Origin of the sequence: Microvirga sp. 2MCAF38, from assembly GCF_052115485.1 — a bacterium.
Lineage (GTDB): Bacteria > Pseudomonadota > Alphaproteobacteria > Rhizobiales > Beijerinckiaceae > Microvirga.
This window is the reverse complement of record NZ_JBFRGU010000004.1, coordinates 113,890-168,383: the sequence shown is the minus strand read 5'-3', so window position 1 is coordinate 168,383 and position 54,494 is coordinate 113,890. Positions and strand designations below refer to the sequence as shown.

Annotated in this window: 58 protein-coding genes, 1 tRNA gene and 1 pseudogene (2 of these 60 only partly in view); 30 read left to right on the top strand and 30 right to left on the bottom strand. The window is 61.1% G+C overall.

The features are described 5' to 3' along the window. On the bottom strand, positions 1–616 hold the 5' portion of the coding sequence (nth, locus tag AB4072_RS09800; protein ID WP_441967561.1) for an endonuclease III. The gene continues 104 nt to the left of window position 1, outside the view; 616 of the gene's 720 nt are visible here — the first part of the coding sequence; it begins with the start codon at positions 614–616; the stop codon falls past the left edge of the window. 20 nt (positions 617–636) lie between these two features. On the opposite strand from nth, the gene AB4072_RS09795 reads away from it, so the two are divergent. The 16 genes from AB4072_RS09795 (at position 637) to AB4072_RS09720 (ending at position 14,594) form a co-directional block, all read left to right on the top strand. Then, positions 637–1,146 carry a DUF2244 domain-containing protein gene (locus AB4072_RS09795; RefSeq protein ID WP_441967560.1) on the top strand — a complete coding sequence of 170 codons (510 nt, stop codon included), beginning with the start codon at positions 637–639 and terminating at the stop codon, positions 1,144–1,146. A 77-nt stretch (positions 1,147–1,223) separates the two neighbouring features. Beyond that, positions 1,224–2,126: a methylated-DNA--[protein]-cysteine S-methyltransferase gene (locus AB4072_RS09790; protein ID WP_441967558.1), complete on the top strand. Its 903-nt coding sequence runs from the start codon at positions 1,224–1,226 to the stop codon at positions 2,124–2,126. 333 nt (positions 2,127–2,459) lie between these two features. Beyond that, positions 2,460–4,376: a molecular chaperone DnaK gene (gene dnaK, locus AB4072_RS09785; RefSeq protein ID WP_441967557.1), complete on the top strand. Its 1,917-nt coding sequence runs from the start codon at positions 2,460–2,462 to the stop codon at positions 4,374–4,376. Positions 4,377–4,379: 3 nt separating this feature from the next. Beyond that, positions 4,380–4,916 (top strand): hypothetical protein, encoded by a 537-nt coding sequence (locus tag AB4072_RS09780; protein ID WP_441967555.1) that lies wholly within the window; start codon positions 4,380–4,382, stop codon positions 4,914–4,916. Between the two features lie 12 nt (positions 4,917–4,928). Then, positions 4,929–6,077 (top strand): molecular chaperone DnaJ, encoded by a 1,149-nt coding sequence (gene dnaJ / locus AB4072_RS09775; RefSeq protein WP_441967553.1) that lies wholly within the window; start codon positions 4,929–4,931, stop codon positions 6,075–6,077. 162 nt (positions 6,078–6,239) lie between these two features. After that, positions 6,240–6,860, top strand: coding sequence for a class I SAM-dependent methyltransferase (locus AB4072_RS09770; protein WP_441967552.1), 621 nt, complete (start codon positions 6,240–6,242; stop codon positions 6,858–6,860). Between the two features lie 20 nt (positions 6,861–6,880). Beyond that, positions 6,881–7,600 carry an orotidine-5'-phosphate decarboxylase gene (pyrF, locus tag AB4072_RS09765; RefSeq protein ID WP_441968084.1) on the top strand — a complete coding sequence of 240 codons (720 nt, stop codon included), beginning with the start codon at positions 6,881–6,883 and terminating at the stop codon, positions 7,598–7,600. Between the two features lie 97 nt (positions 7,601–7,697). After that, positions 7,698–7,988 carry a DUF1330 domain-containing protein gene (locus AB4072_RS09760; protein ID WP_441967550.1) on the top strand — a complete coding sequence of 97 codons (291 nt, stop codon included), beginning with the start codon at positions 7,698–7,700 and terminating at the stop codon, positions 7,986–7,988. Then, the gene (locus AB4072_RS09755; RefSeq protein ID WP_441967548.1) at positions 7,988–8,293 is read left to right on the top strand and encodes a DUF1330 domain-containing protein; all 306 of its coding nucleotides are present in this window, start codon (positions 7,988–7,990) and stop codon (positions 8,291–8,293) included. Before AB4072_RS09760 ends, AB4072_RS09755 begins: the two co-directional genes overlap by 1 nt. Before the next feature lie 72 nt (positions 8,294–8,365). Next, positions 8,366–9,172, top strand: a complete 807-nt coding sequence (gene dapB / locus AB4072_RS09750) for a 4-hydroxy-tetrahydrodipicolinate reductase (RefSeq protein ID WP_441968083.1) — start codon at positions 8,366–8,368, stop codon at positions 9,170–9,172. Positions 9,173–9,260: 88 nt separating this feature from the next. Next, positions 9,261–9,881 (top strand): 2,3-bisphosphoglycerate-dependent phosphoglycerate mutase, encoded by a 621-nt coding sequence (locus tag AB4072_RS09745; protein ID WP_441967547.1) that lies wholly within the window; start codon positions 9,261–9,263, stop codon positions 9,879–9,881. Next, positions 9,878–10,399: a GNAT family N-acetyltransferase gene (locus tag AB4072_RS09740; RefSeq protein WP_441967545.1), complete on the top strand. Its 522-nt coding sequence runs from the start codon at positions 9,878–9,880 to the stop codon at positions 10,397–10,399. Before AB4072_RS09745 ends, AB4072_RS09740 begins: the two co-directional genes overlap by 4 nt. A gap of 367 nt (positions 10,400–10,766) precedes the next feature. After that, positions 10,767–11,591, top strand: coding sequence for a chromate resistance protein ChrB domain-containing protein (locus tag AB4072_RS09735; protein ID WP_441967543.1), 825 nt, complete (start codon positions 10,767–10,769; stop codon positions 11,589–11,591). A gap of 10 nt (positions 11,592–11,601) precedes the next feature. After that, positions 11,602–12,999, top strand: a complete 1,398-nt coding sequence (gene chrA, locus AB4072_RS09730; RefSeq protein WP_441968082.1) for a chromate efflux transporter — start codon at positions 11,602–11,604, stop codon at positions 12,997–12,999. Then, complete coding sequence (locus tag AB4072_RS09725; protein WP_441967541.1) at positions 12,996–13,616, top strand: alpha-ketoglutarate-dependent dioxygenase AlkB family protein; 621 nt, start codon at positions 12,996–12,998, stop codon at positions 13,614–13,616. Before chrA ends, AB4072_RS09725 begins: the two co-directional genes overlap by 4 nt. A 39-nt stretch (positions 13,617–13,655) precedes the next feature. Continuing rightward, positions 13,656–14,594 carry a hypothetical protein gene (locus tag AB4072_RS09720; protein WP_441967539.1) on the top strand — a complete coding sequence of 313 codons (939 nt, stop codon included), beginning with the start codon at positions 13,656–13,658 and terminating at the stop codon, positions 14,592–14,594. 45 nt (positions 14,595–14,639) lie between these two features. Here the strand turns inward: AB4072_RS09720 and AB4072_RS09715 are convergent, their stop codons facing one another. The 4 genes from AB4072_RS09715 to AB4072_RS09700 all read right to left on the bottom strand — a co-directional run bounded on the left by AB4072_RS09715 (position 14,640) and on the right by AB4072_RS09700 (position 20,061). Then, on the bottom strand, positions 14,640–15,275 hold the full coding sequence (locus AB4072_RS09715) for a trimeric intracellular cation channel family protein (protein ID WP_441967537.1): 636 nt from the start codon (positions 15,273–15,275) through the stop codon (positions 14,640–14,642). Continuing rightward, positions 15,276–15,896, bottom strand: a complete 621-nt coding sequence (grpE, locus tag AB4072_RS09710; RefSeq protein WP_441968081.1) for a nucleotide exchange factor GrpE — start codon at positions 15,894–15,896, stop codon at positions 15,276–15,278. Positions 15,897–15,958: 62 nt separating this feature from the next. Continuing rightward, positions 15,959–18,748: a [protein-PII] uridylyltransferase gene (locus AB4072_RS09705; protein ID WP_441968080.1), complete on the bottom strand. Its 2,790-nt coding sequence runs from the start codon at positions 18,746–18,748 to the stop codon at positions 15,959–15,961. Positions 18,749–18,810: 62 nt separating this feature from the next. Continuing rightward, a complete protein-coding gene (locus AB4072_RS09700) occupies positions 18,811–20,061 on the bottom strand; it encodes a penicillin-binding protein activator (protein WP_441967535.1) in 1,251 nt (416 codons plus the stop codon). A gap of 187 nt (positions 20,062–20,248) precedes the next feature. Here AB4072_RS09700 and rsmI point away from each other — a divergent pair, with 187 nt between their 5' ends. After that, complete coding sequence (gene rsmI, locus AB4072_RS09695) at positions 20,249–21,190, top strand: 16S rRNA (cytidine(1402)-2'-O)-methyltransferase (protein ID WP_441967533.1); 942 nt, start codon at positions 20,249–20,251, stop codon at positions 21,188–21,190. Further along, positions 21,187–21,564: a YraN family protein gene (locus AB4072_RS09690; RefSeq protein WP_441967531.1), complete on the top strand. Its 378-nt coding sequence runs from the start codon at positions 21,187–21,189 to the stop codon at positions 21,562–21,564. Before rsmI ends, AB4072_RS09690 begins: the two co-directional genes overlap by 4 nt. Before the next feature lie 123 nt (positions 21,565–21,687). Here the strand turns inward: AB4072_RS09690 and AB4072_RS09685 are convergent, their stop codons facing one another. Next, entirely contained in the window at positions 21,688–22,560 is an 873-nt protein-coding gene (locus AB4072_RS09685) for a LysR substrate-binding domain-containing protein (RefSeq protein ID WP_441967529.1), read from the bottom strand. Between the two features lie 232 nt (positions 22,561–22,792). On the opposite strand from AB4072_RS09685, the gene AB4072_RS09680 reads away from it, so the two are divergent. Then, positions 22,793–23,098, top strand: coding sequence for a DUF1127 domain-containing protein (locus AB4072_RS09680; RefSeq protein WP_441967527.1), 306 nt, complete (start codon positions 22,793–22,795; stop codon positions 23,096–23,098). Positions 23,099–23,111: 13 nt separating this feature from the next. On the opposite strand, the gene AB4072_RS09675 is transcribed toward AB4072_RS09680, so the two are convergent. Then, on the bottom strand, positions 23,112–23,987 hold the full coding sequence (locus tag AB4072_RS09675; protein ID WP_441967525.1) for a lipid kinase: 876 nt from the start codon (positions 23,985–23,987) through the stop codon (positions 23,112–23,114). Between the two features lie 118 nt (positions 23,988–24,105). Between AB4072_RS09675 and gshB the strand changes: the two genes are divergently transcribed. Then, the gene (gshB, locus tag AB4072_RS09670; RefSeq protein ID WP_441967523.1) at positions 24,106–25,053 is read left to right on the top strand and encodes a glutathione synthase; all 948 of its coding nucleotides are present in this window, start codon (positions 24,106–24,108) and stop codon (positions 25,051–25,053) included. Between the two features lie 221 nt (positions 25,054–25,274). Here gshB and hemW read toward each other — a convergent pair whose 3' ends face one another. Then, the gene (gene hemW, locus AB4072_RS09665) at positions 25,275–26,438 is read right to left on the bottom strand and encodes a radical SAM family heme chaperone HemW (protein WP_441967521.1); all 1,164 of its coding nucleotides are present in this window, start codon (positions 26,436–26,438) and stop codon (positions 25,275–25,277) included. A gap of 198 nt (positions 26,439–26,636) precedes the next feature. Between hemW and AB4072_RS09660 the strand changes: the two genes are divergently transcribed. Then, the gene (locus tag AB4072_RS09660; protein WP_441967519.1) at positions 26,637–27,287 is read left to right on the top strand and encodes a TetR/AcrR family transcriptional regulator; all 651 of its coding nucleotides are present in this window, start codon (positions 26,637–26,639) and stop codon (positions 27,285–27,287) included. 352 nt (positions 27,288–27,639) lie between these two features. Then, a complete protein-coding gene (locus tag AB4072_RS09655) occupies positions 27,640–28,137 on the top strand; it encodes a DUF2852 domain-containing protein (RefSeq protein WP_441967518.1) in 498 nt (165 codons plus the stop codon). Positions 28,138–28,254: 117 nt separating this feature from the next. On the opposite strand, the gene AB4072_RS09650 is transcribed toward AB4072_RS09655, so the two are convergent. From AB4072_RS09650 to AB4072_RS09635, 4 genes are all read right to left on the bottom strand, one after another. After that, positions 28,255–29,352: a hypothetical protein gene (locus AB4072_RS09650; protein ID WP_441967516.1), complete on the bottom strand. Its 1,098-nt coding sequence runs from the start codon at positions 29,350–29,352 to the stop codon at positions 28,255–28,257. A gap of 338 nt (positions 29,353–29,690) precedes the next feature. Beyond that, positions 29,691–30,341 carry a non-canonical purine NTP pyrophosphatase gene (locus tag AB4072_RS09645; protein WP_441968079.1) on the bottom strand — a complete coding sequence of 217 codons (651 nt, stop codon included), beginning with the start codon at positions 30,339–30,341 and terminating at the stop codon, positions 29,691–29,693. A gap of 109 nt (positions 30,342–30,450) precedes the next feature. Continuing rightward, entirely contained in the window at positions 30,451–31,167 is a 717-nt protein-coding gene (gene rph / locus AB4072_RS09640; protein WP_441967514.1) for a ribonuclease PH, read from the bottom strand. 71 nt (positions 31,168–31,238) lie between these two features. Continuing rightward, positions 31,239–31,538: a hypothetical protein gene (locus tag AB4072_RS09635; RefSeq protein ID WP_441967512.1), complete on the bottom strand. Its 300-nt coding sequence runs from the start codon at positions 31,536–31,538 to the stop codon at positions 31,239–31,241. 107 nt (positions 31,539–31,645) lie between these two features. Between AB4072_RS09635 and hrcA the strand changes: the two genes are divergently transcribed. Both hrcA and AB4072_RS09625 read left to right on the top strand, forming a co-directional pair. Then, positions 31,646–32,737 carry a heat-inducible transcriptional repressor HrcA gene (gene hrcA, locus AB4072_RS09630; protein ID WP_441967511.1) on the top strand — a complete coding sequence of 364 codons (1,092 nt, stop codon included), beginning with the start codon at positions 31,646–31,648 and terminating at the stop codon, positions 32,735–32,737. Positions 32,738–32,869: 132 nt separating this feature from the next. After that, positions 32,870–33,274 (top strand): hypothetical protein, encoded by a 405-nt coding sequence (locus tag AB4072_RS09625; protein ID WP_441967510.1) that lies wholly within the window; start codon positions 32,870–32,872, stop codon positions 33,272–33,274. A gap of 107 nt (positions 33,275–33,381) precedes the next feature. Here AB4072_RS09625 and AB4072_RS09620 read toward each other — a convergent pair whose 3' ends face one another. After that, positions 33,382–33,918, bottom strand: coding sequence for a Dps family protein (locus AB4072_RS09620; protein WP_441967508.1), 537 nt, complete (start codon positions 33,916–33,918; stop codon positions 33,382–33,384). 206 nt (positions 33,919–34,124) lie between these two features. On the opposite strand from AB4072_RS09620, the gene lepA reads away from it, so the two are divergent. After that, positions 34,125–35,930, top strand: coding sequence for a translation elongation factor 4 (lepA, locus tag AB4072_RS09615; protein WP_441967506.1), 1,806 nt, complete (start codon positions 34,125–34,127; stop codon positions 35,928–35,930). Positions 35,931–35,965: 35 nt separating this feature from the next. Here lepA and arsC read toward each other — a convergent pair whose 3' ends face one another. The 4 genes from arsC to AB4072_RS09595 form a co-directional block, all read right to left on the bottom strand. Then, positions 35,966–36,394: an arsenate reductase (glutaredoxin) gene (gene arsC / locus AB4072_RS09610; RefSeq protein WP_441967504.1), complete on the bottom strand. Its 429-nt coding sequence runs from the start codon at positions 36,392–36,394 to the stop codon at positions 35,966–35,968. Positions 36,395–36,424: 30 nt separating this feature from the next. Further along, entirely contained in the window at positions 36,425–37,474 is a 1,050-nt protein-coding gene (arsB, locus tag AB4072_RS09605; protein WP_441967503.1) for an ACR3 family arsenite efflux transporter, read from the bottom strand. Continuing rightward, a complete protein-coding gene (locus tag AB4072_RS09600; protein ID WP_441967501.1) occupies positions 37,474–37,833 on the bottom strand; it encodes an ArsR/SmtB family transcription factor in 360 nt (119 codons plus the stop codon). Before AB4072_RS09600 ends, arsB begins: the two co-directional genes overlap by 1 nt. A 151-nt stretch (positions 37,834–37,984) precedes the next feature. Further along, positions 37,985–38,455, bottom strand: coding sequence for a hypothetical protein (locus AB4072_RS09595; protein ID WP_441967499.1), 471 nt, complete (start codon positions 38,453–38,455; stop codon positions 37,985–37,987). Between the two features lie 293 nt (positions 38,456–38,748). Here AB4072_RS09595 and AB4072_RS09590 point away from each other — a divergent pair, with 293 nt between their 5' ends. After that, on the top strand, positions 38,749–39,579 hold the full coding sequence (locus AB4072_RS09590; RefSeq protein WP_441967497.1) for a lytic murein transglycosylase: 831 nt from the start codon (positions 38,749–38,751) through the stop codon (positions 39,577–39,579). A 301-nt stretch (positions 39,580–39,880) separates the two neighbouring features. Here AB4072_RS09590 and AB4072_RS09585 read toward each other — a convergent pair whose 3' ends face one another. Next, a complete protein-coding gene (locus AB4072_RS09585; RefSeq protein WP_441967495.1) occupies positions 39,881–40,969 on the bottom strand; it encodes an ATP-dependent DNA helicase in 1,089 nt (362 codons plus the stop codon). After that, entirely contained in the window at positions 40,966–41,832 is an 867-nt protein-coding gene (locus tag AB4072_RS09580; RefSeq protein ID WP_441967493.1) for a DMT family transporter, read from the bottom strand. The genes AB4072_RS09585 and AB4072_RS09580 overlap by 4 nt, the downstream gene beginning before the upstream one ends. Positions 41,833–42,435: 603 nt before the next feature. On the opposite strand from AB4072_RS09580, the gene AB4072_RS09575 reads away from it, so the two are divergent. Beyond that, positions 42,436–43,233 carry a histone H1-like repetitive region-containing protein gene (locus AB4072_RS09575; RefSeq protein ID WP_441967491.1) on the top strand — a complete coding sequence of 266 codons (798 nt, stop codon included), beginning with the start codon at positions 42,436–42,438 and terminating at the stop codon, positions 43,231–43,233. 176 nt (positions 43,234–43,409) lie between these two features. Here AB4072_RS09575 and AB4072_RS09570 read toward each other — a convergent pair whose 3' ends face one another. Then, on the bottom strand, positions 43,410–43,820 hold the full coding sequence (locus AB4072_RS09570) for a PRC-barrel domain-containing protein (protein WP_441967489.1): 411 nt from the start codon (positions 43,818–43,820) through the stop codon (positions 43,410–43,412). 174 nt (positions 43,821–43,994) lie between these two features. Between AB4072_RS09570 and mepA the strand changes: the two genes are divergently transcribed. Beyond that, a complete protein-coding gene (mepA, locus tag AB4072_RS09565) occupies positions 43,995–44,906 on the top strand; it encodes a penicillin-insensitive murein endopeptidase (RefSeq protein ID WP_441967487.1) in 912 nt (303 codons plus the stop codon). 105 nt (positions 44,907–45,011) lie between these two features. Here mepA and AB4072_RS09560 read toward each other — a convergent pair whose 3' ends face one another. The 3 genes from AB4072_RS09560 to AB4072_RS09550 all read right to left on the bottom strand — a co-directional run bounded on the left by AB4072_RS09560 (position 45,012) and on the right by AB4072_RS09550 (position 46,899). Further along, complete coding sequence (locus tag AB4072_RS09560; RefSeq protein WP_441967485.1) at positions 45,012–45,434, bottom strand: VOC family protein; 423 nt, start codon at positions 45,432–45,434, stop codon at positions 45,012–45,014. 403 nt (positions 45,435–45,837) lie between these two features. Further along, entirely contained in the window at positions 45,838–46,497 is a 660-nt protein-coding gene (gene msrA / locus AB4072_RS09555; RefSeq protein WP_441967483.1) for a peptide-methionine (S)-S-oxide reductase MsrA, read from the bottom strand. Between the two features lie 78 nt (positions 46,498–46,575). Beyond that, entirely contained in the window at positions 46,576–46,899 is a 324-nt protein-coding gene (locus AB4072_RS09550; RefSeq protein ID WP_441967481.1) for a PetM family of cytochrome b6f complex subunit 7, read from the bottom strand. A 439-nt stretch (positions 46,900–47,338) separates the two neighbouring features. Here AB4072_RS09550 and AB4072_RS09545 point away from each other — a divergent pair. Beyond that, positions 47,339–47,428: transfer RNA gene (locus tag AB4072_RS09545), tRNA-Ser, on the top strand. 555 nt (positions 47,429–47,983) lie between these two features. Here AB4072_RS09545 and AB4072_RS09540 read toward each other — a convergent pair. The 6 genes from AB4072_RS09540 to AB4072_RS09515 form a co-directional block, all read right to left on the bottom strand. Then, entirely contained in the window at positions 47,984–48,649 is a 666-nt protein-coding gene (locus AB4072_RS09540; protein WP_441967479.1) for a DsbA family oxidoreductase, read from the bottom strand. 29 nt (positions 48,650–48,678) lie between these two features. Next, positions 48,679–49,593, bottom strand: a complete 915-nt coding sequence (locus AB4072_RS09535) for a DMT family transporter (protein WP_441967477.1) — start codon at positions 49,591–49,593, stop codon at positions 48,679–48,681. A gap of 9 nt (positions 49,594–49,602) precedes the next feature. Then, positions 49,603–50,307 carry an amidohydrolase family protein gene (locus AB4072_RS09530; RefSeq protein ID WP_441967475.1) on the bottom strand — a complete coding sequence of 235 codons (705 nt, stop codon included), beginning with the start codon at positions 50,305–50,307 and terminating at the stop codon, positions 49,603–49,605. Positions 50,308–50,334: 27 nt separating this feature from the next. Further along, positions 50,335–51,273, bottom strand: a complete 939-nt coding sequence (locus AB4072_RS09525) for an amidohydrolase family protein (RefSeq protein ID WP_441967473.1) — start codon at positions 51,271–51,273, stop codon at positions 50,335–50,337. A gap of 2 nt (positions 51,274–51,275) precedes the next feature. Next, positions 51,276–51,881 carry an NAD(P)H:quinone oxidoreductase gene (gene wrbA / locus AB4072_RS09520; protein ID WP_441967472.1) on the bottom strand — a complete coding sequence of 202 codons (606 nt, stop codon included), beginning with the start codon at positions 51,879–51,881 and terminating at the stop codon, positions 51,276–51,278. A gap of 103 nt (positions 51,882–51,984) precedes the next feature. Then, positions 51,985–52,878, bottom strand: coding sequence for a LysR family transcriptional regulator (locus AB4072_RS09515; protein ID WP_441967470.1), 894 nt, complete (start codon positions 52,876–52,878; stop codon positions 51,985–51,987). 225 nt (positions 52,879–53,103) lie between these two features. On the opposite strand from AB4072_RS09515, the pseudogene AB4072_RS09510 reads away from it, so the two are divergent. Beyond that, positions 53,104–53,367 (top strand): annotated as a pseudogene (locus AB4072_RS09510) (ribonucleotide-diphosphate reductase subunit beta); the annotation flags it as partial. A 183-nt stretch (positions 53,368–53,550) separates the two neighbouring features. Here the strand turns inward: AB4072_RS09510 and AB4072_RS09505 are convergent. Further along, on the bottom strand, positions 53,551–54,494 hold the final stretch of the coding sequence (locus AB4072_RS09505) for a cadherin domain-containing protein (RefSeq protein ID WP_441967468.1). It continues 3,298 nt past the right edge of the window; only the last 944 of its 4,242 coding nucleotides appear in the window; its start codon lies beyond the right edge, outside the window; its stop codon occupies positions 53,551–53,553.

Sequence of the window (54,494 nt, the reverse complement as noted above, 5' to 3'; positions counted from 1 at the left end):
GGTGGGCGTGAAGCTTGAACTCACCTGGCACGAGCTTTTCCAATGGCTCCTGCGTCTCCAACGGCGTCTTCGTGTTGACGAAGGGAATGCGGTTGGCGACGCGAAAAATATGCGTGTCGACGGCGATATGCGGAATGCGAAATGCGATGTTCATCACCACGCTCGCGGTCTTCTGTCCGACGCCCGGCAGAGACGTGAGTTCTTCCATCGTGCGCGGTACCGCGCCGCCGAAATCGTCCACGAGACGCTTCGACATGCTGATGACGTTCTTCGCCTTGGTGTTGAAATAATTGAGCGTCTTGATGCGCTCGCGCACGCCTTCCTCGCCGATTGCCAGCATCTTTTGCGGCGTGTCGGCGATGGGAAAGAGAAGCCGCGTCGCCTTGTTCACGCCCACATCGGTCGCTTGCGCGGAAAGCAGAACCGCCACCAGCAGCGTATATGGATTGACGTATTCGAGCTCGCCCTCCGGGTGTGGATTGGCGGCTTCGAACCGGCGGAAGATCTCGACGACCGTCGCCTTGTCGACCGGCTTCGGTTGACGAACAGGTTTCGCGGACAGGATGGGCGCTTTGGGCGTCGGCTTGCGGCGGGATGACGACTTCAGATCGGACATGGTTGCGTTATAATCCGCGCATGGACAGCGGCAAAGCCACATTGGATGAGATCGGGCAGTTTGAACGGCCCGTTTTCGCGGCTGTGATCCGCCCGCACCGGTCCCTCACTCCCAAAGGTTTCCGGGTTGTGATGACACTTGTGTGCCTCACCTCCCTCATTGCGAGCCTTCCCTTTGTGATCCTGGGTTTCTGGCCCGTCGTCGGCTTCTTCGGTCTCGATTTTCTGGGTCTCTACATAGCCCTTCGCGTCAACGACCGGCACGGACGAGCCTTCGAGGAAGTGATTCTGACCCCGGTGCGCCTGTTGCTTCGAAAGGTCTCCTATCGCGGCGAGTCGCGGGAATGGTCCTTCAACCCGCTCTGGACGCGCCTGAACCGTCAGGAAGACGACGAATTCGGCCTTCAGCAACTCGCCCTCACCTCCCGCGGGCAGAGCGTGGTGGTCGCCCACGATCTCTCGCCCCCGGAACGGGAGACTTTCGCCGAGGCCTTCGGACAGGCGCTGGCAAATGTGAAGCGGGGCATCTGAAGGCAATTTCCGGCGCAGGAATCGGGTGTCGTTATTCTCACCGAGAACTAATATGACGCTCAAAGAGGATTAGTCCCATGTTGAGCACCCTGCGTGACATCGCCATCGAACCCGCCGCCATCGAAGTTCCGCAAGGACCGATGGTGGATTACGAGCGCGTCCGGGAGATCATCGCTTTCATCTCGGAGCGCTGGCGCGAACAACCCTCTCTGGAGGCCATCGCAGAGCATGTGGGGCTCTCCACGACCCATGTGCATCACCTGTTCCGCCGCTGGTCGGGCCTTTCGCCCAAGGCTTTTCTCCAGGCGATCACCCTAGACAACGCCAAGGCGCTGTTGGCTTCCTCAGCGAGCGTTCTGGATGCGACCTACGAAGTCGGACTGTCCGGCCCCGCACGCCTGCACGATCTCTTTGTGACCCATGAGGCCATGACCCCGGGCGACTACAAGGTGGGCGGAGCGGGCCTGACCATGCGGTTCGGATTCCACTCCTCTCCCTTCGGCGAGGCTGTTCTGGTGGCGACCGACCGGGGTCTCGCGGGCCTCGGGTTCGTGGACAACGGAGACCGGCAGGCTGCTCTGGAGGATCTGAAACGACGCTGGCCCAAGGCGGAATACATCGAGGATACCGCCGCGACCGCGCCCCTCGCCCGGCGAATTTTCGATCCACATCGCTGGCAGGACGAGCAGCCCCTGAAGGTCGTTCTGATCGGTACCGATTTCGAGGTCCGCGTCTGGCAGACCCTTTTGCGGATCCCCCGTGACCGTGCCACCTCCTACTCCGACATCGCCCGCCATATCGGCAAACCGGCGGCCGCCCGCGCAGTCGGGGCAGCTGTCGGCCGGAACCCGATCTCCTTCGTCGTCCCCTGCCACAGGGTGCTCGGACGCTCAGGCGCGCTCACCGGCTACCATTGGGGCCTGACGCGCAAGCAGGCGATTCTGGGCTGGGAAACGGGCCTCGCGCGCAATAGAGCATGATCAGAACAAGTGGAAACCGGTTGTTCGCCCGGATCATGCGGAAATAAGGAATCGTGAGTTTGATCGTGTTTCAAGGAGACACGATCAAACTCTCGTGCGAAGCCCGACAAACGGCATTTCGGCTCCTCGACTAAAAAAGCCTCTTCACCGCCCCGCTTCATTTGCGGTAAACAACGCTCCACCTTCGACTTGCGGCCCCCGCGGCGCCTTCTTATATCAGCGCCAGGGCAGGGTTCGGCCGTTTTCGGAGGGATTCTGCTGTTTGTTCAACCACAGCCATGGGCCGTGCCGCTTCGGGGCGCGGCGGTCTGCTTGAAAGTGAGGGATCCCGCCATGGGAAAGGTCATTGGTATCGACCTCGGAACCACCAATTCCTGCGTCGCCGTTATGGAAGGCTCGCAGCCTAAAGTTATTGAGAATGCGGAAGGCGCTCGGACGACTCCGTCCATCGTCGCCTTTACGGACGACGGGGAACGCCTTGTCGGCCAGCCGGCCAAACGCCAGGCGGTCACGAACCCGTCGCGCACCTTCTTTGCCATCAAGCGCCTGATCGGGCGCACATTCGAAGACCCCATGACCAAGAAGGACATGGGTCTTGTTCCCTATGACATCGTCAAGGGCCAGAACGGCGACGCCTGGGTCAAGGCTGACGACAAGCAATTTTCGCCGTCCCAGATCTCCGCCTTCACCCTGCAGAAGATGAAGGAAACGGCGGAGGCCTATCTCGGGCAGACGGTCACGCAGGCCGTCATCACCGTTCCCGCCTACTTCAACGACGCTCAGCGTCAGGCCACCAAGGACGCCGGCAAGATCGCCGGTCTTGAAGTGCTGCGCATCATCAACGAGCCGACGGCGGCAGCGCTCGCCTATGGCCTCGAGAAGAAGCAGCACGGCACGATCGCGGTCTACGACCTTGGCGGCGGCACCTTCGACGTGTCGATCCTCGAGATCGGCGACGGCGTGTTCGAGGTAAAGTCCACCAACGGCGACACCTTCCTCGGCGGTGAAGACTTCGACATGCGTCTCGTCGAATACCTCGCGGCCGAGTTCAAGAAGGAACAGGGCATCGACCTGACCAAGGACAAGCTCGCCCTCCAGCGCCTGAAAGAGGCGGCGGAGAAGGCAAAGATCGAGCTGTCCTCGGCGCAGCAGACCGAAATCAACCTGCCCTACATCACGGCGGACGCCTCCGGGCCGAAGCACCTCGCTCTCAAGCTCTCGCGCGCCAAGTTCGAGCAGCTTGTGGACGATCTGGTGCAGAAGACTATCGAGCCCTGCCGCAAGGCCCTCAAGGATGCCGGTATCTCGGCCGGCGAGATCGACGAAGTGGTTCTGGTCGGCGGCATGACCCGCATGCCCAAGATCCAGGAAGTCGTGAAGGCGTTCTTCGGCAAGGAGCCCCACAAGGGCGTCAACCCGGACGAAGTGGTCGCCATCGGCGCTGCGGTCCAGGCGGGCGTGCTTCAGGGTGATGTGAAGGACGTGCTGCTCCTCGACGTGACCCCGCTCTCGCTCGGCATCGAGACGCTCGGCGGTGTGTTCACGCGCCTGATCGACCGCAACACGACGATCCCGACCAAGAAGAGCCAGGTGTTCTCGACCGCGGAAGACAATCAGAACGCGGTCACCATCCGCGTCTTCCAGGGCGAGCGCGAAATGGCGGCGGACAACAAGCTGCTCGGCCAGTTCGACCTCGTCGGCATCCCGCCGGCCCCGCGCGGCGTGCCGCAGGTGGAAGTGACCTTCGACATCGACGCGAACGGTATTGTGAATGTCACGGCGAAGGACAAGGCCACCGGCAAGGAACACCAGATCCGCATCCAGGCCTCGGGCGGGCTCTCGGAAGCCGACATCGACAAGATGGTGAAGGACGCCGAAGCCCACGCGACCGAGGACAAGCAGCGCCGCGAACTCGTCGAGGCCAAGAACCAGGGCGAGAGCCTGATCCACGCGACCGAGAAGTCGCTGACGGAATACGGCGACAAGGTCACGGACGCCGACAAGCAAGGCATCTCGACCGCCATCGACGCGCTCAAGCAGGCCCTGGCCGGTGAGGACGCGGAGACCATCAAGGCTCGCACGACGGACCTGATGCAGGCTTCCATGAAGCTCGGCGAAGCCATGTATCAGGCGACGCAAGCGGCTGGAGAAGGTGGCGAGGAAGCCGCCGCCGGTGCCGAAAAGAAGGACGATGTCATCGACGCCGACTTCCAGGAAGTCAGCGAAGACGACAAAAAGAAGCGGGCGTAGTTCATGGCTTTGGCCGTGGCAAAGAATTATCGAATGGCCGGGTTCCACCCGGCCACTCGTATTCGAAGCTTCGCAACGATTTGTGCTCTTGGTCTTTTTTCGTGCTCATCTATTCTGACGCCCGTCCAGGCCCAGGTCGACGTAAGGGCCGAAAGTCGGATGCACGATTTGCGGAAGGCGCTTTTTCTTGCTGAGAGAAACCTGAAGCTTTCTATTGAACAAAGGGATTTTTCTCGAGCCGAGCTCGTCAATTCATTACTTTTTTTGGTCCAAAGCCAAGAGCCTCCGGATCGAAGCGGTGCTTGTTCTGAAGCTCTCGATGGCTTGAGCTTGGCTGCAGGGGCAGCGGCTTTTGCATTACACCCTGTTACAGATGAAATATCAGATCGATTCTCGAAGACAATGAGGCCCTCCGACGAGGCCCTGAAACAGTGGTTCGCCGATGGCTCATCAAAATACCGAGCCTCGATGATCTCTTGTGAAGAGCTCATCGGTACTTCAATAACCTCGCGCGCCTTACCAGACCGCATATTGCCTTAAAAGAGATACCGAATGTCCAAGCGCGATTATTACGAAGTCCTTGGGGTTACGAAGACCGCGACCGAAGTTGAGATGAAGGTCGCCTTCCGCAAGCTGGCGATGCAGCATCACCCGGATCGCAATCCCGGCAATCACGAGGCCGAGGTCAAGTTCAAGGAAATCAACGAGGCGTATCAGACGCTCTCGGACGGCCAGAAGCGTGCAGCCTACGATCGCTTCGGCCACGCAGCCTTCGCCAATGGTGGCAACGGTGCGGGCGGTCCGGGCTTCGGCAATGATTTCTCCGACTTCATGTCGGACATTTTCGAGAATTTCTTCGGCGACGGGCGCGGTCAACGCGGCGGCGGACGCGGCGCGGGCGGACGCGAGCGCGGTGCGGACATGCGCTACAACCTGGAAATCTCCCTCGAGGAGGCTTTCCAGGGCAAGAACGCCGAGATCAGGATCCCGACCTCGGTCACTTGCGAAGTGTGCTCCGGCTCGGGCGCGAAGGCGGGCTCGAAGCCCAAGACCTGCCCCACCTGCGGCGGAGCGGGCCGGGTTCGTGCCCAACAGGGCTTCTTCTCCATCGAGCGCACCTGCCCGAACTGCCATGGACGCGGGGAGGTCATCGACGATCCTTGCGGCAATTGCCACGGCGCCGGCCGGGTGACCCGCGAGCGCACGCTCTCGGTGAATATTCCCGCGGGCGTCGAGGAAGGCACGCGCATTCGTCTTTCAAGCGAGGGCGAGGCGGGCGTTCGCGGTGGACCTTCGGGCGATCTCTACATCTTCCTGTCCATCAAGCCGCACGAGTTCTTTCAGCGCGACGGGGCGGATCTCTTCTGCCGGGTGCCGATCTCGATGGTGACGGCATCGCTCGGGGGCGAGTTCTCCGTTCCCACTATCGATGGCACGGATGCGAAGGTGAAGGTTCCGGAGGGCACACAATCAGGCAAGCAGTTCCGCCTGAGGGCCAAGGGAATGCCCGTGCTGCGCTCCCGCGATGTGGGCGATCTCTATATCCAGGTGGTGGTCGAAACCCCGCAGAAGCTTACCAAGCGCCAGCGCGAGCTTCTGATGGAGTTCGAACAGGAGTGCTCGAAAGACACACACCCGGAAAGTTCGGGATTTTTCACCCGTGTCCGTGAGTTTATCGACGGGCTGGGTGGATCCAGTTAACTTGGCAGTCGTTTTTATTGACTACTGAAACGATGAGATTCGGCGAAAACCCGGCATCGTTCCAGGACTTCTCAGATCGCATTTTCTGGTGGTGGGCCGGTTTTCACACCACATGAAAATGTTCTAAAGAGTGACTGCGATCCGTCTTAAAGAGGTTCCCAAGTGCTTCAGTCGTCTCAAAGACCGACGCCGCGAAAGTTTCCTCTCAATAAGGACCGTTTCCAAGACGAAGCCCGTTTTCTCCGCTCCTGGCTCGAACGGCCGCTGGTGATCGGGGCGGTGACGCCATCGGGCAAGGTTCTGGCCCGTACCATGGCCTCGTTCGTCGATACGCGTGTGCCCGGCCCCATCATCGAACTCGGCCCCGGCACCGGCCCGGTCACTGACGCCCTGATTCGGCGAGGGGTCGAGCAGGAGCGGTTGATTCTGATCGAATTCAACCCGGAATTTTGCCATTTGCTGAAACGGCGCTTCCCAAGAGCGACGATCATCCAGGGCGATGCCTACGATCTCGGAGAAACCCTCTCTGGCCTCCTGAAAGAGCCCGCCGCCGCTACCGTGTCGAGCCTGCCGCTCTTCACCAAGCCCATGGAGCAGCGCACGTCCCTTATGGAAACGGCGCAATCCCTGATGCATCCGGAAGCGCCGTTCATCCAGTTCACCTACGCGGTCGTGCCGCCGATCCCGGCGCGCTCCCCCGCGTATAAGGCCCGCGCGTCGAACCGCATTTGGCGCAACCTCCCTCCGGCCCGCGTCTGGGTCTACAATCGAGTAACCGCATGAGCGCTGCGATGCCCCTTGGTATGGATTCATCATCGATACAAAGGGATATCCGGGATCGCCTCATCATCGGCCTCGATGTGCCTTCCGTCGATGAGGCACGCGCCCTCGTGGCGAGCATCGGCGATGCGGGAACCTTCTACAAGATCGGCTACCAGCTTGGTTATGCGGGCGGCCTCGAATTCGCGAAAGAGATCATCGGTCAGGGCAAGAAGGTCTTTCTCGACCTGAAGCTCCACGATATCGGCAATACCGTCGAAGAGGGTGTCCGCTCGGTGGCCCGGCTCGGCGCTACATTCCTGACCGTCCACGCCTACCCGCAGACCATGCGCGCCGCGGTTACTGGAAAGGCAGGGTCGGACCTGAAGATCCTCGCCGTGACGGTTCTCACCTCCTACAGCGATCAGGATCTGGTGGAGGCGGGCTATGCGCCGGTCCCGACGGAAGAACTCGTCGCCCGCCGTGCAGGGCAAGCCCGCGATCTCGGCGTCGACGGCATCGTTTGCGCCGCGCCGGAAGCGGCGCGCGTCCGCAGCATCGTCGGGCCCGATCTTGCCATCGTCACGCCGGGCATCCGCCCCACCGGCTCCTCCGCCGACGATCAGAAGCGCATCGTCACGCCGGGGGAAGGCATCCGCCTGGGCGCAAACCACCTCGTCGTCGGCCGCCCCATCGTGAAAGCCGCCGATCCGCGTGCTGTCACCGAGCGCATCGTGCAGGAAATCGCAGCGGCTGTTTCCTGAGTCGTTGACGCTGTCTTAACACGCGCCTCGCAATTCCCGTCTTGACGGGTTCCCCCGCTTGGCGTTCCGTGCTGCACACCTGTTGTTGGAGTGTTTCATGCCCAAGGCCTACGTCATCGCCCGCGTCACCGTCACGAATCCCGAGGCCTATGCGGAATACGCAAAAGGCGCGACGGCGGCGATCCGCCAATACAACGGCAAGCCGCTCGTCCGCGGCGGCGCCTACGAGGCGCTCGAGGGCGAAGCGCGCCCCCGTAACGTGGTGATCGAGTTCGAATCCATGGAAGCGGCCCGCCGCTACTACAATTCTCCGGAATATCAGGCCGCCAAGGCCAAACGCGACGGCGCCTGCATCGCCGAGTTCGTGCTGGTGGAAGGCGCAGAATAATGGCCAAGGGCTATTGGATCGGCCGCGTCGACGTGACCAATCCTGAAGCCTACAAGAACTACGTCGCGGCCAACGCCGTCGCTTTCTCGAAATTCGGTGCGCGCTTTCTGGTGCGCGGCGGGACTTTCGAGCCGGTCGAAGGCGTAAGCCGTGCGCGCAACGTGGTGATCGAGTTCCCCTCCTACGAGGCGGCTCTGGCCTGCTGGCATTCCCCCGAATACATGGCGGCGAAGGCCGAGCGCGACGGTCACGCCATCGCCGACATCATCGTCATCGAGGGATATGACGGACCGCAGCCGGGGTAAGGGAAGCGCTTTCCAGGGTGCAGTCGGACCGCTATATCGACCGCGACGAAGAGGAGATCGGGCATGGGTGAGATGCGACTGGCAGTCGTCGGCGCAGGCGGGCGCATGGGGCGCATGCTCATCAAAGCCATCGCCGAGACGGAAGGGTGTCGCCTCGTCGGCGCTATCGCCCGTGAGGGCTCGGAACTCCTTGGTCACGATGCCGGGCTCATGGCCGGCATCGGCCTTCTCGAAGTCGATGTCACCGACGACCCTCTTCCCATCTTCGCACAAGCTGATGGCGTGCTCGATTTCACGACACCATCGGCGACAGTGGCCTTCGCGGCACTCGCCGCGCAGGCGCGTATCGTCCATGTGATCGGCACGACAGGCCTTCAGGACGACGACTTCACCAAGCTCGAAGCCGCCGCGCGCCATGCGCGGGTTGTCCAGTCGGGCAACATGTCGCTCGGCGTGAACCTGCTCGCGGGTCTCGTACGCAAGGTCGCGGCGACGCTCGGCGACGATTACGACATCGAGATTCTTGAAATGCACCACCGTATGAAGGTGGACGCACCATCCGGCACTGCGCTTCTCCTGGGTGAAGCGGCAGCACAAGGACGCAAGGTTTCGCTCAAAGACCACTCGGTCCGCGTCCGCGATGGCCACACAGGTGCGCGGCGGCCCGGCGATATCGGCTTTGCGGCCCTTCGCGGCGGCACTGTCGTCGGCGATCATACGGTCATGTTCGCAGGCCCCGGTGAGTGCATCGAGATTTCCCATCGCGCGGAGGATCGCAGCATCTTCGCCCGCGGCGCCGTGCGCGCCGCGCTCTGGGCCTTCGACAAGAAGCCCGGTTACTACACCATGGCTGATGTCCTTGGCCTCAATGGACTTTGATTTTGCAAAATCTTTCCGGATACCCCTTTTCCGAATCATGCCTTAAGACACGCCTCATCCCGAGGCACCAAGCTGGAGACTTTCGCCGATGAATCGCCTTCTCGTCCTTGCCCGCCATGGTCAGAGCGACTGGAACCTCAAGAACCTGTTCACCGGCTGGAAGGACCCTGGCCTCACCGATCTCGGCGTGGAAGAGGCGCGCGCTGCAGGGCGGCGTTTGAAGGCGCTCGGCATCCAATTCGACGTGGCCTACACCTCCGATCTCTCCCGCGCGCAACGCACCTGTGAACTGATCCTGGAAGAGATCGGCCAGCCCAATCTCACCACCATCAGGGATCAGGCCCTGAACGAGCGCGACTACGGCGATCTCTCGGGCCTCAACAAGGACGATGCCCGCGCCAAGTGGGGCGAGGATCAGGTTCATGTGTGGCGCCGCTCCTATGACGTGCCCCCTCCCGGCGGCGAGAGCCTGAAGGATACGGTCGCCCGCGTGCTGCCCTACTACGTGAGCGAAATCCTGCCGCGCGTCATGCGGGGTGAGCGCGTTCTCGTCGCGGCCCACGGCAATTCCTTGCGCGCGCTGGTGATGGTGCTCGATCGCCTGAGCGCGGACTCGATCCCCTCGATGGAACTCGCGACCGGCATTCCGCTCGTCTATCGCCTCAAGGCCGACACGACTGTCGAAGACAAGCAGGTTCTCGCGGCATGATCGAAATATGCCTCCTCGACGCGAAGGCCGCTGAAGCCGACCGAGCCCAACTTGCCGAGACGCTCGCCGATTGCGTCGCCGGCGGGGCGTCCGTCAGCTTCATGTGGCCTTTCACCGTCGAGGACGCGCACCGATGGTGGGGGAATGTCATCGACAAAGTAGGCGCCGGAGACACGGTGTTGTTCGGCGCTTACGTGGATGGCGTTCTCTCCGGTACGGTACAGCTCGGTCTCGACTGCCCGCCCAACCAGCGCCACCGTGGCGACGTGAAGAAGCTTCTCGTCCATCGCCGTGCGCGTGGAAGAGGCGTCGCAGGGCAATTGATGCTGACTCTGGAACAGGAAGCGAAGAACCGCAATCTTTCGCTCATCACTCTCGACACCGTGACGGGCTCGTATGCCGAACGGCTCTACGGCGAACTCGGCTGGACAAAAGCCGGAATCATTCCGAATTTCGCCATGTGGCCGGACGGGCGGCTTTGCGATGCAACGGTTTTCTGGAAGGCCCTGCCAACCTGACAGGTATCGCAATCGGGTGGCAGCAAACCGCGTCTAGGCGCGTGCTGTCCGACAGCTCACGCAGACGTCGAAGATGCTTCTTGACAATTTTCAGGGCGCTGGCTTCGCCGCGATAGCCATGCGGGTCAGGAGCTTTGGCGGATTCTTCAGGCTAACTGAGACCTTGCCCTCGGGCAGCACAACAGCGAGGTGCGGCCGCCCACAGGGCTGGCCCTCATCGAAGGCTCCATTTGCATCAGGCCACGCACATCAATCCGTTGACAGGATGATAATTGTGTCCTCTAATCGAGCTATGGGGATTGCGATCTCCCCACGAGGCGACATGCCCAAGTATCGCATCCGATCTCAATTTATTTACGGATGCATCATGTCGTCACCTAACACGATTTCTATCGACAAGCTCGCTCGCCTTATCGGCACTCCCAAGTGCCCGGCACTCATCGATGTCTGTACCGATGATGATTTTGCCTGTGACCCGCGCCTGGTCCCGGGCGCCGTTCGCCGCCCCTTTGCCTCGGTCTCGGATTGGGCGCATGAATTCAAATGCCGTTCCGTTGTCGTCATTTGCAAGAAGGGTCTCAAACTGGGTCAGGGCGTAGCGGCTTGGCTCAGGCATGAAGGCATACCCGCGGATTCCCTCGAAGGCGGTGTCGTGGCCTGGGCGGAGGCGGGTCTGCCGATGGTGCCGGAGGCCAAGATCCCCAACCGCGATACGCAAGGCCGGACCGTGTGGATCACTCGTTCCCGGCCCAAGATCGATCGCATTGCCTGCCCTTGGCTTATCCGGCGTTTTGTCGATCCGAGGGCAGTCTTCTTGTTCGTTCACCCGTCTCAGGTTCTTGCAGCCGCGGAACGCTTTAATGCAACCGCCTTCGACATGGAAGGCGAGGGTGTTTTCTGGAGCCATCGGGGAGACCTTTGCACTTTCGATGTGATGGTTGAGGAGTTCGGCCTCACGACAGAGCCACTTCTGCGGTTGGCCACCATTGTGCGCGGTGCCGATACGGCGCGCCTTGATCTTGCTCCGGAGGCGGCGGGCCTGCTTGCAACCTCTCTCGGACTCTCGCGAATGTATACCGACGACCTCGAACAGCTCGAAGCGGGGATGATCCTCTACGACGCCCTCTATCGTTGGTGTCGCGATGCGACTGACGAGACCCACACGTGGCCCGTTAAGAAGCAGGGGGCCTGAGATGGACAGCATGACTCTCCCCGATGCGACGGCGCGTCCGGATGTTCCGGCCCACGGCGTGAGCTTGAGCGAAGCCATCCGGGTCTGGGCGCGGGTCGCCCTGCTGAGTTTCGGCGGCCCTGCCGGCCAGATCGCGGTCATGCACCGCATCATCGTCGAGGAAAAGCGCTGGGTTTCCGAGAACCGTTTTCTTCACGCGCTGAACTACTGCATGCTCCTGCCGGGTCCAGAGGCCCAACAGCTGGCAACCTATATCGGTTGGCTCATGCATCGCACTCGCGGCGGCCTTATCGCGGGTGGATTGTTCATCCTGCCGGGCATCGTGGCGATTATGGGCTTAAGCTGGATCTATGCCCTGTTTGGCAAAGTCGGATTGGTCTCGGCTCTGTTCTTCGGGCTGAAAGCGGCTGTCGTCGCCATCGTCCTCGAGGCAGTGATGCGGATCGGCAAGCGCGCGCTCAAGAACCGTATCATGCTCGGGCTCGCGGCGGCGGCGTTCATGGCGATCTTCTTCTTGGGGATTCCATTCCCGCTCATCATCCTGATGGCGGGCCTGATCGGCTACGTCGGCGGACGGGCCGGCATGGCCCAGTTCCAGGTCGGCGGCGGGCACGGGGCCGCGAAAGCAGGACTGACCGATGCCGAGAGCCTGCTCGGCGAGGAGGTGCCGGCGCATGTCCGCCCAACCGTGAAGAAAACTTTGCGCAACGCCGCGATCTGGCTGACGCTGTGGCTCGTCCCGGTCATCGCCGTGCTCGCCGCGTTCGGCCCCGGCAACGTGTTCAGTCAGATCGGTGTGTTTTTCTCGAAGATGGCGATGGTCACCTTCGGCGGTGCCTATGCGGTGCTCGCCTATGTCGCGCAGCAGGCCGTGGAGAACTATGGCTGGCTGAAGCCCGGGGAGATGCTGGACGGTCTCGGCATGGCCGAGACGACGCCTGGCCCTCTCATCATGGTTCTGCAATTCGTAGGCTTCATGGCCGCGTTCCGGGGTCCGGGCTCGCTGCCGCCTTTGATGGCCGGTACTCTCGGCGGTCTTCTCGCCACCTGGGTGACCTTCACGCCATGCTTCCTTTGGATCTTCCTGGGAGCGCCCTTCATCGAGGTCATGCGGGACAACAAGGCGCTGAACGGCGCACTATCGGCGATCACTGCGGCCGTTGTCGGAGTGATCCTCAACCTCGCGATCTGGTTTGCGATCCATACAATCTTTGCACAGGTGCACCCGGTTGCTTGGGGGCCAGTACACTTCGACGCTCCCGTTCCCTCGAGCACCAATGTCTGGGCACTCCTGCTATCGGTTGCTGCGGTCATCGCGATGTTCCGCTTCAAGGTCGGGATGGTGACGACCCTCACCGCAACCTCCACCGCGGGAATCCTGCTCTATCTCGCGGGATGGATCTCATGAGTGCGATTGCCCTTGCCCCGGGCCTCACCTATCACCCCGATTATCTCGACCGCGCCGCGCAGGAGCGCCTGCTCGAAGCCGTTCGGGAAGTCACGCGGGCCGCGCCACTTTTCTCTCCACGCATGCCGCGTACGGGCAAAGCCTTTTCCGTCCGCATGACCAATTGCGGGCCGCTCGGCTGGGTCTCCGACGTAAACGGCTATCGGTATCAGCCGACGCATCCTGAAACCGGGAAGCCATGGCCTACCATGCCGGATCAAGTGCTCAAGGCTTGGAAGGATCTCAGCGATTATCCCCAGCCACCCGATGCCTGCCTGATCAACTTCTACGAGCCTTCCGCCCGTATGGGCCTGCACCAGGACAAGGATGAGGAGGAATTCGGAGCGCCTGTCGTCTCCCTTTCCCTTGGCGATACCGGCCTGTTTCGCTATGGCGGCCTCGACCGGAAGGATCCGACACGCTCGATCAAACTAAAATCCGGAGACGCCGTCGTCTTCGGCGGCCCGTCGCGGTTGATCTTTCATGGCGTCGATCGGATCACGCCAGGCACATCCGATTTGTTGCAACAAGGAGGTCGTCTCAATCTCACCTTGCGCAAAGTACGATCCGGGCTCTAACAAGAAGGGGTGATTTCGAAGAATTCGGAGTTCCCGGCAATGAAGCCTCTTGTGTTCGCAGCCCTCGGTCTCATTGCTTCTGCTCAGGTCGCCTTTGCCGCCGAGACGGTTTTTCCTCCTGCCTCCCGCATCGGTATCGTTCCGCCCCAAGACATGCGGGCATCCAAGCGTTTCAGCGGGTTCGAAAATCCCGACCGCGCCGCCGGCATCAGTTTCGTCGAAATGCCTCCGGAAGCTTACCCGCAACTGCTTTCGGGCCTCTCCAACGATGCGCTCAAGCGGCAAGGCATGAGCGTGACGGGACGCGAGACCGTGAAGCTCGACGGACGGCCAGGTGTTCTCATCACGGGCAGCCTCCTCGGGAGTAACGGTGGGCGCAAATGGGTTCTCGCCCTGAAGGACCAGGGTCTGACGGCGCTTCTCATCGCGCAGATCCAGGGCGACGGGGATGGTTACAGCGACACGCAGATGTTGCAGGCGTTGAAGAGCGTGGCCCTGCGCGGACCTGTTTCCTTGGACGAGCAGATCTCAGCCCTGCCCTTCCGTGTCGGAGATCGCGGCGGGTTCAGGCCGGTGCGGGTGCTCTCAGGAAATTCCGCGCTTTTTACGGAAGGTCCGAAGGACAATATCGAGGCCATCGAGCAGCCGATTGTCATTCTGGCCGCCTCGCTCGGCGCTCTGCCGCCGGCCGGCGAAAGACGCGAGCAATTCGCCCATGCCGCGCTCAATTCCAATCAGATCTTCAACAATGTCGCCATCGAGCGCTCGGACACCTTTCGCCTGAACGGCCAGGAATGGCACGAGATCGTCGCTAAGGCGAAGGAGGCCGTCTCGGGCCACCCGGTAATCGTGATGCAGACGATCCGCTTCGATACCGATCGTTATGTTCGCATGGTCGCCATGACGCGGGCGGAAAACCGCGAAAGGGACTTGCCGCGCTTCCGGCACATGATCGACGGCGTCGAAATGGCTCGGTAGAGCACGATCAGAACAAGTGGAAACCGCCCGGATCAAACTCTAGCGTCAGCCCCGGCTCGGGAAGGATGGCAGAGACCAGCCCTTGAGCAGGGCTAGCGCACGCAGCCCGAAAGCGGCACAGGCGCCCAAAGCGGATGCGAGGAATGGATCGAGCCCGAGCGCCCGCAATCCGACCATGACGCCGGCGCCGAGTGCGGCCGCCGTGACGTAGATGTCCTGCCTCAACACCAAAGGTGTCGTCGCTGCCAGAATATCCCGGATGATACCGCCGAACGTCGCCGTGATGGTGCCGAGCACGACGGCCGACATGAGGGGCACACCTTCACTGAGGGCCTTGGCCGTTCCCATGACGGTGAACAGCGCCATGCCGAGAGCATCGGCCCAGAGCAAGAGCCGATTTTGCCGACCGCCTTCAAGAGCCGCAACGCGCTTGGGCCCAAGGGCAAAAACGAGTTCTGCAACAAACAGACAAACGAACACGTCCATCGGATTGCCGACCCAGGAAACGGGCTTGATGCCGAGCAGCAGATCTCGAATCGTTCCGCCACCGACCCCGGTCACAGTGGCGAGCAAAGCGAACCCGAACGGATCCATACCCTTGCGGGCCGCCATCAGCGCCCCCGTCAACGCGAAGACGGCGACACCGATGGTCTCGAATGGGATGTTCGTCAGGAAAGACACTTAAGAGGCGGACGAGCTATCCGCGCCGGGCGCGGCTGCGCCATTGGCGGCTTTCGGCCCGCCCGTCGCCACGCCGACCAGAGCGGGGCGCAGAACGCGATCGCCGATCACGTAACCGGATTGCATGACCTGGACGACGGTGCCGGCAGGAACGTCAGGTTTCGGCATCTCGAACATGGCCTGATGCAGATTCGGATCGAATTTCTCCCCTTCCGGATCGAGCTTTTTCACACCGTGACGCTCGAGTGCCTTGAGGAAGTCTCGCTCGGTCAGCTCGATTCCATCGATCAGGCCCTTGAGAGCGCTGTCGGCAGCCGCCTTGGCTTCTGCCGGAACACTTTCGATGGCGCGGCGGATGTTGTCCACGACCGTCAGCATGTCCCGGGCAAAATTGGTGACGCCATAGGTCCGGGCATCGGCCACCTCACGCTCCGTGCGGCGGCGCAGATTTTCCATATCCGCAAGGGTGCGCAGGAGCTTGTCCTTGATCTCCTGCCGTTCGGCATCGAGCGCAGCGATGGGATCGTGCGCGGGCTGCTCGGAGGCCTCTGCTCCGGGAACGGCGTCCACGGCGGAATCCTGCGAAGGGGTCTGTTTGGCGTCCGTATCGTTCGGCTTCATCATCAATCAGCTGAGATTTAAGAAAAGGTTCGGCCCTCATATCAGGGTCTTGCGCTCACAAATCAAGCGCTGCGACGCGGCGGGAGTTCCTTCTCATCGCCCTCGAAGACTTTCAAGAGAGCCTTCCGGACCGTGGCCTGCCGCCCCGGATGGTTGACCTTGGTACCGGTGAGATCCGTCACATAGAACACGTCCACGGCCTTTTCGCCAAAGGTCACGATGTGAGCGGAGGCGATGTTGAGGTTGAGCTTCCCCAAAGCCGTCGTGAGATCGTAGAGAAGCCCCGGACGGTCGAGGCCGGAAACCTCGATGACGGTCTGGCGGGTCGACAATTCATTGTCGATGGAAACTTCCGGCACCACATGGAACGCTTTCGAACGCTCCTTGGTCGGGCGTTTCGTATCGACCAGATCGGCGATCTTCACTTTCCCCCTCAGCGCCTTTTCGATGGCACTGGCAACCCGCCCGGCACGGCGCAACTCATCTTCGTCCCGGTCGAAGGCGCGGGAGAGTACGATGGTGTCGAGCGCCATGCCGTCGGTCGTGGTGAAGATCTGCGCATCGACGATGTTCCCACCCGCCGCCGCGCAGGCGCCTGTGACGATGGCGAGCAGGCGCGGATGATCGGGTGAGAGAACCGTGAACTCGGTCACGCCCCTGAAACGATCCGTCTCGTATGCCGTCGTCACCGTCCGCCCCGCCTTGTCGGACTCACGTACGAAACGGGCGTGCTTCTGACGCTGCTCCTCGTCCGCTCTCAGCCAATAAGCAGGCGTGTGGCGCGCCGCATAGGCCCCGAAGTCTGCCTGGCTCCAATCGGGTAGTTCCGCGCGCAAGTTCTCCTGCGCAATGCGGATACGCTCCGAGCGCGCGAGATCCACCACGCCGCCGCCGAGCATCGTTTCCGTCTCGTGATAAAGCGTCCGCAGAAGCTGGCCCTTCCAGCCCGTCCAGACGCCGGGACCAACAGCCTTGATGTCCGCAATGGTCAGAACCAAAAGGAGCTTCAAGCGCTCCATCGTCTGTACCATCCCCGCAAAACTCCTGATGGTGGCGGGATCCGACAAGTCGCGGCTCTGGGCCGTATTCGACATCAGGAGATGATGCTCGACCAGCCACGCGACCGTATCGGTCTCAGCGGCATCGAGGCCGAATCGAGGCCCGAGCTTTCGCGCGATGACGGCGCCAGCCTCCGAGTGATCCTCCTCGCGCCCTTTGGCGATATCGTGCAGGAGCACGGCTACATACAAGGCGCGTCTGTTGCGGATCGTACCGACGATCTGGTTTGCCAGCGGATGCTCTTCGGCCAATTGCCCGGCTTCGATTTCGGCAAGGACGCCGATGGCGCGCAGCAGATGCTCATCCACCGTATAGTGGTGATACATGTTGAACTGCATCATCGCGACGATGCGACCGAAATCGGGAATGAAGCGACCAAGCACACCCGCTTCGTTCATGCGGCGCAGCACCACCTCCGGCGCATTGCGCGAGGTGAGAATTTCGAGAAAGAGGCGATTCGCCTCGCTATCGCTGCGCAGATTTTGGCCGATCAGCTTGAGCGAGCGGGTCTCGAGGCGTGTGGCGTCCGGATGGATCGCGAGATTGTGCCGATCGGCGAGCCAATAGAGCCTGATGAGGTTGACCGGATCGCGCTCGAAAACGTGCTCGTCTCGTACATTGATGCGATTGTTGTCGATGAAGAAGTCGTGACCTTCCAGCGCCCCGCCGCGCCGACGGCGAAAGCGGCCGAGCACGCGGTCGAGCATGGGTCTGTGCTTGGCCTGCCGCGCTTCGAGTTCGGCGCACACGATCGCCGTCAGATCGCCCACATCCTTGGCGATGCGGAAGTATGCTTTCATGAAGCGCTCGACGGCCGCGAGACCTCCGCGCCCGGCAAAGCCGATGCGCTCCGCAATCACGCGCTGCATGTCGAAGGTCAGGCGCTCTTCCGCGCGCCCCGTCGCGAAATGCAAATGGCAGCGCACGCGCCACAGGAATTCCTCGCAGCGCGCGAAGAGCTTGAATTCATCGGACGTGAAGAGACCCGCCTTCACGAGTTCAGCAGGCTCGCGCACGCGATACACATACTTCGAGATCCAGAAGAGCGTGTTGAGATCGCGCAGGCCGCCTTTGCCGTCCTTCACGTTGGGCTCGACGACATAACGCGAAGCGCCTGCCTTGGTGACGCGCGCATCGCGCTCCTTCAGTTTCGCATCGACGAATTCCGCCGCCGAGGTTGCGATGACTTCGCGGTCGAAGCGCTCGACCATATTGTCGAAAAGCGCCTTGTCTCCGAACAAGAATCGCGCTTCCAGAAGCGAGGTGCGAATCGTCATGTCGGCGATACCTTCGCGCAGACAATCCTCAACCGAACGTGTTGCGTGTCCGACCTTCAACTTCAAGTCCCAGAGCACATAGAGCATCGCCTCGACGACGCTCTCACTCCAGGCGGTTTGCTTGTAGGGAAGCAAAAAAAGGAGATCGACATCGGACCCCGGCGCGAGCGTGCCGCGTCCATAGCCACCTGTCGCCACGATGGCGAGGCGCTCTTCCGTCGAGGGATTGGAGATTGGATAGAGATGATGCACGACTGCGTCGTAGACGGCTGTGATGAGCGCATCCATCTGCGTGGACAAGCGCCTCGCGCAGACAAGGCCATTCTGCCTTTCCAGCAATTGCCGCTCGGCTGCCGCTCGGCCCTCGTCCAGAACGCTCTTGAGCCCCGGCACCAATCGAGCACGCAAGGCAGTGGCGTCGCGAAGGGGCTTATCGCCGAGTTCGCGCAAGACAGTCTCGAAGGTCTGATTCGACATGGACCGGGAAAGGGGCTGGGGTAAGCTTTCGCTCAGCATCGTCATAGGCCTGAACCTATGACTTTACAGCGTTCGTCTCAAGGCGGTGCGGCGACCGGATATCAGTAAGCTGAGGCTGTCAGTGCGCGGGGCGCAGCATTGACGGCGACAGTCGTCCCATTTCGGATTTCCTGTATCGCGAGCGCCCGGTTGTTGGTTCCATCGGTCTTGAAGCGGAACACGCCGTCGGCACCGGCAAATCCCGCCGGATTCGTCAGCACATCCTCCGCAAAGCGCCGAGAGCCTTGGGTGCGGGTCAAGGCGGCGACAAGCGTGACGGCGTCGTAGGACAAGGTCGCAAGGCGCGTCGGATCGGTGTTGAAACGGGCCCGGTAACGGCCCGCGAAAGCCTCGAAGCCGCGACTGTCGGGAGCGGCGAACCAGCCGCCCTGGAGCGTCGGCACGGCGAAAACCCGCGCCTCGTTCCAGACACCGGTGCCGAGAGGGCGCACCCGTTGGGGATCGAATCCGACCGTCTGCAAGGCGCGTGCAACGGCGTTCAAGCCATCGGCATTGTCAGGGATGATCAACGAATCGACCTGCGGCGCACCACCGCCGATGACATTGCCGAGGCGCTGGACCGCCGCCTGAGGTTGGCCCGAAGGATAGCGTTCGATGGCGACCACGCGGAGCCCTGAGCGCGCCGCCGTTTCGCGAAAGCGTGCTTCGACCACCGTGCCGTAGGTCGTCTCCGGGATCAGGGCCGCGATAGAGCGGTGCCCCTGGCGCGCGGCGTAGGAGACGATGCGATCGACCTCCTCCTGCACAAGGAAGCTTAAGAGATAGATGCCGGGTCCGGCAACGCTCGCATCGGTCGAGAACCCGATCAGCGGCCGCCCCGCTTGTCGGGCGACCTGCCCTGCCCCCTGCACGGAACCTGCGAAGACCGGCCCGAGAATGAGTTCCGCGCCCTCTGCCACAGCCTGCTGAGCCGCCTCACGCCCGCCTTCCGGCGTGCCACGGTCATCCTTCACAAGAAGCGTGATGTCGGCGCCTTGGAAATCGCTCAACGCCAGATCGGCGGCATTGCGCATACTCTGGGCCACGATAGAGCCCTGTCCAGCGCTGGAGAACGGCAGAATCAACGCGACCTTGACGTTCCCCGTGCCAACCGTGGTGCTCGTGGGTGCTCCATAGGCCAACGGCGGCACCTGCCCCGGCATGGCCTCCACCGGTTCCTCATAAGATGGCTGAGGCTGTGCTTGCGCGGGAGCGCTCGCGGTCCGGCGCGAGGGTGTCAGGCTGCCGGAACCGATGCACCCCGTCAGAACCACGGGAAATGCCAGGACCAGCATGATCGCGATGCGATTCATAAGGCTTTTGCCTTGGTTCTGTCGGCTCGAGCGAATGCACACCATCTTCCACTCTCCGGCGACGCAGCCGATGGCTACGCGAGCAGTCTATCCTGAGGTTGGGACAAGGATCGCAATGAAAAGTAAATATTGTTTCCAAAGCATGAGGCTTCCCGTCGTCGAAACCTTCATGCAAAGGTAATTCTGCATGACACAGAGAATCGACAACAGAACCAAGCGGCGGCCTTCGGGCGGGCAGACGAGCACCTTTACCGCCTTCGGCCTCGCCGCCGAGGCTGAACCTCTTGCGCCCGGCCTCTACGTGGTCGCCACCCCCATCGGCAATCTGAAGGACGTGTCCTTCCGCGCACTCAGTGTCCTCGCTGCGGCCGACGCCGTGCTTGCCGAAGATACGCGTGTGACGAAGACGCTCCTCGCCCATTACGGCATCACGACGCCCCTGGTTGCCTACCACGAACATTCCAACGAGGCCGTCCGCGAGCGCATGGTCCTGCGCGTCCGTGAAGGTCAGGCGCTCGCGCTGGTCTCGGACGCCGGTACGCCACTCGTCTCCGACCCCGGTTACAAGCTGGTGCAGGCCGCTATCGAAGAAGGCCTGCCGGTCACACCCATTCCCGGCCCGTCCGCCGTATTGACCGCGCTCGTGGTCTCCGGCCTTCCGACCGATCGTTTCTTCTTCGAGGGCTTTCTGCCGCCGAAGAGCGCCGCACGGCGCAGCCGCCTTGCCGAGATCTCCACCATCCCCGGCACGCTCATGCTGTTCGAAGCGCCTCACCGCCTGCCAGAGATGCTGGCCGATGCCGCCGCCGTATTGGGCGAGCGCAGGGCCGTCGTGGCGCGGGAACTGACGAAAATGTTCGAGACGATCCGGCGCGGCACGTTGCCGGAACTCGCCGAGCAGTTCGCGACGGAAGGTCCGCCAAGGGGCGAGATCGTGGTTCTGATCGGCGAAGCGACGAAGGAAATGCATGCGGCCGAAGCGGATGCGGCCCTCGACGGCTTGCTCGAAGCAGCGCTGAAAACGCATTCAATCAAGGATGCGGCGGCGCTCGTCTCGGCGGAATTGGATCTGCCAAAGCGCGATGTCTATGCGCGCGCGCTCGTCCTCGCGAAAGCCAAGAACGAATGACGAAGAAGGCCGAGCGCCGCCGCCGCACATTTTTACGCGGTCATCAGGCGGAACGCCTCGCCCTGTTGTTTCTGCTGCTGAAAGGCTATCGCCCGCTCGCTCGCCGCTACGCAGCGGCAGGTGGAGAGATCGATCTGATCGTCAGACGCGGCGGCACGATCGTTTTCGTCGAGGTTAAGGCGCGGGAAGTCATGGACAACGCGCTCACCGCAATCACCGCCGTCAAGCGTCAGCGCTTTTCCCGTGCGGCGCGCGTATGGCTATCCCGGCACGCTTGGGCAGAAGGCAAGACATGGCGCGCCGACGCGATCTTCGTCGCCCCGAAACGCTGGCCACGCCATTTGAAGGCAGCGTTCGAGTTGGAGATCTCTTAGGCGCGTTTTCACTCGTCATCCCGGGGCCGCGTTAGCGGAACCCGGGATCGTCCTCCGGAAGAGGCGCTTTTCTCGTCATCCGATCCCGGATCGCCTTCGGCGTCCGAGATGACGCGTGTTTGCTCACGCCACCATCCGACGCTGCTCCACGACCGCCTGGCGAATATGGCGCGCGAGTTCCTGCGCGATGTGGCTGCCACCATCCTTCGGCAGATAAAGGTTGACCGAGAACGGAGGAAGCAGCGGAAGCCCGGAATCCTTGCCGAGCACTTCAAGGCTGCTGGGTACGGTCGACGACAGAGTCGCCATCACCGCGATGTCTGCGGCAGTCGTCGCGACCTGCGCCTCTGTATTCGTCAGCTCCGACGTGTTCCACCATTCGATCCCGGCCCTCTGCAAAACCTCGCGAATAGGCGTGCGAAACGCGCAATCGCTGCACCCGATGGAGACTGGTAAGGGGCGTTGCCATTGGGCTTCGCCTCCGCGCGCACCGACCCAGACGAGGCGATCGACGACGAGATTTTCACCGTCTGGGCCGCACTTCAATTCGGTGGTCAGCGTCAGGTCGACCTGCCCGGCCTTCAGCAAGTCGAGAAGCTTGACGCTCGACGTGCAGCGCAACGACACACGGACTTTCGGATACGCTTGCGCGAAGCCCTTCAGGAATCTCGGCAGATAAGTGTTTACAATGTCGCTCGGAATGCCGAGGCGGATCTCGCCCTCGTAAAGAGGCGTCGTCATTTCGGTCCAGATTTCATCGTTCAGCGCCAGAAGACGTTTCGCGCGTCCGAACAGGCGCTCCCCGGCGCTCGTCAATTTCAAGCCGCGCCGCTCCCGCGTGATGAGAACTTCGCCGAAGGTGTCTTCCAGACGCTTGATCTGCTGGCTGACGGCCGCCTGGGTCAGATTCAGGACGCCGGTGGCAGCGGTCATGCCGCCCGCATCGACGACGGCAACGAAGGCGCGCAGGAGACCGACATCGAGATTGCGGGCCATGAGATATCTCCATAACAAATCTTTATTCTAAATATAATGAACATTCGTTTCATTTATGCAAGTAGCTGCCCTATGGTCATTCCGTCGCCGCTACTGACGTGCCGGTGACCAGCAAAAGACAAGCGATCCGGCCTCACATTTCCCACGCGCCGCCAGCCGAGTTCCTACTCGGCCTATGAGGCTGCTTACACGGAAAGACATGGATCGCGGATGCGAAATAAAGGAGCGAACCATGACCATGACCATGACACGCGACACCGCCGCAACCCGGCTGAGCAGCTCTCCGGCAACCCGCATCGCCACTCTTATCGCCCGTCTTGCTGCCGCTCTCGCGCGGGAGATTCGTATCCACCGCGATATGCGTCTGCTCTCCACCTTCGATGACGCCGCGCTTCGCGATATCGGTCTAGCGCGCGGCGGCGTGGAGAATGCGGTCCGCAACGGTCGCGCCCGTGGGAAAAGTCTCGGCGATTTCGACCGAGAACAGGTCAATTCGGCGGGGACGGTGATCCCACAACCTCTCACCGAATGGCGATAGTGCCTGTCGCCCGTTACGGCGCGAACACCGTCACCGCCCCCGGCTTGATGGAAAAATGAGCCGGGGTGCGTGTGACGATTTCCCCGTCCGCATTCACGGATCGCGAGATTCGGGTGCGGATGTCGAATTCCTGCGCGCGTACCGCGCGGACTTCGCGCCACGCGCCATGCTCGCCGGACCGGAACGAGCGCGCCATCAAGGCCAGCTTCCAGACTTTTTTGAACTCAAGGCTGTAGAGATCGAGATGCCCATCGTCGATGGCTGCATCCTTCTCGACAGCATTGCCACCACCATAATAGCGGCCATTGCCGACAGCGATCTGCAGAGTGCGGACGCGTGTGGATTTGGTCGCGCTCACGATGGTGGCGTTGAAAGGCCGCGCACGCGCCAGCACTTTGAGCGCCACGATCGCATAAGCGAACCGCCCGAAGCGCCGTTTGATGTCACCCGTCAATTCATGAGCCAGTTCCGCCGACAGGCCGATGCTCGCCACATTGAAGAACGGCTCGCCGTTCACAATGCCGAGATCGATCTTGCAAGTGTGCCCGGCGGCGATCACGCGCACGGCCTCATCGAGATCGAATGGAATGCCGAGCGTGCGCGCCAGATCGTTCGCGGTGCCCATGGGCAGGATGCCGAGCGGAATTCCCGCCTCGATCACGCCGAAGGCCGCCGCGTTCAGCGTGCCGTCACCGCCGCCAACCACGGCGCAATCCACCTTGTCCGCATAGTGCGCGATGAGTGGTGCGAGTTCGTGCCGGCTGGCGCATTCCCGATGCAGCGGCTCGATGTCGTGCGCCTTCAGGCGCGCGATAGCGAGATCACGCTGGGTCGCACCGGAACGGCTTTTGACATTGACGATGAGGAGCGCGCGGCGGGGAGATGGCATGGGTCTCAGATGTGAAGCCTTGAGCATTCCGGCAAGTGCCGACGAGGGTCATGCGTCCGGGGCAGTTGCCAAGCGTTCATTTCGGCTCGATAACCCTGCCACTCACGGAGGCTGATGCATGACCCTCACCGTCGCGGTCCAGATGGACCCCATCCAGAACATTAGGATTACAGGCGATTCGACCTTCGCCATGCTGCTGGAGGCGCAAAACAGAGGGCACAAGCTGCTCCACTACACCCCTGACCGGCTGTCCATGCGCGACGGCGCCATCGTCGCTTCGGCCGAAACCATCGAAGTCCGCGACGTGGAGGGCGACCATGTCACCCTCGGCAAGCCGGAGAGGATCGACCTGTCGACGGTCGATGTGGTTCTGCTGCGCCAGGATCCACCCTTCGACATGGCCTACATCACCACGACGCATCTCCTGGAGCGTATCCATCCGCACACGCTCGTCGTGAACGACCCGGCCTATGTGCGCAACGCGCCGGAAAAGCTCTTCGTCACCGAGTTCCCGCATCTCATGCCGCCGACGCTCATCTCCCGCGACAGGAACGAGATCGAGGAGTTTCGGCGCGAGCATGGCGACGTGGTCATGAAGCCGCTCTACGGCAATGGCGGCGCGGCGGTGTTCAAGGTCGGCCGCGAGGATCCCAATTTCGGCTCGCTCTACGATCTGTTTTCCGTCACCTTCCGGGAGCCTTGGGTGATCCAACGGTTTCTGCCTAAGATCACGGAGGGCGACAAGCGCATCATCCTCATCGACGGCGAAGCGGCGGGCGCGGTCAACCGCGTGCCGGCGGCCAACGACATCCGCTCCAACATGGTGCGCGGGGGTGCTGCCAAACCCACGGACCTCACCCCGCGCGAGCGCGAGATCTGCGAAACTATCGGGCCGCACTTGAAAAAGATGGGACAGATCTTCGTCGGCATCGACGTGATCGACGGCAACCTTACCGAGATCAACGTCACATCGCCCACGGGCTTACGCGTCATCAAGCGGCTCGGCGGACCCGATCTGACGGTGACGTTGTGGGATGCAATCGAATCAAAGGTGCACCGGAAATAATTTCGCACACGTGACGCTGGCGCTCCGCGTAACGAGACAAGCGCCAATCACCTCTCCCCGGCGGGGAGAGGTCGAGCGTAGCGAGGGTGAGAGGTTGCGACCTTTTCCGGAAAGCGCGCTCCCTCACCCGGACCTCTGGTCCGACCTCTCCCCACCGGGGAGAGGTGAAGGACGGCGCATCTCGTGCCAATCTCACACGTCGCCAAAGCGCGATCAGCTTTCTAAACCGCCAGCTCCGCGATCACCGCATTGAGCACCGGAAAGCCCTCGCGCGTGACGGAGAGGCGTGCATCGGAACGCTGAGCCAGCATCCCTTGCTCCTGTAGCGAATGCACGCGCTTCGCATCGAGCATGCGCCCCGTAAACGCCGTGTAACGCGCGGGGTCTATGCCCTCTTTCAGGCGAAGGCCCATGAGCAAAAACTCGTCGCCCTCGGATTCGGAAGCGAGCACTTCCTCCTCGATGATTCCGTGCCCATCGCGCTCGACTTGCGCGAGCCATGTCTCGGGATGTTTTTCCGTCGAGGTCGCAAGCCGCGCATTGCCCGTCACCAAGCGGCCATGCGCGCCAGGGCCGATGCCCGCGTATTCGCCGTAGCGCCAATAGAGAAGATTGTGTCGCGATTCCGCGCCGGGTCTTGCGTGGTTGGAAACCTCATAGGCCGGAAGCCCATGCTTCTCGCAAATTTCCTGCGTGAGATCGTAGAGCACCCGCGCCTCGTCATCACTCGGAACAACGAGCTTACCCGCCTGATGCAACCGCTCGAACCATGTGCCGGGCTCGATGGTGAGCTGATAGAGCGAGAGATGTTCGACGGCATAGGAAATCGCGCGCTCCAATTCCGCTTTCCACGTCTCCGGCGTCTGATCGGGGCGAGCGTAGATGAGATCGTAGGAGTAACGCTCGAAGATCGAGGCGGCGATCTTCACCGCCGCGAGTGCCTCATCGACGCTGTGCATGCGGCCAAGGCGGCGCAGATCGTGATCGTTGAGCGCCTGCACGCCGAGCGAGACTCGATTGATGCCTGCCGCGCGGTAGCCGCGAAAGCGCTCTGCTTCAACGCTGGTCGGATTGGCTTCCAACGTCACTTCCGCATTCGGATCGACGGCCCATGCGCCGCCGATGGCATCGAGCAGCGCGCCCACCGTCTCCGGCTTCATGAGCGAAGGCGTACCGCCGCCGAAGAAGATGCTCGATACCGTCCGCCCCGGAATGCGCGCCGCCGTGTGCGCGATCTCCCGGCGAAAGGCCGCGAGAAAGCGCTCCTGATCCACCGGCTGGTGGCGAACGTGACTGTTGAAGTCGCAATAAGGGCACTTTGAAGCGCAGAAGGGCCAGTGCACATAGACACCGAAGCCGACATCGCGCGTCGGATGATCGATCATAGCCCGCTTATGGCATCTTCCGCGCTGCCCGTCACGATCACCCTTGCCGCACGGCTCCAGCGAACCTCGAATTGACCGGAGCGGAGCGTTTCAATAACGGCATCGTGCATGTGGGATCACACCCTGATCCGGCAATCGCACTGGCCTCATCTCTCTGAAAGACCTAGTTTCAGGGAAGATAACGAACGGAAAATCCGCATGCGCCACTGGCACAGCCCCTTCGACAGGCGGGGCTACCACCACGGCAATCTGAAAGAGGCGCTGATCGACGCCGCGCAGCGCTTCATCGCAGAGCGCGGGCTTGGCGGTTTCACGCTCGTGGATGCGGCCAAGCTGGTGGGCGTGACCCCAGCGGCACTCTATCGCCATTTTCGGGGACGCGAGGCCCTGGTGGAAGCGGTGGCCTTTCGGGGCGTCAAGGATCTGGCGGAGCGTCTCGGCAAGGCGCTCTCCGGCGAAGGCACACCTCTTGAGCGCTTCACGCGTATGGGCGAGGCCTATCTCACCTTCGCCGAGCAGGAACCCGGCTATTATGCTGCCATGTTCTCCTCCGGCGCGAGCGACGGGGCGGGCGCTTCTTCGGCGCAGAAGGTCGCCGTCGACGCCAAGCCGCGCGAGAGCGCCTTCGATCTTCTGGTCCGTGCCCTCTCAGAAACCTTTCCAAGCGGCTTCAAGGACGTGGATGTGCGCTTCATTGCTATCGAAGTCTGGGCTCTGTCCCACGGCATTGCGACCCTCGACGCCGCCGGTCAATTGCCCAAGGGCCCCGGTCTGCCGGACAAGTATGAGCTGTTGCGCGCGGGCGTTCTGGCCCTTGTTCACGGCGCGCTCCAGAAGGCGGGAAAATAGCGCGGGTTTGGATATTATAGCCCGACGTTAGGGCGGCTGCGTCGCGCCACCCCAGCCGGGTCACCAGTCCATCTTCTTTTTTTGGGGGCGTCTTCAAATCGCAAACAGCCGTTGCGCTATCCCTTCAGGCTGCTGGGCTTGCAGCGCTCTCACCGCGTCCTCTGGCCCGCCCCTGCCTGTTTTTGGCATTCCGACTTGCCGATAATCCAATCTTGGCTTTTGGCGTCTCGCTCTCCTGCCCCTTCCTTGCCCTTCTCTGCCCCGTCCTCGCCGCACCCCTGTCGCACCCCTTGAATCCGTGTGCGAGTCTTCGCATGTAAATGTTGTTTGCATTAACATGCGGGATCCAGCCATGACCTCCTCGTCTTCAGCCTCCTACAACTCGTCCACCTGGAACACGGGCGCCGAACCAGGTTTTGAGCACGGCGCTCGCTCTCATCGCTGCGGGCGACCGCCACGCAGGGCGATCGAAATCATCGGTGTGATCGCTGCGTTCATCTGGTTCTGGCCCCTTGCGGTTGCCTATCTCGTCTGGCGGGCGATGGGATGCCCGAAAGCCGAAGAGGCACGGGCCTTCATCCAAGAAAAATGCACTCGCTTTCAGGAAAACTTCTCGGGCCGGCCTTCCGGCGGCTTCGGCTTCGGCCCCGGAAGCACAGGCAATTCGGCTTTCGAGGACTATCGTCGCGCCGAGTTGAAGCGGCTCGAAGAGGAGCGCCGCCGCCTCGACGAGGAGGCCCGCGCCTTTGCCGGCTTCGTCGAGGAATTGAAGCGTGCGAAGGATCGTGAAGAATTCGATGCCTTCATGGCCAAGCGCCGCGCAGAAAAGAACGGCCCGGCTGGCATCTGAGATTTTTAAGAATCGAAGGAGCGCTCCACAGGCGCTCCTTCTCTTTCTTCCACCAGCCGTACTGGGGCCACTCTCTTAAGATCGCGGCAATATCCGGGCTCTCTCGCCCGCATATGCTCAGAGCACGAAGAAATCGGCCGCGACCATGGCCTTTTTGGGCAGCTTCGCGATAGCGACTTGGACTTTGGGGCCTATTCCATCCGGATCGTAATAGAGAACGCCCTTGCTCTTGTCGAAGATGATCCGGTCGTCCGCGTCATGAGCCTGGGGACCGGTATAGAAAGCCTTGGCGGCCATTTTCTTGGGGCTCTCCATGGTACCCGCCTTGCCGAGGCCTTTGAATATCGCATCGTCGAGCCAGATGTCGTCGTCCTTGGAACGGAAGTCGGTAATGGTGTCGACGTTCGTCTTCTTGTTAGGCTTGGTGTTGAAGAGGAAAGCGTCCTTCCCCATCCCACCGGTCAAAGTGTCCTTGCCGGCGCCGCCGCCCAGAGTGTCGTTGCCGCCCATGCCGCTGAAGATGTCGATGTCGGCCCCGCCCTGGAGATAATGGGCGCCGTCATTCCCGATCAGTTTCTCGCGGAGCACATCGTCAACCGACACAGTCAGCGTCTGAGTGTGGGCAAACCCATTGCTGCCGATCACTTTCACAAGAATCGCATGACTTTTCGCCTGTTCGTGATCGAGCTTGAGGCCGTCACGCACCTTCAACTGCGTGCCCTCGATCACGAAACGACCGCCCGCATCGTCGAGCAACTGGTACTGCAGAGTGCCGGTCTGATTCGCCGCCACGTTGGCCAGCGAAAGGTCCCCGACGGTTTTTCCGCTATCGGCCCCCTCTGCGATCCGCCCGCCGCCAAGGGACAGCCAGGGTGGGGACACGCCGGCAAAATGACCTTGGTAGATAGTATCGTCGCCATCGCCTACGTCCGCCCAGGTCGCAACCCAGCTGCCATCGCTCAGGGCTGTGACGACAGGGTGAACCGACTCGCTCAAGAGGGCTGTCTGATTGATCCGCTCGGGCGGAGCTAGGGCGATCCCGGTGGCGCCGAATTGCTGAGCATAGATTTCCGTGCGCCCAATGACGTCTTCAGCCCAGACGACAATCCAGCCGCCACCCGGGAGCGCAGCCACCGAAGAGCCGGTCACCTCATACTCAGTATGGGGCATATGGCCGGGAATTTGAATTTCCTGACCAATTCGCGCGAACGCCATGGATCTCAACCCTTCTTTTAGAGAATTATGTATGTGATAACGTTACGTTAAAAACTAGCAGAATTCATTGGCCTAGTCGAGCCTCGGCGTGTGCGAAAACTCACATGCGATATGGGCGACAGAGGTGCGCGGCTTTCGCATTTGCGGCCTGCAACCGACGCTTTTGGAGGACTCGTGGAAGCACTTGGCCACTACCGCGCGCACGATCCCCGCCAGAATGAGAATGCGCGAGGGCATGCCCCAACGTGGCGGTTCGTGGTCGCCAGAAGCAGATCAGGGGGAGAAGCCGTGTATCGAGACGTTCAGCGGAGCGCTCTCAAAAGACGCTCCGCCCCGCATCACCCGACGCGTTGCGGCAGGCAGCGGGCGGCGAGGTTCAGGAAGGCCCGCGCCCGGTGGGACAGGGCTTGAGGCTCGGGCTGAGACCAATCGATGCCGTGTTTTTCTTCCGCAGAAATCTCACCGAAGGTCTTGGTGAAGCCTTCCGGCTGGAACAGAGGATCGTAGCCGAAGCCCTGATCGCCTCGGGGAGGCCACACGACATGACCGAACACGCGGCCTTCGAACAATTCCTCGTGTCCATCCGGCCACGCGAGCACCAGTGCCGAGGTGAAATGGGCCCTCCGGTTGCCGTCCGCCCCCACACCGCGCTTTTGCAGCTCGCTCTCCACCCGCGCCATGGCTCCCGCAAAATCCTTGTTCGGCCCGGCCCAGTTAGCGGTGAAAAGCCCTGGCGCGCCGTCAAGAGAATCGACACATAGCCCGGAATCGTCGGAGAGCGCCGGTAGGCCCGTGGCCTTTGCCGCCGCGTGCGCCTTGATGGCCGCGTTCTCGGAGAACATGAACCCCGTCTCGTCGGGCTCGGGCAGGCCGAGTTCGCCGGCTGAGACCGCCTCGACCCCGAATGGCGCGAGCAATTCCTGCATTTCACGCAGCTTGCCCGGATTGTGGGTGGCGATGACGACCTTGCCGGTCAGAGGGCGATGCATGGGCTTATTTTTCAGAACGCAGATAACGGGTGACGGATAGGGGAAGAAAGCGACACGGATCATGCGGAGGCCCTTTTCGAATAGACCTCCGCCAACACCGAAAAGCACCCTAGGATTGTACGATCTTCTTCTGCAATTCAATGAGCTGCGCGGTGCCGGCCTTGGCGAGGCGCAGGAGGTTCATGAATTCATCCTCGGAGAATGGCTTTCCTTCCGCCGTGCCCTGCACTTCGACGATGCCGCCGGAGCCGGTGATGACGAAGTTCGCGTCGGTTTCAGCGGACGAATCCTCCGCATAGTCCAGATCGAGAACCGGCGTGCCCTTGAAAATGCCACAGGAAATGGCGGCGACGGGTTCGCGGAGCGGGTTGAGCGAGATGATCGAGCGGCTCTGCATCCAGGTGAAGCACTCATGCAAGGCGACCCATGCCCCGGTGATGGAGGCGGTGCGTGTCCCGCCGTCGGCCTGGATCACGTCGCAATCCACCACGATCTGGCGCTCGCCGATCGCGGGTAGGTTCACCACTGCGCGCAGGGAGCGCCCGATGAGACGCTGGATTTCCTGCGTGCGGCCCGAGGGCTTGCCGGAAGTGACCTCGCGCTTCGTGCGCTCGTGCGTCGCGCGCGGCAGCATGGCGTATTCGGCCGTCACCCAGCCCTTGCCGGTGCCGCGCAGCCACGGCGGGCCCTTTTCCTCGAGCGAAGCCGTGCAGAGCACGCGGGTATTGCCGAAGGAGACGAGACAGGATCCCTCCGCATAGCGCGCGACGCTACGCTCCAGAGTGACGGGGCGCATTTCGTCCGGCGCGCGATTGGAAGGGCGCATAAGCTCAGTCTCCGTGAACTAAAGAAAGGGCTTCCTAAATTCTATCGACGGCCACGGCAAGCGAGCAAAGCTCAGCCGGACCAATCGCATGCCAGCCGCATGACGACATCCCTTTCGAAGAGTTCGATCGTGGGAACCGGTCCTACCGGCGCGTCGAATCGCTCGTTTTTCTCCGATTCGGCATTGAGTGCAGCCGCCTGAGCCGCGATCTTCTTTCCAAGAACGGCCTCAACCTTCGCCTTCGGCGACTGGAAGACGATCAGACTCGCATCTGTTATCAAACCCGGAAAATATCGCATCCAAGTTGGTTTTGCGGCAACCGGCATAACGTCCAGAACAACTGCGACCAGTGACCCGACGATCAGGCGCATAGGTAGAATCCTTTGAAGCCAACAATGTTGCGCCAGGATATGATTCAGCGCTTGCATAGGCCAGTGCCACTCCGCACATATGGGCTTCAGGATTCATCCAGGATGCCATGACAATCACGGGACGCTTTCAATCTCTCGCTGAAAACCGCGCTGCGGCGGAGCTGAACGAGCGTTCGCGCGAGATTTTCCGGCAGATCGTCGAGAGCTATCTGATGACCGGCGAGCCGGTCGGTTCGCGCAATCTGGCGCGCATTCTGCCCATGGCGCTCTCGCCGGCCTCGATCCGCAACGTGATGTCGGATCTGGAAGCGGCCGGCCTGATCTTCGCTCCTCATACCAGTGCGGGCCGCCTGCCCACCGAGACGGGCCTTCGTTTCTTCGTCGACGCCATGATGGAGATCGGCGACGTCACGACCGAAGAGCGGGCCCGGATCGAAGCCCAAATGAAGGCTGCCGCCTCCGGCCACACACTCGAAACGGCCCTCGCCGAAGCCTCGACGCTTCTCTCCGGCGTTTCTCGTGGTGCGGGGGTTGTCGTCACGTCGAAGTCCAACACCCATCTCAAGCATATCGAATTCGTCCGCCTCGACCCGAGCCGGGCGCTCGTCGTCCTCGTCTCCGACGATGGCTCGGTGGAAAACCGGTTGCTCGACCTGCCCCCGGGCCTACCCGCAGGGGCGCTAATGGAGGCCGGGAACTACCTCAATGCCCGCATTCGGGGCCGCACTCTCGTCGATCTGAGAAGCGAGATCGAGGCGACCCGCGCCCAGATGGAACGAGAACTCGACACACTGACGGCCAAGCTCGTCAATGCGGGCATTGCCACAACGGTCGGCTCTCCAGAGACTCGCCAATTGATTGTGCGTGGTCAGGCCAATTTGCTGGAAGATCTGAAGGCAACTGAAGATCTGGACCGGATCCGCCTGCTCTTCGCCGATCTTGAAACCCAGACCGACGTGATCGACCTTCTCACCCGCGCTGAACTCGGCGAAGGGGTGCGAATCTTCATCGGCTCCGAAAACAAACTTTTCTCGCTCTCCGGCTCGTCCCTGATTGCCGCGCCCTTCCGAGACGCGAGCCAGAAAATCGTCGGCGTCGTGGGCGTCATCGGCCCGACGCGGCTCAATTATGCCCGCATCGTGCCGATGGTCGATTACACCGCGAAGGTGGTTTCACGTATTCTGGAAAAGGGGAGATAGGATCTAAAGCCTGATATTAAAGCGAAATTCTTCGCGCCAAGCTGCGGGGAAACTGGAAACTAACTTGACCGCAAGCGTTAAACCTCCGGTCCATGAAAGGGACCATTGCTTCCATCGAGACAGGAGGTTCCCTTGAAGACTCTGACAATCCTTGCCAGCGCGGGTTTGATGCTTGGCACGATCGGTCTGGCGCAAGCTCAGGTCGGTTCCCCCTTCCCGGATGCCGCTCCGAATGAAGTGGAGATCATCAACGGCATTCCCTGTCGCACCGTTCTTCAGTATGAAACCAACCAGCGCATTCCGATTCAATGCGCAACCCGATCCGGCATGGTCGGCATGTCCGGCCCGGTAAACAGGGAACCGATGGCGACGGGCAGCACGGCCCCATCTTCCGGGGCTCCTCTGGCCGGCACGCCGAACTCGCTCTTCCCGATGGCCGAACCTAACGAAGTCATGGTCATCAACGGACTTGCGTGCCGCACAGTCCTTATTCCGGAAACCGAGCGGCGGGTGCCTATTGAATGTGTTAAACGTTGATGCGGAGAGATCAAGATCGTCTGCCCGACGTGATTGAATGATCGCGTCGGGCAGACACCACCAAGGTGATGGTGTCTCGCATTCTGATGTACAGGTGCTGAAGCGCCTCAACGCCCCGTACGGTCCACGCCGCGGCTGGCCTCGAAAAGGAACCAGGTCCGGCGCTCCGTCTCGTCGATCCACACCTCTATCAGGCTTGCCGTCGCCACATCGTCATGGTCGTCGCAGATTTTGTGCGCCCTCCGCATATTGGCCGTGAAATTCTTGTTGTCATCGAGAAGCTCCCGCAACATTTCCAGCGGCGGCACGAAATCGGCATCATTGTCGTCCACGCGCTGCAACCGGGATATCTGACCGATGGAGCGGAGGGTGGTACCCCCGATCTTGCGGACGCGTTCGGCCATATCGTCGGTCATGGCGAAGATCTGCTCGGACTGCTTATCGAGGAGCAGGTGATAGTCGCGGAAGTGCGGTCCGCTCACATGCCAATGAAAATTCTTGGTCTTTAGGTAAAGGGCAAAAGTATCGGCAAGAAGGGTATTGAGGGCTTCGGAGATCGCAGTGACGGCATCGGCTTTCAGATCGGTCGGGGTATCGAGGGCGGCCGCTTTCTTGTGCGGTTGGAGCATGCGTACTTTCGACATCGTCCGGATCCTTTTCTGACTGGGATAGGCCGGGCTCGAACCGTCCGGCTTGAGCTGCCCCTCTCAACGTGGGAGGCGCCTCGTCAACGCCTTCAGCCCCCAAAGCGTTGCCTGCTCTTGCCTCCGGGGAAGCTTTCCGCGCTGATTTTCCGCTCGCGACAACGCCTTCGCTTGGCTTCCTGTGGCCGCGCTGCTATGTGCCCGGCATGAGCGCACATACCTTCGATAACATCCGCAACTTCTCCATCGTCGCCCATATCGACCATGGAAAGTCCACCCTGGCCGACCGTCTGATCCAGACGACCGGGGCGCTTTCCGCGCGCGAAATGACGGAGCAGGTGCTCGACAGCATGGATATCGAGCGGGAGCGCGGCATCACCATCAAGGCGCAGACCGTGCGCCTCGAATACAAGGCCGAGGACGGCAAGACCTATATCCTCAACCTCATGGACACCCCCGGCCACGTGGACTTCGCCTACGAGGTCTCGCGCTCGCTTGCCGCCTGCGAAGGCTCGATCCTGGTGGTGGATGCCTCTCAGGGAGTCGAGGCACAGACCCTTGCCAACGTCTATCAGGCCATCGACGCCAACCACGAGATCGTCCCGGTTCTCAACAAAATCGACCTGCCCGCCGCCGATCCGGACCGGATCAAGGAGCAGATCGAGGAAGTAATCGGCATCGACGCCTCCGAGGCCGTGCCGATTTCGGCCAAGACCGGCCTCAACATCGAGGGCGTGCTGGAGGCCATCGTCAAGAAGCTGCCGCCCCCCAAGGGCGATGAGGCAGCACCCCTCAAGGCACTCCTCGTGGACAGCTGGTACGACGCCTATCTCGGCGTAGTCGTGCTCGTGCGCATTATCGATGGCGTGCTCAAGAAGGGCATGAACATCAAGATGATGGGGACCAACGCGACCTATGGCGTCGATCGTGTGGGCGTATTCGCACCCAAGATGCGCGACATGGCCGAGCTGGGCCCGGGCGAAGTCGGCTTCCTGACCGCCTCGATCAAGGAAGTAGCCGATACCCGCGTTGGCGATACCATCACCGACGACCGCAAGCCCACGGCCGAAGCCCTGCCCGGCTTCAAGCCCGTGCAGCCAGTGGTGTTCTGCGGCCTGTTTCCGGTGGACGCCGCCGAGTTCGAGAACCTGCGCGCCGCCATGGGCAGGCTGCGTCTGAACGATGCCAGCTTCTCCTACGAGATGGAGACCTCGGCCGCGCTCGGCTTCGGCTTCCGCTGCGGCTTCCTCGGCCTTCTGCATCTCGAAATCATTCAGGAGCGGTTGGAGCGCGAGTTCAATCTCGACCTCATTTCTACCGCGCCGAGCGTCGTCTATCACCTCAACATGAGCGACGGCTCCGTCAAGGAACTGCACAACCCGGCCGACATGCCGGACGTCATGAAGATCGAATCCATCGAGGAACCATGGATTCGCGCCACCATCCTCACACCGGACGATTATCTCGGGTCCGTACTCAAGCTCTGCCAGGATCGGCGCGGCATCCAGATCGACCTCAACTATGTCGGCAAGCGCGCCATGGTCGTCTACGATCTGCCGCTCAACGAAGTGGTGTTCGACTTCTACGATCGCCTGAAATCGATCTCGAAAGGCTACGCCTCGTTCGACTACCACATCTCCGATTATCGCGAGGGCGACCTCGTGAAGATGTCGGTGCTCGTCAACGCGGAGCCGGTGGACGCGCTCTCCATGCTCGTGCATCGCGACCGCGCCGAGGGCCGTGGCCGCGCCATGTGCGAGAAGCTGAAGGATCTCATCCCACCGCACATGTTCCAGATCCCGGTCCAGGCGGCCATCGGCGGCAAGATCATCGCCCGCGAAACCATCCGCGCGCTGCGCAAGGACGTGACCGCCAAGTGCTACGGCGGCGACGCCTCGCGCAAGCGTAAGCTGCTCGACAAGCAGAAGGAAGGCAAGAAGCGCATGCGCCAGTTCGGCAAGGTGGACATCCCGCAGGAAGCGTTCATCGCCGCGCTCAAGATGGATAGCTGATCTTCGCGAAAGAATACGCCGGATGCGGCGCGGCCTTACGCTGTCGCCGCGCGCCGCCCCGATGCGTCGATCACCAACTCCCCATCCTCTTTACGAAATTCGCCCAGTTGCGGCACCGGCAGGATATCGAGCACCGCTTCCGAGGGGCGGCAAAGCTTGACGCCGAAGGGCGTCACGACGATGGGGCGCTCGATCAGGATCGGATGCGCCATCATGGCATCGAGAAGCTGATCGTCAGTCAAAGCCGGATCATCCAGGCCAAGTTCGACGTAGGGCGTTCCCTTCTTCCGCATCGCATCGCGGACGCTTAACCCCATGCGTTCGATGAGCTGGCGCAGGAGGAGCCGCGTCGGCGGCGTCTTCAGATACTCGAGGATGTGCGGCTCGATCCCAGCGTTGCGGATGATCCCGATAGTGTTGCGCGACGTTCCGCAAAGCGGATTGTGGTAGACGATCACGTCCATTTGCGACCTCCCTGACGTTCGAAAGTGAATTCAGACCTGCTGGACGCGCTCTTTGCGTTGGCCGCGCTCATACCAATCGCGGCTTGCATTGACGATGTAGACCACCGACAACATCACCGGCACCTCGACGAGCACACCGACGACCGTTGCAAGCGCAGCACCGGATTGAAATCCGAAAAGGCTGATCGCCGCAGCGACCGTCAGCTCGAAGAAATTACTCGCGCCGATCAGCGCCGATGGTCCGGCAATACAGTGCTTCTCGCCACTCACGCGATTGAGCAGGTAGGCCAGCCCGGCATTGAAATAGACCTGGATCACAATCGGCACTGCGAGGAGGGCGATGACAAAGGGCTGCGCCAAAATTTGCTCGCCCTGGAAGCCGAACAGCAACACGAGAGTCGCGAGCAGAGCGACAAGCGAAAGCGGCTGCAAGGTCGCAAGCAACCTGGTAAGCGCCGCCTCCCCTCCCTGCGCCAGCACGCGCTTGCGCAAAATCTGCGCGGCAAGGGCCGGGGCGACGATGTAGAGCGCAACCGACAGCGTGAGCGTGTCCCATGGCACGGTGATGGCCGACAAGCCGAGCAGAAAGCCGACAACCGGCGCGAACGCGATCACCATAATCACGTCGTTGAGCGCTACCTGCGAAAGAGTGAAATGCGACTCGCCCTTGGTGAGATTGCTCCACACGAAGACCATGGCGGTGCAGGGCGCGGCGGCAAGAATGATAAGCCCCGCGATGTAGGAATCGATCTGCTCCGGTGGCAGATAAGAGCGAAAAAGGTATCCAATGAAGAACCAGCCGAGCGCGGCCATGGAAAACGGTTTCACTGCCCAATTGACGAACAGCGTCACCCCGATGCCGCGCCAATGCTCGCGCACCTGATGAAGCGCGCCGAAGTCTATCTTCCCCAGCATCGGTACGATCATTAGCCAAATGAGCATAGCGACGGGTAAATTGACCTTCGCGACTTCCAGCGCACCGATAGCGTGAAAGACGCCGGGAGCAAAATGTCCGAACACAACGCCTGCAACGATGCAAAGCGCAACCCAGAGAGTGAGATAGCGTTCGAAGAATGACATCAGGCGCTCTCTTGAATTTCGGACGGCGTGCAGCATGGGGACAGATCCGCGATCAACGGCGCGCAGATCTCGGGCCTGCCTCCGCAACAATCCTTGAGCAGGAATGTCATCATTCCGCGCAGGCCCGCGAGGTCGGCACGGTAGACGATGGAACGACCGCTTCGTTTTGCTTGAACGAGCCCAGCGCGGGTCAGCACCGCAAGGTGGGCCGACATGGTGTTGTGCGGCACGACGAGCGCCCGCGCCACGTCGCCGGCGGGCAAGCCCTTCTGTTCATGAGCGACCAGAAGTCGAAACACGTCGAGCCGGGTAGATTGCGCCAGCGCTGCCAGGGCGAGAATAGTTTGCTCTTTGTCCATATGTCGAGACTTATCGAAATATTAAGTCGCAAGCAAGGGATCTCCACCAGTCGCCTACAGCATGATCAGAAAGTGGAAACCGGTTGTTCGCCCGGATCATGCGGCAAAGGAATCGAGAGCTTGATCGTGTTTCAAAGAGACCTATCAAGCTCTAGTCTCGGCAGGAGTGGAGCGCTCGCAATGTGGACAGGATCTCTCGCATCAGCGCATCGTATTTGTCCTGTCGTGGCACATTGCTAAGCGAAAGTTCGAGCACCCACGCCTCGGAAAGGGGAGCGATGAAGGTCTCGACGGTCAGGGCGTGCAACGCTGCGGGAAGGTTCCCGTCGATCCACGTGGCCGACCAGCGTGTGACGCCGGACGGCATCGAGGCGAGCTTGACCGCCTGTGCCGGGCGCCCGATCAATCCCTCATAATCCCGTTGCAGAAACGCAGCGTCGCGACTGACGAGATCAGGTTGCGGAAGATCCCGCAGGTCGCTGGCGGCGCGGATCGCGAGCTTGAGGGCAGTAACATCGCCCGCTCTTTGCAGCCTAGAGCCCTCATTATTCGCGCTGTTGAGAACCCATTCGTGGGGAAGCGTCAGCGAAAAGCAGAGATCGTTCGCGACACGCTCAGACACATGGGTATCCGCGGTTGTGGGATCGAATGAAACAGAGATCGGGCGCGTGGGCACACGCCGGAGATCATCCGTAGGAATCATCGTGCTGGCTTTCGCTGAGTGAACCGCGAAAGCCGCCACGAAAGCGAGGATGTTCACCGTCAATGTCTTCATCATGGTCATAGGCAGCAGGTCTATTCGAGAGGTCCCAGATCAGCGCCCTGACAGGAAAACGCGGTCAAAACGTGTCGGTTTCGTACTTGAGTTGGCCAAAGGTGGCGCTACCTCCAAAGGCCGAAGATTGGAGGCGACAGATGCTGACATTCATGCGTTTTTCGGCTGCTGCAGCTCTTCTTCTGTCGACAAGCGGCGCTTTTGCGGCGACCTGCCGCGATCCGGCCGGGTTCGATAAATGGCTCGGCGACATCCGCAACGAAGCAGCTGCGCAAGGAATCTCTCTTGAGGCGATCCGTGCTGGCTTGAGTGGGGTCACCTTCGATCCGAGTGTCATCGGCAAGGATCGTGGACAGGGCGTGTTCAAGCAGAGTTTCGAGCAGTTTTCCGGACGCATGGTGTCACCCTATCGACTAAGGATGGGGGCGAGTTTGCTGAAGAAGCATGCCGGCATTCTCTCGCGTATCGAGGATCGTTATGGCGTCCCCGCCGAAATTCTCGTCGCGATCTGGGGACTCGAGAGCGATTTCGGCGCGGTCAAAGGCAACATGGCGACGATCCGATCCGTCGCGACGTTGGCTTACGATTGCCGGCGCACCGAAATGTTCCAGGCGCAATTGTTCGATGCGCTGCGCATCGTGCAGCATGGCGATCTCACGCCGGGAGAAATGCGCGGAGCCTGGGCGGGCGAACTTGGCCAGACCCAGTTCATGCCGTCCTCTTACGTGAAATACGCTGTCGACTTCGATAGCGATGGGCGTGCAGATCTCTTGCGGAGCCCGGCCGATGTGCTGGCCTCCACCGCGAACTATCTCAAGAGCCACGGCTGGCAGCGAGGTGCCGACTGGTCGCCCGGCGCACCGAATTTCGAGACGCTGCGTGAATGGAACAAATCGACCGTCTATTCACGCACGGTCGGTTATTTCGCGAGCCGTCTTACGCAAGGCCGCGAAGCGCGCGTCGGCCAGTAGAGAATTGCACGCGCTGCCGCCGCCCAGCGCTGGCCTCGCACCGACATCTGCCCACTTCTGAGAGTTCTCGTGTTCGCGGGCGTCAGCGGAACCTGCGCCATGGCGCGCCTGCTCTCGTTCGCGCCCTGGAATCGCCGGGCGACTTCCGCATAAGAAGATCACGGACGGCATCTCTCTTCGTACCGACGGCGACGAGGGACTTCGGCATGATCGTCGGGCTCGATCTCGTTGGCGGAGGCGGTTCGATCCTTACGGCCCTCCTGACGTTTGCGGCCCAGCAGGAGACGTTGCAGCGATTTCCCTACTGGACCACGGTGACTGTCTTCGCTGCGCGCGTGAGGCCGGTGTAAAGCCACCGGCTGCGGTGCTCTCGGAAGGCATACGATTCATCGAAAAGCATCAGATCGTCCCACTGCGAACCTTGCGCCTTGTGGACCGTGAGCGCGTAACCGAAGGTGAACTCGTCCGACTCGCGGCGGAGCGCGTAGGCGAGGTCCTCTTCGCCGCCCTCAAAGAAGGCCTTGTGCACCGCCACCTCGACAGGTTTGCGACCGTCATCGTCGGCCACCACGTCCATGCGGATGAAGTCATTGCGGATGCCGCGAAGCGCGTGGATGGTCCAGGTCCCGCCGTTGAGAAGCCCCTTGGCCTTGTCGTTGCGCAGGCACACGAGCTTCTCGCCCGCCGCCGGCATCGGATCGCGATAGCCGTTCAGCTCGCGCAGGCGCGTATTATAAAGACGGCGCGTCTTATTGAGACCGACCAGAACCTGATCCGCCCCCATGACCATGCCGGCATCGATCTCACTGCGGCGGATCACGCGGCTTTCGCCGAAGACGCCCGGCTCCAATCGCCCTCCCTCGCGCACCTTCATGGAGAGGTGAATGATCGGGTTGTCCTGCGCCTGACGATGGACATCGGTGAGCATCACGTCAGGTTCAGCCTCGGTGAAGAAGCCACCACCTTTCACGGGCGGCAATTGCGCCGGATCGCCGAGGACGAGGACGGGTTGCCCGAAAGAGAGAAGGTCACGACCGAGCTCTTCGTCCACCATCGAGCACTCATCGATAATGATGAGATCCGCCTTCGCCGCCGCGCTTTGCCGGTTGAGGACGAATTGCGGCCCGCCCTCATCCGACTCGCGGGAGCGATAAATGAGCGAGTGAATCGTGGAGGCGTTTTCGCACCCCTTGCTCCGCAGAACGAGCGCCGCCTTTCCGGTATAGGCGCCGAAAGCGACATCCCCATCGACACCCTCGGCGATATGACGCGCGAGCGTCGTCTTGCCGGTGCCGGCATAGCCGAAAAGCCGGAAGACCGGACGGTCGCCCTGGCGCAGCCACTCCGCGACGGCTTTGAGCGCGGCATCCTGTTGCGCGGACCAACTCATGCTGCTTTCGCCTCCCGGCGCAGAGAGTAGAGCAGACCGACAATAATGCAGCCGCTTCCAAGGAATACGAACGGATCGAGAGCCTCGCCATAAAGCTGCCAGCCGACAAACGCGATCAGCGGGATCCGCAGGAAATCGAGGGGCACCACCATTGTGGCGTCGCCATGGCGGTAGGCGTTGGTGAGGCAATAGTGTGAAAGCAACCCACCGAGGCAGACGCTCGCAAGAGGCAGCGCCTGCGAGGGCTCGATCCGCTGCCAGAACGGGGATCTGACACCGGCGAGATTGAGCGGGAGCTGGATCAGATTCATGTAAAGGATGATCGAGAAGGTGCTCTCGGTCGCCGTCAGTTTCTTGGTGACGATAGCCACGAGCGCGAAGGCGAAAGCGACTGCAAGGACGAGCAGGCTCGCCGGCTGCAGCGTCTCGACGCCGGGCCGTAGGATGATCAGCACACCGGCGAAGCCAAGCACGACGGCAACGAGACGCCCCCGTGTCAAACGTTCATGCAGGAGCGGGATCGCCAGTAGTGCGACCCAGGCAGGTGACGTGAACTCGAGCGCAAACACCGTCGCGAGCGGAAGCAGCGTGAGGCTGAACGCCCAGGCATCGGTGCCCGCGAAATGGATCACGTTGCGCAGGAGATGCAACTTGAAACGTCGCGGCTTCAATCCCGCCCGCAAATCGGGCTTGAGCAATGCGAGGCCGAGCAGGATGGCAATACCCGCCGCATTGCGCATCGACAGGATTTCGAACACCGAAAAGTTACCGGACAGAGCGCGTACACCGACCGCCGTTGCGGAAAAGGAGAGGAGCGCGCCGGTCATCCAAAATACGACGGCGAAGATATTGCGGTGGGACACGGCATTCCTGGCGGTTCGATGCTGCTCTGGATTAGCGGGAAGGGAGCGCCGCGTGAAGGGTGCATCCGGTCTCGATGACATCGTTCACCGGCATGCCCGCCCATCGATGCGCGACGAAAATCGCACATTGATTCGCCGGACCTGTATCGATGAAGAGGCTGAGATGAGCTCGAATGAGGCTGAAATGACTCGTCTCGTTCCACATCCGGCCAAAAAAATTTGTCGGCACTTTTCGCACTCTATCAACCTCTCCTCAGGTGCGCCGCGAACGTGTGCGCCATGCACGTTGCATCGATGAGAACAGCGCTTTTCGCCTATACTTCAACTAACTGAAAATGCTTACTTTTTTGATGTATTTTTTACTGTTTGAATGGCATCTACAGGCGCCTTTTCAAGACAACTTTGAGACACTCAGGATGACTCACGCGCGACTCAGCATCGGCATCTTTGGTGCAAGTCCGCATGCGCTATCAACAAAAAGTATCCACAGGAATTGTGCTTCTTCTACTTTCTACACTTTCCGTTAATCGGAACCCGCTTGGTATAACGACGTTGCCTTGCAAGCGTCACGGTTGCACGCGAAGGCCCTTGAAGGAGGCTGTCATGCCGACAGATGATAAGACGAACCCGCTGACACAGCTGTTCACGGGTGATTTTGGTGCGACCAGCACCTCCGCCAAAAAGAAGAGCGGAAAGAAGGGGGCGAAGTCCTCGTCCCGCAAGCCTGCTGCGAAGAAGACGACGGCCAAGAAGACCGCCGCCAAGAGCGCAAAGCCGGCTGCTAAGAAGACCGCTGCTAAGAAGACCACCGCCAAGAAGACCGCTGCCAAGAAAACGGCTGCCAAGTCTTCCGTGAAGTCGGCTGCAAAGAAGTCGACTGCCGCGAAGAAGACGGCTTCTAAGAAGACCACGGCTAAGAAGACCGCCGCGAAGAAGACCACCGCCAAGAAGACCGCTGCGAAGAAGACGGTTGCGAAGTCCGCGGTGAAGTCCGCTGCGAAGAAGACCAGCAGCCGCAAGAGCGCTGTGAAGTCTTCCGCCAAGAAGACCGCTGCGAAGTCCGCTCGCTCCTCGGCTAAGAAGAGCACCGCGAAGAAGACCGCAGCCAAGAAGACCGCAGCTAAGAAGACCACTGCGAAGAAGACGGCCGCCAAGGCCACGCGCGGCGCCACCAAGGCCCGTTCGGCTGCCAAGGCTACCAAGAAGACCGCCGCTCGCTCGTCGAGCCGCGCAGCCGTCAAGAGCGCAACCTCGAAGACCCGCGCTGCCAAGGCTAAGTCTCCTGCCAAGAAGACCACGAAGCGCGCCGCTGCTGCCTCGAGCCGTACCTCTGCGACCAAGAAGTCCGGTAAGGTTGGTGCGAAGCGTTCCAGCGCACGCAAGGGCTCGAAGAAGAGCTGATCGAAAGCTCCTCGGCGCCTCGCGAAGCAGTCCTGCTTCAGGCGAGGTGTTTGCATACAAAACCGCCCGGTGAGAGCCGGGCGGTTTTTATTTATGCCAGAAGACATCGTCGTCGAAAGCGGAAATCGGTTTAGCGCCCCCACGCCTTTGGCGACGGCGAAACCTTGCCTGATGCGCTAGCGTCCCGGGCTCATCGGATCGTCATCCCCCCAATAGGGCGTGGCGTTATAGTAGCGGTGCACATGCTCTTCCCATTCGCGATTATAGGAAGCGTCCTGCCCTTCCGACGTACGGCGTGGGGCGCCTCGCAGTTGATCCTCGGTCAGGTTCAGCTCGTAGGCATCGAGCTCGGTGTTGTATTTCAAAACGCCCCAAGGAAGCGTGTAGTACTCTTCGCCAAGTCCCATGAAGCCCCCGAAGCTCATGATGGCATAGGCCACCTTACCAGCGTGCTTGTCGATCATGACGCGCTCGATGGTTCCGATCTTTTCGCCATCCGAGCGGCGTACCGGTGTTCCTTCGACTTTGTCGCTGGCAATGAGACTATGGGTCTCAGGTGTACCTGCGCCTTGTGACGTAGACTGCATCGTCTCTCTCCCTGTCGTTTTGGATTGCCTTGCAAACGCACAGGGGAAAAAAGGAGTTCCGGCCAAGGTTCGCGAGAGAGAATTCCGCGATGGAAGCCGAACCCATGCTTCAGATCACACACGTGCTATAGGAGAATGCTGTCATGCGGGTCGCGACAATGGAGATCATTCTTCATGACTTCCCTTCGTTGGATGACTTTAGGTCTCGCTCTCATCTTGGGCGGCCATACTTCGGCACAGGACAAGGGAACGCTCAATCCGAAGCCTTTACCGTCGATCTCGAACCCGAACGACCCGAAACTCGCCGCGAAGGAACTGTTCGGGCGCAGCACCACGCCGGCGACGCTCAGCCCGAATTCCATCGGCGGCTATGCACACGGCTGTGTTGCCGGTGCGACCGCGCTGCCGATCGACGGTGCGACCTGGCAGGTGATGCGCCTGTCGCGCAATCGTAACTGGGGCCATCCGCGCTTGGTCGCCTTTCTCACACGCCTCGCAAGCCAGGTACCGCAGGTCAACGGTTGGCCCGGTCTTCTTATCGGAGACATGTCCCAGCCGCGCGGCGGCCCGATGTTGACGGGCCATGCTTCACATCAACTCGGTCTCGATGCGGATGTTTGGCTGACACCGATGCCGAACCGCCGTCTCTCTCGACCTGAAAGGGAGGAGACGTCCGCGACCGACGTGGTGCGTACCGACCTCCTCGATATCGATCCCACGACGTGGACGCCGCAGCACTTGCCCTTGCTCCGCGCTGTGGCGCGAGAACAGGACGTAGCGCGAATCTTCGTGAACCCAGCGATCAAGCGCGCGCTCTGCCGCGAAGCGGGCGCAGATCGCGCGTGGCTTACGAAAGTGCGCCCAACATGGGGGCATAACTATCACTTCCACATCCGCCTCGCCTGCCCTGCGGGCGATACAGCCTGTGTGGATCAGGATCCGCCGCCTTCCGGCGATGGTTGCGGTGCGGAACTCGCGAACTGGTTCACGCCGGAGATGCTTCACCCGAAACCGGGAAAGCCCCGGCCACCGCTCACGTTGGCGCAATTGCCCGCGGAATGCCGCCAAGTGCTGTTCGCGCCGTAAATCCCTACCAGCCTGATCGTCGCGAAGACCGAAAGAACGAAAGACAACCCGATCGAATAGCGTTCGTTGTCTATCTGCGAAACAGACAACGGACGCGGATGGTCGTTAGAGGCTGAAGGTCACCAGGCCGTTCGGATCTATCGACCAAGCCGGATTCCACGCGATTTCCCAAGCGTGTTCATCGGGATCGGCAATGTAGCCTCTAAATCCACCATGGGGAGGCTCGTCCTCTACCCTCAGGATTTTCCCACCGAAGCGCGACAGGTGATCAATCGTCGCCTGCACATCCTCGCGTGTGGGCACGTTGTGAGCGAGAGCGAAAGTGCCCGGCCTGACCGGATCCTTCCGTTGCATATCGGTGGCAAGCGCTGTCTCGAGCCAGGTGCCGAGGACGAGGCCATTCATCTGGTAGAAGATGATTTCGTGGTTCTCGAATACCGGGCTCCATCCAAAGCCCTCGACATAGAAGCGCCGCGACCGCGAAAGATCGCCGACTCCAAGTGTGATGACCGAAATCTGTTGTTGCATTTGTCACGTCCCTAGGTTGCCCTGGACACCACGCGGCAGAGCTTCCGTCATGGGACTTGGCGTCAACGCGCCAGCCAGAGCTCTCCGAAGAGAACGACCGGGCTAACCAAACCGGCCCGCCTTTTCCGACGCTCGAATCTTACCGTGTCGTGACAACGGGTCAAGCACGCGACCACGCGGCAACGCTAGTCCTTGGCCACCTTATGGGGAGCTCCTTCGGCTATGCGATCGGTGAGCGCCAGGATAACGCCCGACCCCACGAAGACCAGATGGACGGCGCGAGAAGCCAGCGACTTGCGAAAAGAAACCGTTCCAGAACCCGCTCGATCATAGCACCCGCTCTCAATGACGACCCACGCGGGGGATGTCACGATGAGCGGGCGCGCGCAAGACATCCTGCATCCTATGAAGCGGCGACGCCGACTCCGATGGGGCATGACACGCCTGTGCCGCCCAACCCGCAATAGCCGTTCGGATTTTTCGCGAGATATTGCTGATGATAGTCCTCGGCGAAATAGAACGGACCTGCGTCCTGGATTTCAGTCGTGATCCCACCGAAGCCCTTGCGTGCCAGAGCATCGCCATAAGCCACCCTCGCCGCTTCGGCGGCTTTGCGCTGCGCGTCGTTGAAGACATAGATCCCCGACCGGTACTGCGTGCCGACATCGTTGCCCTGGCGCATGCCCTGCGTCGGGTCGTGGTTCTCGAAGAATATCTTCAACAAAGTCTCGTAGGAAATCACCTTCGGATCGAACACAACGAGCACGACCTCATTGTGGCCCGTCAGCCCGCTGCAGACCTCCTCGTAAGTCGGGTTGGGCGTGATGCCGGCGGCATAACCGACGGCCGTCACGTAGATGCCCTCGCCCGACTGCCAAAACTTCCTTTCCGCACCCCAGAAGCATCCAAGCCCGAAGAGCGCCGTCTGGAAACCCTCCGGATACGGTCCCTTGAGTTGTCTTCCGTTGACGAAATGCTGCTCCGCGGTCGGAATGGGCTGTGATCGCCCCGGCAAAGCTTCGGCCGAAGTCGGAATATCGAGTCGCTTGCGCAGATTGAACATAAGGCGCTCCTTGGCTGGCTTCCTTATGTAAGCGCTCTTCCCTTCAACAGCGAGGCCCGTTCACCGCCCCGTGAGCGACTAGCGGCTCGCAACATGGCCGAAGGGCTCAATAGGCTTGTGTTGACCGATCCAGAGAAGCGCGACCCCGAACAGAAAAGCGACGATAGAAGCCGGCAGGCGCAGGATATCGACCAAGACGGGATCCCAGAGCCAGGAATAGCCGAGACGACCCGCGGCCGCCTGCAATTGGGTCACCGCGTGGGAGGACAGCGTCTCGAGCACCTCGCGGATGGTGGCGAACGACAAGGAATTGTTGACGATCGAACGAGTCCCGTCGACCACAAGTCCAATGAAGCCACCGGCTACGAGAACCAGCCCTAACAAACGCGCCAAAAACTTCACGACAGACCCCTACAAATAGAGAGGGGACCATAGTGCGCCTGCTTCGAATGACAAGGTCGAAGATTGCCTAGGGCGTCACTCGCCACGATGCGTCTGGGCCGGTTGTTAAGGATTCGGGAAACGCAAACGCTGAGGCGGGAATGTCCCTCGCCCCGACGGTTTTTGTCCTTGACGGTACTCGTCCCCGGCGCGCCACCTCGGGTGGCTGTCGCACTCACTCTCTTTTGCTCTCGTTTCACTCCCCCATAAAATGCTCACGAGGCGATGGGATCGATCTGAATACCCTCCCTTTTCTCCATCGCGCGGCGAAACAACCGGCACACATTCCCGACACGAGCGACTTGCATTTCGCATCAATTTAGAGATACAGGACGCCTCACGACATACGGCCGGGCAGAATCTGCCTCGAGCCGGAAGCTCTGCTTCAGAGTTTCACGCAGGAGGGGTGGCCGAGTGGTTGAAGGCGCACGCCTGGAAAGTGTGTATACGGGCAACCGTATCGAGGGTTCGAATCCCTCTCCCTCCGCCACCGTCTAACCGCTTGATATAGTTCAGATTTAGATTTAGGGCCAATCCGCAAGTGCCCGAAATGTCGGCGCTTTTCGGCAAATTGCATTCTCTGACGGCCCGAAATAAACGTCAACGTGGTCGTATATAGGTCGAACTTCGCCCTTCTCTTCCGCGCCAAATGTTCTAGTCCGGTTGTGAAATTGAAAAGTCTGTGGCGCCCAGGAGAGAGTTGTACCAATCCGCTCCATTATTCAGTAAAATTAATATTTTATGAGCTTTTTACTGGAAGCGGTTGGACCACCTTCGAGCCACAAGAAACGGCATACTGGCAGCAATCGACCAGGCCTTCCTCTTTCAGAACATCAGCAAAGAACCTTCCCATACTCATCGACACCATAGGCTGGCCATCGTCGAGGAGTTTGGGGTGGCCGCATGGGCAGAGGCGGATCGATTCGAGAGTTCGTTGACCTCTCATATTGAAGGTGTTCTCGGGGAGCCGAACAGGCTGCCAAGAGTAGCAATGTGCCTAGCACGGCTGTTTTTACCAAAAACATAACCCAGCCCTCCTGAACATCTAAGCCGAAACCGAGCCAACAGCGCGCAGACGCTCCAGAATGGCGAGGAGCTGGCTTCGCAAAACCTCCGTCGGCGCCGTGCCCAGAACGACACCTGCCTCCTCGATCACCACGGAAGGGATCGAGCGAATGCCGAGGCCTCGCGCCTTGGCCCTGTCCTCTTCAACCTTCTGCCGGGTATAGGTGCCGTGGAGATCGCGCTCGAAGCGGGGCATGTCGAGACCGACCTCTCGGGCCACGTCGACGATCACGCCCGCATCGCCGATATTGCGGTTCTCGGTCAGGTGAGCCCGCTGAACCGCCTCAAACATGTCCCAGTGCGCGGCTTGCCCGCCCTGGATCTCGGCGGCCTTGCAACCGAGCGTGCCGATCATGCCGGAGGGATATTCGAAGGTCTGTTTCCACATGCCTTCGACATTGATCCGGCTCTTGTCGTCGTCCGCCTCGCGGCAGCGCTCCCAATGGCCGAGGATCTCTCGCTTGGCGCGCTCCAGCGAACCCCAGGCACGCACCATCTCCTCGCGCGAATCCTGCAGCACGAAGCTGCGGTGACGGATTTCGAGCGGCAGTTCTTGGCTGAGCTTGCGCAGGCGCGGTGCGATGACGAAGCACCACCCGCACACGACATCATGGTAGAAATCAATCTTGATGACGAGTTGAGACATGGACGAACTCCGGCTTGTCGAAAGGATGATCAGGCGCGCCGCGCCGAATTGACGATGAGGACTCCCACCGCGATCGTGATGCTCGCCGCCCAGATCCACGGCGAGTAGGTTTCGCCGAACACGAGCGCGCCGGAGGCCAGGCCCGCAGCGGTGGCCACGTAGCCGACCTGGCTGACGTAAACTGGACCCGCCGCTTTCTGCAAACGCATGAACATCAGGAATTGGAGAGCGTTCAAAGCTGCCTGAATAAGCGCGAGAGCGGGTGCTTGGCCGAGCGTTGCGATGTCACTGATGCGGCCCTTGACGATGATAACGAACAGAACCCACACGCTGCCTGTCAGCATCGTTCCGGCCGAGAGCGCCAGCGACGATGAGCCCGCAGGCCAGAAGCGAGTGCGAAAGATGTTGCCAGCGGCCACCGAGGCGGGAATGACCAGCGCGAGGAGCAGCCAGCCGTAGTGATCGGGCGACGGCAGGCTGCTGCGCTGACTGACGATCATCACCGCGCCAGCAAAACCTACGGCGATTCCAAGACTGCGCCGGGCGCCCGGCTTCTCCATGCCTAGGACGGCCGCAAAAGTAAGCGTCAGGATCGGCGGCAGCGTATAGACGACTGACGAGAGCCCGACGCCCAGATGCGGCATGACCGTGAAAAGGATGAAGTTGGGAAAGCCCATCGAAAGCAGCCCCGCTCCCGCATAATAGGCAAAGTGCTGGCGCGATACGGGAACACTCTGCTTACGCAAGAAAGTAAACGCAATCAGCGTGAAGCCGCCGCCCAGCATCATCGACAACGTCCAGGCCAGCGGCGCGACACTGGCCCGCTCGGCCATCTTGCCGAGGGGAAACATCGCGCCGAAAATGCAGCCCGTAGCAACCAGCAAAGCGATGGCGCCCAAGCGGCTGGGCGAAGATGATGTTATGGTGGCAGCTGTGGCGGTCATCGCATGTCCTTATCGAGAGGTGCGGGCATCGTGCACGATCTTGCCGCCCACCACCGTCATCACCGCCTGAATGCGGCGAATGCTATCTTCCGGCACGCTCATGTAGTCCTCGGACAGCACCACGAAGTCAGCAAGTTTGTCTTTCTCAAGTGAACCGAGTTCGTTTTCCGAAAAAAGCAGATACGCGTTCGAGCGGGTGTGAGCGATCAGGGCGTCCTTGCGAGACAGTGGTGGCCGAGTGACGAGAGCGCAGTCGAGAGCCCTGCCGGTGACGGCCCACCAGAGCGTCACGAACGGATTGTAGACATTCGCCATGACGGAATCGGAACCGATGCCCCACGGCACTCCGCTGGCGCGAACGAGATCGAGCGGCGGCATGCCGAGCGATTCCTCACCCAAGGCGCGAAAGCGGCGAAGCCCGAAGACCACAGGGCGGCTGTGCAGGGCCACCATCATGCCTAGGTGCTTCATGCGCTTGAGGGAGTTTTCCGAGATCGTGTCGCCGTGCTCGATGGTCCAGCGCAGATGCGCGACAGGCATATCCTTCGCAATCTTTTCGATGAGATCGAGGTGCTGGGAGATGGTCACGTCGCTTTCCGCGTGGATGCGCATGGGCCATCCCCCCCTCGCCAGAGAGCGCAGGATCTTCTCGAACTCGTCGAGATGAAGGGGAAGCGGCGACCCCGGCTGGCCGATGGAATCGAAGACCGGCATGTAGATCAATTCGCCCGCGCCGATCAGTCAGAAATGCGCAGGGCCCGAGAGCGGCTTCATCTCGCGCAATTCACGCTCGAACGCCTCCTTGCCGCGTGTGCCGTTATCATTGCGAAACCAGCGGGTGTGAAAGACACGGATAGGAAGCTTACCGGCGGCAGCGAGCTTGGCGAAGGGCGTGTAATCTTCATCCCGAATGCCGAAGCCGCCCATGTCGAAGATGGAGGTGAGACCCGCGGCGGCGTGATCGCGCATGACAGCCTCCGCGCCCGCGAGCGATTTCTCGGGTGTCTTGGGCGGCAGCTTGCGCATAACGAAGTCCATCGCCCTGCCCGCCACCGCGCCGAGCGGAAGACCATCCCCACCGATGGGCATTTCGCCAGTCTCGGACAGAATGTGCCCCGCCGGCCCGATCAGCCCTGCGGCTTTCGCGGCCGTCAGGTTGATGTAGGCGTGGCTGTACATGTGCTGGAGATAAACCGGGTGATGAGGGGCGGCCTCATCCAGCTCCGCGCGGTTGAACACGCGTCCGTCGCCGAATTGCGCGTCCGTGAATCCGCCCTGCGTGTAGATCCATTGCCCCTTGGGCGTGGCCGCCGCCTTGCGGCGAATGCGATCGAGCGCTTCTTCGCGGGTGCTCGCACCGTCGAGTCGAACCTCCTCGGCCCAAGTGGCCGCAGCGCGAATGACATGGACGTGATTGTCGATCAGCCCTGGAATGACGGTCCGGCCTTCGAGATCGACGATCTCCACATCGGACCCGGCAAGCGTCGCCACCTCCGCATCGGAGCCGACGGCGAGAATGCGGTCGCCGCGCACCGCCAAGGCCTGCGCGGTGCTGAACGCCGCGTCGACGGTCAGCACCTTGGCATTGCGGTAGAGAACGGTTTTGCCTTTGCCTGTCTCGGCGGCAGCTGAGGCAGCCGCCATAAGGGCAAGGCATCCGATCAACACGCGGCGCATCATCGTCACTGCGCCCGCAGCTTCTTGGCGATCTCCGCCACGTGCTTGCCTTGGAAGCGAGCGCCGGCAAGATCGATCTGGCTGGGCTGACGCGCTCCATCATTGCCCGTAAGCGTGGTCGCGCCATAGGGCGAGCCGCCCTTCACTTCCTCAACGCCCATCTGGTCCGCGAAGCTGTAAGGCAGGCCGACGACCACCATGCCGTGGTGGAACAGGGTTGTGTGAAAGGACAGGATGGTGCTTTCCTGGCCACCATGTTGGTTGGCGGAGGACGTGAAGACGGATCCAACCTTGCCGACCAGCGCGCCTTTCGCCCACAGTCCACCGGTCTGATCGAGGAAGTTCCGCATCTGAGCGGCCATGTTGCCGAAGCGGGTCGGCGTGCCAAAGATGATAGCGTCGTAATCAGCCAACTCACTGGGAGACGCAATCGGCGCAGTCTGGTCGATCTTCGCCCCTGCGGCGCGCGCGACCTCATCCGGCATCAGCTCGGGAACGCGTTTAACGACGACTTCGACCCCACTGACGGAGCGAACGCCCTCGGCAACGGCGGATGCCATGATTTCAATGTGGCCATAGGTGGAATAGTAAAGAACGAGAATTCTTGCCATCGTTGGATCCTCAACTGCACAGATGCGCGATGAGAACCACGGGGCCTGGCTGTGATAAATCACGCCTCGGCGACAAGACTTTTAGCTGGCGGTGAAAAGTCTTCTAGAGTTGTTCCTCAAAGGTGTCGGTCAGGAAGTCAAGGAACACACGAACCTTGCTCTGAAGATGGCGGGTCGTGGGGTAGACGGCATAGACATGCCTCCGCGGGAAGGCGTGATCGACGAGGACCGGTACGAGTGCACCACGGCCGATTTCCGGCTTCGCAATAAAGGAGGGCAACGCGCCGATACCCATGCCGGCGACGATCATGTCGCGCAGGATGATACTGTTGTTGGCGGAGAGCTTTGCGGGAATGGCAATGCTCGCCTCGCCCTTCGGACTATTCACATGCCAAGCACCTGGATTGTCGGCCAAGGTGTAGGCGAGACAATCGTGATGGTGAAGGTCATCGAGAGCGAGAGGCTCTCCCCGCTTTTCAAGATAGGCGGGAGCGGCGCAGATGACCTGCTCCACATCACCGAGCTTGCGCGCGATCAGGGACGAGTCGGTCAACTCTGACCGTATACGGATCGAGATATCGAAGCCGGCCGCCACGACATCGAGTAGACGATCGCTCAGGGTCAAGTCGATCTTCAGATCAGGATATCGCGCCATGAAATGGGGAAGGGCTGGCGAGAGAACCGTCAATCCGAAGGACAGGGGAGCATTGACCCGTAAGCGGCCCGAGACCTGTTTCGCGCCAGCGGTAATGGAATGCTCCACCTCATCGAGCTCGTCCAGAAGGCGGCAACATTCCTCATAATAAGCCCGCCCCGTCTCCGTTAGCCCCATACGCCGGGTCGTGCGCTGGATCAGGACGACTCCGAGCCTCTCTTCCAGCCAGCGGATCTGCTTGCCGAGACCGGCTGACGACAACCCGAGCTCCTCAGCCGCCCGGCTGAAACTCTCCCGTTCGATGACGCGCCTGAACGAGCGCATTGCCCCAAGGTGGTCCATGATTCCCGCTTCTTGCTCTCGCGGCAGCTTAACAGGTTTTGATGACTGAGAAGCAAAGACCTCGCCCTGCCCCGGGTTTGATAAAGCCGTAACAGAGCAGTCCCTATCGTGCTGCTTTCGGACCGCGACGGCGAGACGCTAGCGCACGGCGTCCCCGCCGCGACGCTACACGCCGACGCCGATCCCGAAGAGAGCGGGGCCAACCTGCCGATTCATCTTTCACCACGCGAGGCGGCGGAGTTGGAGGCAGCCTATGGGCGGGACACGATGCCGAGAGGCTTCCTCGGGCTGAACGCTGCACTATGCGAGCAGTACATGCACTTCATCGCCAACCGCCGCTGCGGCCAGCTCGGGCTCTTGCCTGTGTTCAAGGAGGCTGAGAACCCGTTCCCTTGGATGTCGGAGGCCATGGACCTCCAGAAGGAGAAGAACTTCTTCGAGACTCGTGTCATTGACTACCAGAGTGGCGGGGCACTCACATGGGATTGACGGTCATCGAAGCCGATTTTTGCGACGCCTGCGTGATCATCCTTAGGATCTTGCCCAACTTTGGTGCGAGCATGTCGGTATCCTGTTCAGCGCGCGCAAAAACGCTCCGCGCGCGCTGAACCAGCGAGGCCTCACAAGATCCTAGGATCAAGGACTCGACTTCCTTGAACTTCAGCCGTGAAATCAGATCACGAACAAGTCCCTATGGGTGAGCTTGAGGTTCTTGGAAAGCGTGGCGACCTGGACCTGAGCCTGCGCGCCGGTGCCATCGGCATCGTAGTACAACGCACCGGTCTTCTTATTGTAGATGATGTGATCATCCTTATCGTGCGCCTTGGTGCCCTTGTAGAACTCTGAACTCTTGATCACGCCCTTCTTCGCCATCTTCTTGAACACCGACTTGGCCAGATGGATCGTGTCGTCTTTCACATCGAAGTCCGTGATCCTGTCGATGTTCTTCCGCCCCGGTTTGGTGTCGAACACGAAGATGTCCTGACCTAAACCTCCAGTCAGTATGTCCTTGCCCCCACGGCCGTAGAGCTTGTCGTTGCCATCGCTTCCCTGAAGACGATCATTTGCCTTGCCGCCTTGCAGAACTTGATTGCCTGGTGCGTCATCCATACCGACAGTGGCGGGCTCGAAGACGTCGAGAACGTCGAAGGTAAAAGTTTTGACGGTTCCCGCCCCATAACCGTTATGGGCCTTGATCGTGACGCTGTATTGGGCCTTGGTTTCGTAATCCAAACTTCCGGCCAGAATGAGGTTGTTGCCATCGATGGCAAAAGGACCATCCGTCGTGACGAGCGTGTAACGGATGTCATCCCCATCCTCATCGACGGCCGACAATGTGGCGACGATTGTGGAGGCCAAGGTGTTTTCCTTGATCCGGCTGGAGGACAAAGCCAATTCTGTCGGTTCGCGATTGGCGGTTCGGAACATCAGATCGGCAAATTTGAGCTCCTGGACATCCACGAGAATGTCCGTGCCTCCCCGTGCCTTGACGCTGTCGGAGACTCGTAGCGATCCGTCGGCTTGGGTGACAATCGTGTAGCTGGAGAAGCTACCCTCATAAATCGCCGTGTTCTTGCCCCCGCCGCCTATCAGGACATCATTGCCGCCCATACCGA

Excerpts from the sequence above, each read along its gene's own strand:
- AB4072_RS09790 (WP_441967558.1), top strand. The coding sequence starts at position 1,224 with ATGTTGAGCACCCTGCGTGACATCGCCATCGAACCCGCCGCCATCGAA.
- grpE (WP_441968081.1), bottom strand. The coding sequence starts at position 15,896 with ATGAAGCCGAACGATACGGACGCCAAACAGACCCCTTCGCAGGATTCC.
- msrA (WP_441967483.1), bottom strand. The coding sequence starts at position 46,497 with ATGTTCAATCTGCGCAAGCGACTCGATATTCCGACTTCGGCCGAAGCT.
- AB4072_RS09735 (WP_441967543.1), top strand. The coding sequence starts at position 10,767 with ATGTCGTCACCTAACACGATTTCTATCGACAAGCTCGCTCGCCTTATC.
- wrbA (WP_441967472.1), bottom strand. The coding sequence starts at position 51,881 with ATGGCAAGAATTCTCGTTCTTTACTATTCCACCTATGGCCACATTGAA.
- AB4072_RS09675 (WP_441967525.1), bottom strand. The coding sequence starts at position 23,987 with ATGCCATCTCCCCGCCGCGCGCTCCTCATCGTCAATGTCAAAAGCCGT.
- AB4072_RS09720 (WP_441967539.1), top strand. The coding sequence starts at position 13,656 with ATGAAGCCTCTTGTGTTCGCAGCCCTCGGTCTCATTGCTTCTGCTCAG.
- dapB (WP_441968083.1), top strand. The coding sequence starts at position 8,366 with ATGCGACTGGCAGTCGTCGGCGCAGGCGGGCGCATGGGGCGCATGCTC.
- AB4072_RS09600 (WP_441967501.1), bottom strand. The coding sequence starts at position 37,833 with ATGGACAAAGAGCAAACTATTCTCGCCCTGGCAGCGCTGGCGCAATCT.
- AB4072_RS09700 (WP_441967535.1), bottom strand. The coding sequence starts at position 20,061 with ATGAATCGCATCGCGATCATGCTGGTCCTGGCATTTCCCGTGGTTCTG.
- AB4072_RS09660 (WP_441967519.1), top strand. The coding sequence starts at position 26,637 with ATGCGCCACTGGCACAGCCCCTTCGACAGGCGGGGCTACCACCACGGC.
- AB4072_RS09585 (WP_441967495.1), bottom strand. The coding sequence starts at position 40,969 with ATGAGTTGGTCCGCGCAACAGGATGCCGCGCTCAAAGCCGTCGCGGAG.
- AB4072_RS09590 (WP_441967497.1), top strand. The coding sequence starts at position 38,749 with ATGCTGACATTCATGCGTTTTTCGGCTGCTGCAGCTCTTCTTCTGTCG.
- gshB (WP_441967523.1), top strand. The coding sequence starts at position 24,106 with ATGACCCTCACCGTCGCGGTCCAGATGGACCCCATCCAGAACATTAGG.
- chrA (WP_441968082.1), top strand. The coding sequence starts at position 11,602 with ATGACTCTCCCCGATGCGACGGCGCGTCCGGATGTTCCGGCCCACGGC.
- AB4072_RS09755 (WP_441967548.1), top strand. The coding sequence starts at position 7,988 with ATGGCCAAGGGCTATTGGATCGGCCGCGTCGACGTGACCAATCCTGAA.
- AB4072_RS09685 (WP_441967529.1), bottom strand. The coding sequence starts at position 22,560 with ATGGCCCGCAATCTCGATGTCGGTCTCCTGCGCGCCTTCGTTGCCGTC.
- AB4072_RS09760 (WP_441967550.1), top strand. The coding sequence starts at position 7,698 with ATGCCCAAGGCCTACGTCATCGCCCGCGTCACCGTCACGAATCCCGAG.
- AB4072_RS09690 (WP_441967531.1), top strand. The coding sequence starts at position 21,187 with ATGACGAAGAAGGCCGAGCGCCGCCGCCGCACATTTTTACGCGGTCAT.
- pyrF (WP_441968084.1), top strand. The coding sequence starts at position 6,881 with ATGGATTCATCATCGATACAAAGGGATATCCGGGATCGCCTCATCATC.
- AB4072_RS09540 (WP_441967479.1), bottom strand. The coding sequence starts at position 48,649 with ATGTCTCAACTCGTCATCAAGATTGATTTCTACCATGATGTCGTGTGC.
- AB4072_RS09680 (WP_441967527.1), top strand. The coding sequence starts at position 22,793 with ATGACCATGACCATGACACGCGACACCGCCGCAACCCGGCTGAGCAGC.
- arsC (WP_441967504.1), bottom strand. The coding sequence starts at position 36,394 with ATGGACGTGATCGTCTACCACAATCCGCTTTGCGGAACGTCGCGCAAC.
- lepA (WP_441967506.1), top strand. The coding sequence starts at position 34,125 with ATGAGCGCACATACCTTCGATAACATCCGCAACTTCTCCATCGTCGCC.
- AB4072_RS09560 (WP_441967485.1), bottom strand. The coding sequence starts at position 45,434 with ATGCAACAACAGATTTCGGTCATCACACTTGGAGTCGGCGATCTTTCG.
- mepA (WP_441967487.1), top strand. The coding sequence starts at position 43,995 with ATGACTTCCCTTCGTTGGATGACTTTAGGTCTCGCTCTCATCTTGGGC.
- AB4072_RS09635 (WP_441967512.1), bottom strand. The coding sequence starts at position 31,538 with ATGCGCCTGATCGTCGGGTCACTGGTCGCAGTTGTTCTGGACGTTATG.
- AB4072_RS09575 (WP_441967491.1), top strand. The coding sequence starts at position 42,436 with ATGCCGACAGATGATAAGACGAACCCGCTGACACAGCTGTTCACGGGT.
- AB4072_RS09530 (WP_441967475.1), bottom strand. The coding sequence starts at position 50,307 with ATGCCGGTCTTCGATTCCATCGGCCAGCCGGGGTCGCCGCTTCCCCTT.
- AB4072_RS09620 (WP_441967508.1), bottom strand. The coding sequence starts at position 33,918 with ATGTCGAAAGTACGCATGCTCCAACCGCACAAGAAAGCGGCCGCCCTC.
- hemW (WP_441967521.1), bottom strand. The coding sequence starts at position 26,438 with ATGATCGATCATCCGACGCGCGATGTCGGCTTCGGTGTCTATGTGCAC.
- rph (WP_441967514.1), bottom strand. The coding sequence starts at position 31,167 with ATGCGCCCTTCCAATCGCGCGCCGGACGAAATGCGCCCCGTCACTCTG.
- AB4072_RS09725 (WP_441967541.1), top strand. The coding sequence starts at position 12,996 with ATGAGTGCGATTGCCCTTGCCCCGGGCCTCACCTATCACCCCGATTAT.
- rsmI (WP_441967533.1), top strand. The coding sequence starts at position 20,249 with ATGACACAGAGAATCGACAACAGAACCAAGCGGCGGCCTTCGGGCGGG.
- AB4072_RS09795 (WP_441967560.1), top strand. The coding sequence starts at position 637 with ATGGACAGCGGCAAAGCCACATTGGATGAGATCGGGCAGTTTGAACGG.
- dnaK (WP_441967557.1), top strand. The coding sequence starts at position 2,460 with ATGGGAAAGGTCATTGGTATCGACCTCGGAACCACCAATTCCTGCGTC.
- AB4072_RS09780 (WP_441967555.1), top strand. The coding sequence starts at position 4,380 with ATGGCTTTGGCCGTGGCAAAGAATTATCGAATGGCCGGGTTCCACCCG.
- AB4072_RS09655 (WP_441967518.1), top strand. The coding sequence starts at position 27,640 with ATGACCTCCTCGTCTTCAGCCTCCTACAACTCGTCCACCTGGAACACG.
- arsB (WP_441967503.1), bottom strand. The coding sequence starts at position 37,474 with ATGTCATTCTTCGAACGCTATCTCACTCTCTGGGTTGCGCTTTGCATC.
- AB4072_RS09645 (WP_441968079.1), bottom strand. The coding sequence starts at position 30,341 with ATGCATCGCCCTCTGACCGGCAAGGTCGTCATCGCCACCCACAATCCG.
- AB4072_RS09570 (WP_441967489.1), bottom strand. The coding sequence starts at position 43,820 with ATGCAGTCTACGTCACAAGGCGCAGGTACACCTGAGACCCATAGTCTC.
- AB4072_RS09515 (WP_441967470.1), bottom strand. The coding sequence starts at position 52,878 with ATGGACCACCTTGGGGCAATGCGCTCGTTCAGGCGCGTCATCGAACGG.
- AB4072_RS09705 (WP_441968080.1), bottom strand. The coding sequence starts at position 18,748 with ATGCTGAGCGAAAGCTTACCCCAGCCCCTTTCCCGGTCCATGTCGAAT.
- hrcA (WP_441967511.1), top strand. The coding sequence starts at position 31,646 with ATGACAATCACGGGACGCTTTCAATCTCTCGCTGAAAACCGCGCTGCG.
- dnaJ (WP_441967553.1), top strand. The coding sequence starts at position 4,929 with ATGTCCAAGCGCGATTATTACGAAGTCCTTGGGGTTACGAAGACCGCG.
- AB4072_RS09745 (WP_441967547.1), top strand. The coding sequence starts at position 9,261 with ATGAATCGCCTTCTCGTCCTTGCCCGCCATGGTCAGAGCGACTGGAAC.
- AB4072_RS09525 (WP_441967473.1), bottom strand. The coding sequence starts at position 51,273 with ATGATGCGCCGCGTGTTGATCGGATGCCTTGCCCTTATGGCGGCTGCC.
- AB4072_RS09535 (WP_441967477.1), bottom strand. The coding sequence starts at position 49,593 with ATGACCGCCACAGCTGCCACCATAACATCATCTTCGCCCAGCCGCTTG.
- AB4072_RS09650 (WP_441967516.1), bottom strand. The coding sequence starts at position 29,352 with ATGGCGTTCGCGCGAATTGGTCAGGAAATTCAAATTCCCGGCCATATG.
- AB4072_RS09740 (WP_441967545.1), top strand. The coding sequence starts at position 9,878 with ATGATCGAAATATGCCTCCTCGACGCGAAGGCCGCTGAAGCCGACCGA.